Below are 56,731 nucleotides of genomic sequence, written 5' to 3' on the forward strand. Positions count from 1 at the left end.
CGAGACGATCATCTATGGCCGGGCACCCTTCGACAAGGAGGCGTCGAAGGCGCTTGCCGACCAGTTCAAGGCGGCGGGCGGCAAGCAGGGCTTCGACGTGATCTACGACCCGGTAGGCGGCGATTATGCCGAGCCCGCGTTGCGATCGATCGGGTGGGAAGGGCGCTATCTGGTCGTCGGCTTTCCGGCGGGTATCCCGAAACTCCCGCTCAACCTGACGCTGCTGAAGAGCTGCGACGTATGCGGCGTGTTCTGGGGCGCGTTCGCGGCGCGCGATCCGCAGGCCAACCAGGCGCATGTCGACACGCTGTTCCGGTTGTGGAGCGAGGGCAAAATCGCGCCGAAGGTGACCGACACTTTCCCGCTGGCGCGCGGCGGCGATGCGATCGCGAAGATGGCAGCACGCGGGGCGATCGGAAAATTGGTCGTCGAATTGGACTAGGCGGCCAGCAAGTCCTCGTCGGACATCAATGAGATGCCGCGGCTGTCCGGTCAGGTCAACCGAAGGATCGCGCCGACGATCAACGCCCATAGCGCGATCGAGATTGCCGATCCGATCACCATCCCGACGATGGCGTTCGATGCGAAGCGGCCTCTGGGGGCGGCGTCGCCCATGGTAACTCTCCTCAAGGTCGCGGACGTCTTGTACGCGCCGCTGATGTTATCAGCGTCCGGATGACCCGATTGTTCCGCCCGCATCACGCTGCGTTGCGCGGCTCGCCCACGCCACCTATGTGTCCGGTCAACGACACAGCCAATCAATCGGGGACGATGTTGCAATGACCACCTTCGACGACCGCGAGCGCGCTTTCGAGACCAAGTTCGCCCGTGATGAGGAGATGGCGTTCCGCGTCACCGCACGTCGCAACCGCCTGCTCGGCCAGTGGGCCGCCGGGCTGATGAAGCTGACGCCCGAGGAAACCGACGCCTATGCCAAGTCGGTCGTCCAGGCCGATTTCGAGGAAGCGGGCGACGAGGACGTCGTGCGCAAGCTGCTGGGCGATCTGGTCGCGGCGGGGATCGATATCGACGACGCCGCGGTCCGCCGCGCGATCGAGGAGCAGAACGTCGAGGCGCGTCGCCAGCTGATGGGGACCGAATAAGGTGGCGATGACGGCCGACGAGATCGAAAGTCTGATCCGCGCCGGCATCCCCGACGCGCAGGTCGAGATCACCGACCTGGCGGGCGACGGGGACCATTATGCCGCGCGGGTCGTTAGTGCGAGCTTCGAAGGGCTGCCCCGCGTGAAGCAGCACCAGAAGGTCTATGCGGCGCTCGGCGGCCGGATGGGCGGAGTGCTCCACGCGTTGCAGCTGACCACGGCGGCTTCCTGAAGGACGAGTTGCGAATGACCGATACCACCAACGCCCGCATCAACGGCATCGTCAAGGGCAGCCCGATCGTGCTGTTCATGAAGGGATCGCCGCTGTTCCCGCAGTGCGGCTTTTCCAGCCGTGCGGTCGCGATCCTCAACCACCTGGGTGCCGAGTTCGACAGCGTCGACGTGCTCCAGGATCCCGAGGTCCGCCAGGGGATCAAGGAATACTCGGACTGGCCCACCATCCCGCAGCTGTACGTCGGGGGTGAGTTCGTCGGCGGATCGGACATCATGATGGAGATGTACGAGAGCGGCGAGCTGGCCGAGCTGGTCAAGGGCCAGTCCGCCGCAAGCTGATCGCGGCGCCGGTTCCATGCTGTTCGACAATGCTCGGTTGCGGGCAGGCACCGATGCGCGCCCGCTGCTGGTTTGCGACCTGACGCAGAGCTATTCGCCGGCTGGCGGCGGCGGGATCAGCACCTATCTGCGCGAAAAGCGCGATTACGTGTTGCAGCAGACGCCGCATCACCTGCTTCAGATCGTGCCCGGGCCGGCGGATCGGGTGACGGTGAACGGACGGCACATCTTCGCCGAAGTCGCCGCCGATCCGGTCAGCGGCAGTCCCAATTACCGCTTCATCCTGCGTGTGCGTGCCGTGCGCGAGTTGCTGGCGCGATATCGCCCCGACGTGATCGAGTCGCTGTGCCCCTGGGTGCTGCCCTGGGTCGCGATTCAGCATCGAAGGGCCTATCCGGGCACTGCGCTGGTCGCGGGCTATCGCACCGACTTTCCCAACGCGCATGTCGATCGCGTCGCACGCGCGCTGTTCGGGCCGCTGGGCCGCGTCTTCTATTGGTTAAGCCTCGGCTACACCGAGATGACGTATCGCGAGTTCGACTGGGTCTATACGCTGGGTGAGGAGGCGCGGGCCACGCTGGCGAGCCGGGGGATCGAGCGTACCGAGGTGTTGCCGCTGGGCGTCGACACCACGCTGTTCCATCCCGGCGCGCGCGATCCCGACTATCGCGGCGAGCTGGGGCTGGGCGGCAGCGGGCCGCTGCTTGCCTATGCGGGGCGGATCGACAACGAGAAGCGGGCGGCGACGCTGGTCGAGATGTTCCGGCTGCTGCCCGCCGACCTCGACGCGGCGATGGTGTTGATCGGCGACGGTAAGCTGCGTCAGCCGCTGATGGCGGCGGCGAAGGACTTGCCCATCGCCTTTCCGGGGTTCGAGACCGATCGCGCCGGGCTGGCGCGCGCGCTGGCGTCGGCGGATCTGTACGTGTCGGCGATGGCCGACGAGACGTTCGGCATCTCGGTGATCGAGGCGCAGGCGGCGGGGCTGCCGGTGGTCGGCGTGGCGAGCGGTGCGATGCCCGCGCGCGTGCCGCCGACGCTGGGGCGGCTGGGGCCGGTCGGCGATGCGCGGGCGATGGCGGACAATGTGCTGGCGCTGTGGCGCGGCGACCATCAGGCGATGGGCCGCGCGGCGTGCGCACACGTCGAGGCGAATTTCAGCTGGCAGGCGACGTTCGGGCGGCTCTTCGGCACGATCTATCCCAAGGCGCTGGCGCGTGCCGCGGGGCGGATGGAGAGCCGGGTTGAGGGTGGACCGGTGAAGGGACCAGTCCACCCTCGCTGAAGCGCAGGAGACGCTCGGCTGCCTGGCGTGGTGCAGGGGGCGTGCCAGTTGCAGCGCGGCCAGGGTGTCGGCGGGGTACGACGGTTAACGGCGTCCACGCATCTTCCATTACCGTAAGAAAAGTCGACAGCCGTTTCGATCCTCCCCCGCCAGGGGGAGGTGGGGCGCGCATGCGCGTCGGAGGGGGAGGTAAGCAGTGCGCTCTCGATAGTCAGACGCTTACCGCCCCCTCCGTCAGCGCTGCCGCGCTGCCACCTCCCCCTGGCGGGGGAGGATGGGGTTTTGGAGCGCTTGACTACGGGCGTAATCGGTGAGACTACAGACGTAGTCAGCAAGGAGAAGCGAGTCGTGGCCGAGCGTATCAGCGATGCCGAGCATGCGGTGATGGAGGTCTTGTGGGACCAGGCGCCACTGACGGCGCAGGACGTCGCCGAGCGCGTCGATCCGGCGCGTGGCTGGAGCGCGAATACCGTCAAGACGCTGCTGGGGCGGCTGCTCGCCAAGGCGGCGATCACGCACGAGGAGGACGGCCGGCGCTATCTCTACCGGCCACTCGTCAAGCGCGAGGATTACGTGTCGGGCGAATCGCGGCGGCTGATCGACCGGCTGTTCGGTGGGCGGCTGACCCCGCTGGTCGCGCATCTTGCCGAGCGCGACCAGTTGACCGCCGATGACATCGCCGAGATCGAGGCCCTGCTGAAGGATCTCAAGGCATGATCGCCTGGGCCATCGAGGCGCTGATCGCCTCCGCCGCCCTCATGGCGCTGGTGCTGCTGGTGCGGGGGCCGGTCCGCCGCGCCTTCGGTCCCGGCGTCGCCTACGCGCTCTGGGCGCTTCCCCTGCTTCGCCTGTTGATGCCGCCGCTGCCCGCCGAATGGCATGAGGCCGCGGTGAGCCCGATCAGCCAGGCCGGCGAGACGATCACCGTCCTGGTGATCGAACCCGCCGGCATGGTCGCCGCGCCCGTTTCAAGCTTTCCCTCGCTGGGCCTAGTGCTTGCACTGTTATGGTCGGCGGGCGCGGCGGTTTTTCTGATCTGGCACAGCCTTCGCCATGCGAGCTTCTGCCGCCGCCTGCTGCGCGGGGCGACGCGGGTTGGTAGGCATGGCGCGATCGAGGTGATCGAGAGCCCGGCGGTGCCGGGGCCGCTCGCCTTCGGTATCTTCCGCCGCTACGTCGCCTTTCCGCGCGATTTCGCCGAACGCTACGATACCGACGAGCGCGACCTGGCGCTGGCGCACGAGCTGGGTCACCATGCTCGCGGCGACCTAGTCGCGAACTGGACCGCGCTGATCGTGCTCGCGCTCCATTGGTTCAACCCCATCGCCTGGCGCGCATTCCGCGCATTCCGCGCCGACCAGGAGCTGGCCAACGACGCCCGCGTGCTGGCCGGCCGGTCGGCGTTCGATCGCCACGCCTATGCCTGTGCGATCGTCAAGACCGCGCATGGCGGCAACTTCTCCGCCGCCTGTCACCTCCACGCCGTCGACAATCTGAAAGGACGTTTGAAGATGCTCAACACCTCGCGCCGGTCGCGGCGTCGGATCGCCGCCGGGACCGCTTCGGTCGCCGCTATCGTCTGCGCCGGGCTCGGCTTGACCGCGTCGGGCACCCAGGCCGCCGAGCGGATCAAGACCGCGACGGGCATCGACCTCGACCAGATCGAGGCGGCCATCCCGGCGCCGGCGACGGTGCCCGCCGTCCCGGCGACCGCCGCGCAGCCTGCCGCCCCCACGCTCGCCGCGATGACGCCGGCCAAACGCGACGGCAAGGACAAGAAGCGTGTCGTCGTGGTGAAGAACGGCGAAAGCAAGGTCTACGAAGGCGCAGATGCCGACGCCTATCTCGCCGCCCATCCCGACACGATGCCGCCGATGCCGGCCATGACGAAGATGCCGCCGATGCCGCCGATGCCGCCGGTGGCGAGCATGGACGCCGCTCGCGCCAATCCGCCGATGCGTCCCGAGCACTACCGCGTCATGTTCCGCCGCAGCGATGTGCCGCAGGTCAGCTCGACCAATTGCCCCGGCGACAATCTGAACCCCACCGTCATCAACACCCGTGACGGGCACCAGCAGAAGATCGTGATCTGCACGAACCGGATCGAGGCGCAGGCGAAGCGCGGCGAGGCGATGGCGGCGCGCGCCGCCGAGATGCAGGTCAACGCCGGCGAGATCCGCCGCAGCGCGATGTCCGCGGCGCTCGCCAGCCTGAAAGCGACGCGCGCGCAGATGGCATCGAACCGCGACATGGGCGAGGAGGCGCGCAACGAGGTGCTCGCCTCGCTCGACGAATCGATCGCGGAGCTGCGCAGCGAGATGAACAGCAAGGATTGACGGGGTTGCGCGGGGCGTCCCGCGCAGCCATCTGGTCCGATGATGGGCGAGTTTCCGACCGGCATTGCGATTGAGCTAGAACCGCTGGTCACCCGGGTACTCGCCCCCAATGCGTCACCCTATACCTACACCGGCACGCAGACCCATCTGGTCGGTGTCGGTGATCTGGCGATCATCGATCCCGGTCCCGACGACCCTGCCCACATCGACGCGTTGATGGCGGCGGTGGCAGGGCGGCCCGTGACAGCGATCGTCGTCACCCATCATCATCGCGATCACAGCCCGGCGACCCGGCCGCTGCAACGGCTGACCGGCGCGCCGATCGTCGGTGCGGCCTCGGTGACGGTCAGCGACGGGGGGCCGCGCGCCGATGCCGCCTTCGACGCCGACTATGCGCCCGACCGGGTGATGGCGGAGGGCGACCGAATGAGCGGTGCCGGCTGGACGCTGGAGGCGGTGGCGACGCCGGGTCATACGTCGAACCATCTCGCCTTCGCGCTGCCCGAAACCAAGGCGTTGTTTTCGGGCGATCACGTCATGGGCTGGTCGACGACGATCGTCTCGCCCCCCGATGGCGACATGGCGGCCTATATGGCGAGCCTGGACAAGCTGATGACACGCGACGACCGGGTCTATTATCCCGGCCACGGCGAGGCGGTGGAGAACCCGCGTCGGCTGGTGCGCGGGATGCTGGGCCATCGCAAGCAGCGCGAAGGCCAGATCCTGCGCCTGCTTCGCAGTGCCGACGCCGATGTGCCGGCGATGGTATCGCGGATGTATGTCGGGCTCGACCGACGACTGGTGCCGGCGGCCGAGCGATCGGTGCTGGCGCACCTGTATGATTTGCGCGACCGCGCGCTGGTGAGCGAGGAGGGCGAGACATGGCGGATCCGGAGCTGACGCCGACACCGACACCCGCAGCGTCGGGGGCGATGCCGTTCCTGGGCAAGCTGGCCGGCGCGCTGATCCTGCTGCTGCTGGCCGGGCTGATCGCGGTGTGGGGCGTACAGCGCTATGTCCGCGACCGGCTGACCCCCGATCCGACGACGATTGCGAGCGCCAGCCTGGACGGGCTGCGCGAGCAGAACCGGCTGTCGACCTTCGCCGCGCGCTTCGTGGCGGTGGTGACGTCGAAGCAGTCGCAGCTGGGGCTGTCGACCGAGAAGACGCTGATCATGCCCGGGATGGTGCGGTACGAGGTCGATCTGGCCAAGCTGACGCAGCGCGACGTCGCGTGGGACGAGGCGACGAAGACGCTGGCGGTGCGGCTGCCGGGCGTCGAGGTCGACGGGCCGCAGGTCGATCTCAACGCGATCCGCGAATATGGCACCGGCGGGCTGCTGACGACCTTCACCGATGCCGAGGCGCGGCTCGACGGCGCCAATCGCAAGGCGGGACAGCTGGAGCTGATGCGCCAGGCGCGCGAGCCGGCGATGATGCGGCTGGCGCATGACGCGACCCGCCGCGCGGTCGAGCGCAGCTTCGCGATGCCGCTACGCGCCGCCGGGATCGACGCGACGGTCAAGGTGACGTTCGCCGACGAGCCCACCGCCAACAACCAGCGATGGGATGTCTCGCGTTCGCTCGAGGAAGTGCTAGGGAACCGCCAATGAGCCACCAGCCCACCAATCTCGCCGGCGTCGATATCCGTGCCGAGATCGATCGCCTGCGCCGCGAGCGCAACGCCGTGATCCTGGCGCATTATTACCAGAAGCCAGAAATCCAGGACATCGCCGACTTCGTGGGCGACAGCCTCGACCTCAGCCGCCGCGCGGCGGAAACCGACGCCGACGTCATCGCCTTTTGCGGGGTGCGCTTCATGGCGGAGACGGCGAAGATCCTGTCGCCGCAGAAGACGGTGATCCTGCCCGACATGGACGCCGGTTGCAGTCTGGAAGACAGCTGCCCGCCCGAGCAGTTCGCGGCATTCCGGGCGCAGCATCCCGATCACATCGCGCTGACGTACATCAACTGCTCGGCGGCAGTGAAGGCGCTGTCCGACGTGATCGTGACGTCGTCGTCGGCGGAAAAGATCCTGTCGCAAATCCCGCCCGAGCAGAAGATCATCTTCGGCCCCGACCGCAACCTGGGCGGCTATCTGGCGCGCAAGACGGGGCGCGACCTGCTGTTGTGGCCGGGCGTCTGCATCGTCCACGAGGCGTTCAGCGAAACCGAGCTGATGAAGCTGAAGGCCGAGTATCCCGGCGCGCCGGTCGCGGCGCATCCCGAATGCCCGGCGGTGATCCTGGACCACGCCGATTACGTCGGGTCGACGCGCGGCATCCTGGACTATGCGATGGCGATGCCTGGCGACACGCTGATCGTCGCGACCGAGCCGCACATCATCCACCAGATGGAAAAGGCGCTGCCCGACAAGCACTTCATCGGCGCGCCCGGGGCCGACGGGAACTGCAACTGCAACATCTGCCCGTATATGGCGCTCAACACGATGGAGAAGCTGTACGTCGCGCTGCGCGACCTGGAGCCGCGGATCGAGATCGAGGAAGAGCTGCGGCTGAAGGCGAAGAAGAGCCTCGACGCGATGCTGTCGATGGCCTCGGCGACGGTGGGGCAGGGCGACCTAGGGCCGGTGAAGGTCACGGGAGACTGACCGCGGTGGCGTTCATGGTGGAAGGCTTCGACCTCGACAGCTTCGTTGCGGCGACGCTGGCGGAGGATCTGGGGGTGCGCGGGGACATTACCTCCGCCGCGGTGATCCCCGAAGAGGCGCGCTTCGACGGAGTGATGGCGAGCCGGGGGGCGATCACCATCGCAGGACTGCCGATCGCGGCGGCGTTCTTCCGCGCGCTCGACCCCTATGCCACCATCGACGTGCTGGCGGGCGAGGGCGAACGCGTCGCGGCGGGAAGCGTGCTGATGCGCATCGCGGGATCGGCGCGGGCATTGCTGACGGCGGAACGCTCGGCGTTGAACACGGTGCAGCATCTGTCGGGGGTCGCGACGCTGACGCGCGCCTATGCCGACGGGATCCTGGGCACCGGCGCGACGCTGCTCGATACCCGCAAGACGCTGCCGGGGCTGCGACGGCTGGAAAAATATGCGACGCGGATGGGCGGCGCCGAAAACCATCGCATGGGTTTGTGGGATGCGGCGATGATCAAGGACAATCACGTCGCGGTCGCCGGCGGGGTCGACGAGGCGGTGCGCCGCGCGCTGGCGGCGGGGATCGACGAGGTGATCGTCGAGGTCGACCGCGTCGATCAGATCGAACCGGCGCTCGCGGCGGGGGCGACGCGGCTGCTGCTCGACAACATGCCCCCGCCGGTGCTGCGCGGCGCGGTGACGCTGGTCGGTGGGCGCGTGCCGACCGAGGCATCGGGCGGGGTGACGCTGGAGACGATCCGCGCCATCGCCGAAACCGGCGTGACCTATGTCTCGGTCGGGCGGCTGACCCAGTCGGCGCCGGCGGCGGACATCGGCCTCGATCTCGCGCTGACCTGACTTTGCGCAGCCCGCGAGAAGCGGCTAGCATGGGCACGACAACTCGGAGAACAGACACTCGCCATGGCCAGGCCGCCATCCATCGTCACGTTCGAACGCTGCTACCTGGCGACGATCATCATCGGCGTCGTCAACAGCGTGCTCAACTGGCAGCGCATGCAATCGATGCCGCAGGTGCAGCGCGCGGCGGAAGGCATCGGCAGCTGGTACATCATGGCGCTGTCGGCGCTGACGGTGATCGTGCCGCTGGCGCTGCTGTATTTCGCGGCGCGGCGGCGCAGCGTGGTGGCGAAGTGGATCATCACGATCTTCTTCGCGCTGGCGCTGATCCTGATCCTTTTCGCGCTGCTGCTGGGGCGGATCGCGCCGGGGATCGGCGGCGTGCTGAGCATCGCCGGCTTCGTGCTGCAGGCGATCGCGGTCTATATGCTGTTCCGCCCGGATGCACTGATCTGGTTCGGCGAGATCCAGGAGCCGGGCCAGGAGCCGCTGTCGTGACGTGGCGCCTGCTTGCGGCCATCGCCGCGCTGACGGTGCCCGCGGTTGCGCAGGCGCAGGCCTATAGCTGTGCGCTGCCGGGCAGCATCCAGCGACCGCGCCCCGACCTGCCAAGCGACAGCCAGCCGCGCCGGCTGCTGCCGATCGGCGGCTACACGCTCGCGATCACCTGGGCGCCGCGCTTCTGCCGCGACGAGGGCGATCGGCCGTCGGCCGCTTTCCAGTGCGGCTCGGGCAATCGCTTCGGCTTCACGCTGCACGGGTTGTGGCCCGATGGCGCTGGCAAGGACTGGCCGCAATATTGCAAGGCCACCGGGCTGGTGCCGCAGCCGGTGATCCGCCGCCATCTGTGCGCGACGCCCTCGGCGCAGCTGATGCAGCATGAGTGGGCGAAGCACGGGACGTGCATGGCGGGCTATCGCCCCGATCGCTATTTCGCGACCTCGACCCGGCTGTACGGCAAGCTGCGCTATCCCGACATGGAGGCACTGTCGCGCGGGCCGCTGACGGCGGGGAAGTTCGCCGCGGCGATGGCGGCGGCCAATCCGGGGCTCGACGCGGGCATGATGCGCGTCACGGCCGACCAGCAGGGCTGGCTCGATGAGGTATGGATCTGCCTGGACAAGGCGTTCCGTTACCAGCGTTGCCCGGCGCATCAGGGCGGGCTGGCCGACAACGCGACGCTGAAGGTGTGGCGCGGTCGGCGGTAAGGCCGTCAGGAGTCGATCGTCACCGTCCCGGGATGATGGCGATCGAGGTGGCGCTTGATCGTCTTCAGATTGCGAGTGTTCGAGCGGTAGAAAAAGTCCGCTGCGTCACCGACGAACGGGATCAGGCCGATCGCGGCGTCGAAGCCGACCCGGCCCATCATGCGGGTCAACTGCCAGCGGCTCATGCCGAGGTTGCGCGCTTCCCACACCAGCCAGCTGCCCAGCGCCGCCGCGGCGACATCGCCGACGACGGGCACCAGCCCCAGGATGAAATCCAGGCCGACCCGGCGATTAAGGCCAGGCACGGTGAACATGCCCTCGAGCAGCGCCTCCATCGCCTCGATCCGGCGGCGCACCGCGGCAGGATCGCGGCCGAGCGGCAGGCGGTCGAAGACGGCGGGATCGATCGTGGTCATGGACGCTATTTGGGATCGCCGCGCAGCCGGTTCAACGGATGCCAGGCGCGGCTGTTCGGCCGCCACTGGCTGAGCCGCATCGCGACCAGCGACCAGCGCAGCGGCCGGGCGATGGGGACAAAGGCGGCGTCCTCTGCCAGGGCGACATCGGCGGCGGCGATCTGGCGCGATCGTTCGGCCAGGCTGGGGGCGTCGCGGGCGGCGGCGAGCAGCTGCTGCGGCACCTCGCCACACGGCGCACAGGCGGTGGCGAGATACCAGCGCGCGCTGTCGTAAGGGGCGACCGCGTCGATCAGGCGAAGATCGGCATCGGCGGTGGCATCGACGCGTACCGGCTCGATGCCTGCCTGGACCAGCGAGGCGGCAACCTGGGCATAGAGCAGGGTCGCGCCGGGACCGCGCGGCAGGGCGATGCGCAGTCGCACGGGCTGGTCCCACGCCGCCACCCGCGTCCGGGCGTCGGCGAGCCGCTGTTCCTGCGTCAGCAGCGACCAGGGCGGGATCGCAGGGGGTGCGGCGGAGTCGAGCTGATCGGGCAGAATCCGGTCGGTCGTCTCGCGATCGGGCAGGGCGGCGGCGGCAGCGGCGGTGCGGTCGATCACCGCGGCGATCGCGGCGCGATTGGGCAGGTCGGCGAGGAAACCGGTGCGGCCGAGCGCGAAGCCGAATAGGCCGGCGGCCGGATCGGTGCGGATGTTGGCCGGCGCAATGCCGCCTAGCGCGACCAGCGGCCAGTCGGCGAAGGTGCCGCCGGCCACGAAGTCGGACCGATGCTGGGCGAACCGCAGGATGGCGAGCGAGGCACGCTCGCCGATCAGGCGGACGTCATCCTCCGGCTTGGTTTCGCGGCTGTCGTCGGGATCGGCAATTCCGGGGTCGAAGGCGGGACGCAGCAGCGAGGCGCGCGTGCCGCCGACGACGCGGAACGGGCCGCTACCGCCGGGTGGGCGCAGCCGCAGGATGGCGAGTTCGGGCTGGGCGAACAGTTTGAGCAGATCGGGGCGCGGCCGCCGCAGTCGTACCTCGATCACCTGCGGCGTCATCTCGACGATCTCGCCCACGGCGGTGAGGAAGGGAGCGAGCGGGTTGCGCGATCCCGGCGCAAGCTGGCGGCGGAGGACGGCGACGACGTCGGCCGCGGCGACCGGCGTGCCATTGGCCCATTCCGCCTCGCGCAGGCGGAAGATGTAGCTCATACCGCCGTCGATCACGATCCAGCGCTCGGCAAGGCCCGGTTCGATCTGACCGGCGGCGTCGAAGCGGACGAGGCCCTGTGCGGTCGAATCGACCAGCAGCCGCGACGGCGTATCGAGCGCGGTGCGCGCGGCATCGGCGAGGTGTGGCCGATCCCCGATCGCGGACACGACGACGGCGCCCGAATCGGGGCGCTGACTGCAGGCCGACAGTGACGCGCCGGCCACCAGCACGGCGAGCCAGCGTCGGGCGGAGATGGGCAACAAGGGGCGGCTCCCGGGAATCGTGCGGGAACCGTGCAACCGCAGGGCCGTGGTTACAAGCGGTGGGGTGCCTTCGCCGGCACGGGCACGCCGATCGGCAGCGATACCGGCGCGAGGGCGAGCGCCTGGAGCGCGCGGCGCGCTTCCTCCTCGCGCATGAAGCGGCGGCGGCGATACTGGCTGACGAGGGTGATGACGACGGGCCACAGCATCGTCAGGAACGCGTCGTTGAGCGTGTCGCTCCAGTTCCAGGCGCCGTGAACGAACCGGTCCATGACCTCGTTGGCGACCTCGGCGGCGAACACGATGTTGAGCGCGACCATTGATCCGCGTCGTTCGCGCGTGAGCAGCTGGACGGCCATGTAGATGCTGAGCCCGGCATGGACATGCATCGTCGCGTGGCTTGCGCCGAACAGGTCGCAGATGCCCTGGATGATGACCGGGTAGAGGGTGACCAGCGCGTCCATGCGCTGTGGGGTAGACGTGCAGGGTTAAGCGAGCGTGTGCGATCAGCGTTAATGTGGCGAAGTTGCTACGGCGTGATGCCGTAGTGGCGGGCCCGGTCGACGGCGCGGGCGTTGATGGAGCGGGCGACTGCGAGATCGGACGCGGATGCCTCCATCTTGCCGAGGCGGGCCTCCGCCACGCCGCGCCCGTAGCGCGACCAGGCGTTGCGCGGGGCGGCGGCGATGGCGGCGTCATAGTCGACGAGTGCGTCGGCGAATCGGCCCTGACGCAGTGCGACCAGCGCACGGCTGTCGAGATAGGAGGCATAGCCCGGACGCATCTTCAGCGCGGCATTGCAGTCCGACAGCGCGCGGTCGAGATCGCGGTCCAGCAGCGCCCGTGCCCAGCAGCGACCATTCAGCGCCTCTGCGCGGTCGGCGTCGTCGCGATGCATCTTCATCCACGCATCGTAATTGGCGAGCGCCGCCTCGGGCTGGTCGAGCCGCTCATAGAGCCCGGCGAGCTGAAGCCGCTGGCCCGAGCCCGGCGGCAGCGCCACATCGGCAGCCTTGACGTCCGTCGTCGCGCCATCGGGATCGCGGGCTTCGAGACGCAGCCGCGCGCGCGAAAGGCGGATGTCGCTGTCGGTGGGGAGCAAGGTCACCGCCCTGTCGAGGTCCGCGGCGGCAAGCAGCGGCTGGCCGTTGGCGAGCCGGCCCTGCGCGCGCAGATAGAGCAGGCGACCGTCGTCGGGCGAAAGCGCCACCGCCCTGTCGAGATCGGCCAAGCCATCGGCAAAGCGGCGTTGCGACATCAGCACCGCGGCGCGGCGGGCGTAGCCACCGGCATCGGTCGGTTCGGGTGCCGTGTCGCCGATCGCGAGGCGCTCGCCCGTGGTGGTGCGCGCGCCGGTAGGCGTCAGGCCAAAGACCGGCCCGCCCTCATAGGTCAGGAACATCTGGTGGTTAGCGTTGGACACGAACAGGCGATGCGTCAGGAAGAAATCGAAGCCGACCAGGATGTCGCCGTCGATCTGCATGTCGGCGAAGCGGAACCTGGGATGGTTGAGGATCTCGCCGCCGAGGTCGACCTTATCGAAGGTGGCGACCCAGGTCGGCAATTGGCGAGCGCCGAGGCCGGTGTAATATCCCTCCCGCACTACGCCCGGCCCATCCGGCGTCACACCGGCCCGCTTAGCCGCAGCGAGGGTCATGATCGTGCTCTGGGCGCCCGAATCAAATACCGCGCGCATCTTGACGCCGTTGATCAGGATTGTGCCGATCGTGTGCGGCTTCCAGGGGCCGCCGTCGCCGCGCTCCAGCGCGACAGTGGAGAAGGGCTTGCCCGCACTCCAATAGGCAAGGCCAATCCGGCTGCATCCGTCGACGTGCATCAGCCGGACGGTGCCGTGCGGCAGGTCATATTCGGTGTCGCCGATGCCGAGGATATTCTGGCCCAGCAATCCCGTCGTTCCCGTGTCGCTACCGCCGACGATGAAGTCGGCCTTGGGCAATGCCACGCCGGCAAGCGAGAAATTACGGGCGTTGGCGTACGATGCGGAGCTGTCACCGTTGATGCCGCGCAGGCGGAACCAGTCAGGCATCGGCGCCATCGTCAGACCGTACTCGGTCGCGGAAGCGCGGGAGAGGGTGCTGTAAAAGGCACCGCTGTCGACGATGAAGCGGGCGGGATGGTCACCGAACTTCGCCTCGATGATCGCGCGTCGACCGATCAGCGTGACGGGCAGCTCCGCGATCTTGGCGACTTTGCAGTCGGCGAGGGCGGGTAGTGGCGCGAGCAGCGCGAGGGCGGTCAGTGCTGCGGCAGCACCCGAAGCGGTAAGTGATCGCGACGACATGAGCCCATGGTAGCGACGGCGCAGATTACGGCGCGCTGACATCGCGATGACAGCGGCCTTCGCCCCGCGTCAGCCGATCAGCGCGGCGAGCGGAAGGATGTGGTCGCGGGTGAGGGGCGCGAGCGGCATCGTTGCCGCCGCGTCGATCGTGATCCAGTGCGCCTCCGCGATTTCTGCCGCGATGACAGGGGCGCTGTCCAAACGGATGTGGAAGATGTCGGCGTCGACCTGATGGCCTGCCTCGTTCGCGGCGGCACAGGTGACGCGCGCGAGATGGCGTAGCTGCGTCGGACCGACGGTGGCGCCGATCTCCTCCGCCAGTTCCCGGCACAGTGCCGTGGCGGGGCTTTCGCCATGTTCGATCTTGCCGCCAGCTTGCATGAACCAGCGGGTCCCCGCCTTGCGAACCAGCAGCAGGCTGCCGTCGGCGTCGTCGATCAGTGCGGCGGCGATGCGGCTGGTGGCGGTGTCGGCCATCGACGATATGCCCCGGCGAGTATCGATGGTGCGGACGGCGGGACTCGAACCCGCACTCCTGGGGAAGCCGATTTTAAGTCGGCTGCGTCTACCGGTTTCGCCACGCCCGCACGCTGTCCGGTCAAGCCGGACAGCGCGGCGGCGTCAAGCCGTCAGACGTTCAGGCGGGCGCGCATTTCCTTGCCCGGCTTGAAATAGGGAACACGCTTCGCATCGACGTCGACCAGCTCGCCGGTCCGCGGGTTGCGGCCGGTGCGGGCATCGCGCGCGCGGGTGGAGAAAGCGCCGAAACCACGCAATTCGACACGGCCGTTCGCCGCGAGGCGATTGGTGATCTCGTCGAAGAAGGTCGAGATGATCGCCTCGATATCCTGCTGCGACAGGCCGGGATTCGTCATTGCCAGTTTCTGGATGAGTTCAGAACGGATCATATTGGGCCCCCCCCATTGGATCTTCGAAACCGGTTTCACTTACGTCCACGCAAACCGTTTGCATAGTATACGAAATCTATCGAAGACGAAAAAAAGGCCGCCCGGGATCCCCGGGCGGCCCATAATGGGATTACTTGCGGTCGGTGTCGCGCGCCTTGAGCGCTTCGCCGAGGATGTTGCCGAGCGTAGCGCCCGAATCGGACGAGCCGTACTGGGCAACCGCCTGCTTCTCTTCGGCGATCTGCATCGCCTTGACCGAGAAGGTCGGCTTCTTCGAACGATCGAAGCCGGTGACCATCGCGTCGAACTTCTGGCCGACCTGGAAACGCTCCGGACGCTGCTCGTCGCGGTCGCGGCCAAGATCGGTGCGCTTGATGAAGCCGGTCGCGCCGTCGTCGCCAGCCTGCACCTCGAGGCCCGCGTCGCGGACTTCGAGAACGGTGACGGTGACGACCGCATTCTTGTTGAGGCGATCACCAGCGTTGGCCGCAACCGGACCACCACGCTCGAGCTGCTTCATGCCGAGGCTGATGCGCTCCTTCTCGGGATCGATGTCGAGCACGACCGCCTGGACGGTCTCGCCCTTGCGGTGAAGCGCCAGCGCGTCCTCACCCGACACGCCCCAGGCGATGTCCGACATGTGGACCATGCCGTCGACGTCGTTGTCCAGGCCGATGAACAGGCCGAATTCGGTCGCGTTCTTGACTTCGCCCTCGACGGTCGAGCCAACCGGATGAGCGGCGGCGAACGCCTCCCACGGGTTGTTCTGGGCCTGCTTCAGGCCGAGGCTGATGCGGCGCTTGTCCTGATCGACCTCGAGCACGACGACATCGACTTCCTGCGAGGTCGACACGATCTTGCCCGGATGGACGTTCTTCTTGGTCCAGGACATTTCCGACACGTGGACGAGGCCCTCAATGCCCGGCTCCAGCTCGACGAACGCACCATATTCGGTGATGTTCGTGACGCGGCCCGACAGCTTGGCGCCGACCGGATACTTGCTCGACGCGCCATCCCACGGATCGCTCTCGAGCTGCTTCATGCCGAGGCTGATGCGCTGCGTGTCCTTGTTGATGCGGATGATCTGTACCTTCACCGTGTCGCCGATGTTGATCATCTCGGACGGGTGATTGACGCGCTTGTAGCTGAGGTCGGTGACGTGGAGCAGGCCGTCGATACCGCCGAGGTCGACGAACGCACCGTAGTCGGTGATGTTCTTGACGACGCCGTCGATGATCTGGCCCTCGTGCAGCGACTGGATCAGGCCCGAACGCTGCTCGGCGCGGGTCTCTTCCAGCACGGCGCGGCGCGACACGACGATGTTGCCGCGCTTGCGGTCCATCTTCAGGATCTGGAACGGCTGCGGGATGTCCATCAGCGGCGTGACGTCACGCACCGGACGGATATCGACCTGGCTGCCCGGCAGAAACGCCACGGCGCCCGACAGGTCGACGGTGAAGCCGCCCTTGACGCGGCCGAAGATCACGCCCTCGACGCGGGCCGACTTCGAGAATTCGAGCTCCAGCTTGTCCCAGGCGGCTTCGCGGCGGGCGCGGTCGCGCGACAGCATCGCTTCGCCATGCATGTTCTCGACGCGGTCGACGTACACCTCGACCTCGTCGCCGACCTTCAGCTCGGCCTTCTGGCCGGGGGCGGGCGCGAACTCGCGCAGGGGAACGCGGCCCTCGCTCTTCAGGCCGACGTCGATGATCGCCATGTCGTTTTCGATCGCGGTCACGGTGCCGTGAACGACGCGTCCCTCGAAGCTGTCGGCGCCGCCGAACATGTCATCGAGCATCGCGGCGAAATCGTCGCGGGAGGGTAGGGCCTGAGTAGCCATAGGTTTCAGCAATTCCTCAAAACGTCTTGTTTCCGGCCGGCCGGTTGTCTCCGGCGGTCTTCTAGCCGATCCGCCGCGGCGGCCTCATGCCGGACGCGGCATCCGGGCGGACTGATCGATGCGACGCGGAAAGGCGGAACGCTGATGCGAAAAGGGCGCGAGAGGATAGCCTCCGCGCCTGCCTTGCCGCGGGAACGAGCCCGCCGGACGCGCGCGCCTTAGGCTAAAGTGGCCGAAGAAGCAAGCTGCTGGCGACGCGGCGCAGGGTTTGATATGCCCGCGCGATGACTGCTGCCACGCGTTTCGGTATCGGCGACGCCGTGCCCTGGTTCAAGGCCCAATCACTGAACGGGCCAAAGGATTATTCCTTCGACATCGCCGCGGGCCGGCCGGTGCTGCTGGCCTTCTTCGGCAGCGCCGGCCACCCGATGGCGGCGCCGGCGATCGCTGCGATGAAGGCCAACCGCGCCTTGTTCGACGACGTCAACGCCGCCTTCTACGGCGTGACGATCGATCGCGGCGACGTGTCCGAGCAGCGCATCGCGATGGATTTGCCGGGCATCCGCTATTTCCTCGACTTCGACGGCGCCGTGTCGCGCCAGTTCGGGGCGGTGGCCGACGACGGCGCGTATCACGCGTTCTGGCTGCTGCTCGACCGGTCGCTGCGCGTCGTCGGGCAGTTCAACCTCTCGGACTACGAGGGCGCGCTGGCCGCGCTGCGGAGGCTGATCGAGGCGGGGCCTGCGCCCGATTGGGCACCGGTAGTGATGGTGTCGAACATCCTGGAACCCGAATTCTGCCAGATGCTGATCGGGCTGTACGAGGCCGACGGCGGCACCGAGTCGGGCGTGATGCGCGACATCGGCGGCAATACGAAGCTGGTGCTCGATCCCGCGTTCAAGGTGCGGCGCGACTATCACATCGCCAGCGCGCCGGTCGTCGAGCAACTGATGGCGCGGCTGCGGCGACGGCTGATGCCGATGGTCAAGCGGTCGTTCCAATTCGACGCAACGCGGGTCGAGCGGTTGCTGATCGGCTGCTACGACGAGGCGGACGGCGGGCATTTCCGCCCGCATCGCGACGATACGGTGGCGGGGACGGCGCATCGGCGTTTCGCGGTGACGATCAACCTCAACGCCGACGATTACGAGGGCGGCGACCTGCGCTTCCCCGAGTTCGGTCCCCGCACCTATCGCGCGCCGACGGGCGGGGCCGTGGTATTCTCGTGCTCGCTGATGCACCAGGCGATGCCGGTGACGAAGGGGCGCCGCTTCGCGCTACTGCCGTTCCTGTACGACGAGGCGGCGGAGGAGATTCGCCAGCGCAACCTGCACCTGATCGATCTCGATCCCCTGCGGGTCAATTCGCAGGCGCCGCGGGCGAATTAGCCTGACGATGACTTGGCCTAACCGCGCCGCTTGAGGGCCACGCGCGCCTCGACGATCTCGATCGCCTTGTTGACCGAGGCGTCGATCGACAGGAAGCTGGTGTCGAGTGTCGCAGCGTCGGCGGCCTGGATCAGCGGTGCGGTGCTGCGCGCGCTGTCGCGCTGGTCGCGGGCGCGGATGTCGGCGAGGACGCGATCGAAGCTGAGGCTGCTGCCACGCGCCTGCAGCTCGTTGTGGCGACGGCGGGCGCGGACCTGCGGGGTCGCTTTCACGAACAGCTTGGCGTCGGCATCGGGGGCGATGACGGTGCCAATGTCGCGCCCGTCGAGGATCGCGCCGCCCTCTTGGTGCGCAAACCTTTTCTGGCGCTGGAGCAGCGCGGCGCGGACCAGCGGGTGCGCGGAGACGACCGAGGCGAGCTGGCCGATTTCGTCGCTGCGCAGCACGGGATCGGCCAGCGTCAGCTCGTCGAAGCCGCAGGCGGCGACGGCATCGGCCTCCTTGGACGGATCCAGTTCCAGCCGCCGCACGGTGGCCGCCACCGCGCGATAGAGCAGCCCGGTGTCGAGGTGCGGCAGGTTATAGTGGCGCGCCAAGGCCTTGGCGATGGTGCCCTTGCCGCTCGCCGCGGGGCCGTCGACAGCGATGATCATGCCGCGACCCACTGCGGCGCGGCGCCGAGCGACGTCGCGGTGTCGATGAAGGCGGGATAGCTGGTGGCGATCGGCGCGGCGTCGTCGATCAGCACCGCCTCGCGGCTGTGCATCCCGGCGACCGCCATGCTCATCGCGATCCGGTGGTCGAGCAGCGAGGCGACGCGGTCGCCGCCGGTGCCGGCGAGCGGCTCGCCGTCGCGGCCCTCGATCGTCAGGCCGTCCTCATGCTCGGTCACCGACACGCCGGCGAGGGTCAGCGCGGCGGCCATCGTCGCGATCCGGTCCGATTCCTTGACGCGCAGCTCGTGCGCGCCGCGGGCGACGGTGATGCCGCGTGCGAAGGCGGCGGCGACGAAGAGGATGGGATATTCGTCGATCATGCTCGGCGCGAGATCGGCGGGCACCTCGATTCCCGACAGGCTCGCGTGGCGGACGCGAAGGTCGGCGACGCTCTCGCCGCCGACGTCGCGCGTGTCGACCGCCTCGATCGACGCCCCCATCAGCCGTAGCGCGGCGACGAGACCGGTGCGCGTCGGGTTCATCAGCACGTTGCGGATCGTGATGTTGGAGCCGGGGACGATCGACGCGGCGACCATCCAGAAGCCGGCGGACGACGGATCGCCGGGCACGTCGATCGACTGCGGCTTCAGCGTCGCTTCGCCGGTAATCGAGATCACGCGGCCTTCCGGCGTTTCCTCGACGATCAGGTCAGCGCCGAAGCCGCGTAGCATCCGCTCGCTATGGTCGCGGGTCGGCACCGGCTCGATGACGCGGGTGATCCCCGGCGTGTTCAGCCCGGCGAGCAGGATCGCCGACTTCACCTGCGCCGAGGCGATGGGCAGGGTGTAGGCGATCGGCACCGCGGGGCACAGGCCGCGCATCGTCAGCGGCAGGCGCCCGCCCGGGCTGGTCGTGAAATCCGCGCCCATCATCGCCAGCGGCTCGGTCACGCGTGCCATCGGCCGTTTCGACAGGCTGGCGTCGCCGACGAAGGTCGCGGTGATCGGGTGGCTCGCGACCAGGCCCATGAGCAGACGGGTCGAGGTGCCCGAATTGCCCATATCGAGCGCGGTCTGCGGCTGGAGCAGCCCGCCGACGCCGACGCCGTGGACGGTCCAGCTGCCGTCGTCCTCGCGCACGATGTCGGCCCCCATCGCGCGCATCGCGGCCGCGGTGGCGAGGACATCCTCCCCCTCCAGCAGCCCGCGGATACGGCTTTCGCCCACGGCGAGACCGGCGAACATCAGCGAGCGGTGGCTGATCGACTTGTCGCCGGGAACGGTCACGGTACCGCGCAGCGGACTGGCCGCGGCGATCGACAGGGGGCGGGGAGAAGCATTGGACATGATCGGGCCGGGGCTTTGACAGCCGCCTTGCGCTATGGCAAGGCGCGCCCCACTTCGCAGGGAGGGGGCGTGTTTCCCGCCCTTGTGATTATCCCACCAGCGGCAAAAAGGCACGACCTGGCATGATCCAGCCGGAATGGGGCACGAAGCGTACGTGCCCGAAATGCGCGACGCGTTTCTACGACCTCGAGAAGAACGACCCGGTCACCTGCATCAGCTGCGGCTATGCGTGGGAGCCCGAGCCGATCCTGAAGTCCAAGCAGCCGCTGCCCTTCGAGGTGGTGAAGCCCGAGCAGAAGGCGGATGCCGATCTCGAGGGCGAGGACGAGGATATCGAGGCGATCACCGGCGAGGACGAAGAGCCTTCGGCCGATGACGAGGTCGATCTGGGCGGCGACGACGACCTGGGCGTCGAGGCGCCGAACGACGAGGACGAGCATTAATCGATAAAAGGGTGGGCAAGCGGCATTGACCGCTTGCCAAGCCCGAACGGCCCCGCTAGTGGGGCCGCCTTCCCGGGGTGTGGGGCCGTAGCTCAGCTGGGAGAGCGTCGCAATGGCATTGCGAAGGTCAGGGGTTCGATCCCCCTCGGCTCCACCATTTTAAGATCCTGATACCTCCGATTTCATGCCGGCGTGATCGGCAGCCATGGGCGTCGGTCTTGCGCTTGGCGCGCTTTTGCGAGGCCATTGCAACGAGCCCGCGTGACGATGCACGCTTGTAGGTTGGTTCATCGCCTTCCGTTGCCGCGGCAGACGCGAATTGAGAGGTCTTCCACCATAGCTGCAGACGCGCCGTCCGACGCGCCGTCCGACAGGGCGAAGCCGGCGGCTCGGCTGGAGGCGGCGCTCGATTTATGGGCCGGCGATCACCGCCTGGCGCATTGCGGGATTGCCGGCCTGGAACGCGTGACTGGATGGCTCCCGCTCATAGAGCGTCCCTGAATCGGCGGCCGTCGTAGACACGATCGCCGAGCAGCGACCTGGTGTTTGGCAGGTCAGCCAACACCACTACTGCGCCGGTGCAGTCGCTGACCCCGGCCAGCGATCAGGAAGCAGTTCGGCGGGTAACCGTCACGCCCGCATCGATGAGGCCTGACGTCAGCGCCAGCCTGCGTCGACCCAATAGTCGTGGCCCGTACACATGCGTGCGTCGTCGGCGGCGAGAAACAGCGCGACGGCGGCGACGTCGGCGGGCTGGATCCGGCCATCGAGGCATTGGGCGGCGACGATCTCGGCCTCGCCCTCGGGCGTGTACCAGCGCTCCTGCCGCGGGGTCTGGACATTGCCGGGGACGATGGTGTTGACGCGGATGCCGTCGCGGCCGAGCTCGCGGGCGAGCCCCCGGGTCATGCCTTCGATCGCAGCCTTGGCGGTCTGGTAGAGGACGAGATCGGGCAGGCCGAGGTGCCAGCTGATCGAGCCGAAGTTGAGGATCACGCCGCCGCGTCCGCCCGCGCGCATCGCCTTCGCCGCCGCCTGCGCCGCGAAGAACTTGTGGCGCAGGTTCACGTTCATCCGCTCGTCCCAATAGTGGGGTGTGACGTCGGGGACGCTGTGCCGGTCGTCGCTGGCGGCATTGTTGAGGAGGACGTCGACACCGCCGAGCGCCGCGATGAGCGCGGTCATGGCATGGTCGAGGTCGGCGAGGTCGGTGAGGTCGCAGTGGCGGTAGATCGGCGCATGACGCGCATCGGTTGCCAGGCGGGCGGCGAGTGATTCGCCCGCGTCGTCCTGGATGTCGACGAACGCGACACGAGCGCCCTGAGTGACGAACGCCTCGACTAGGCCGGCGCCGATGCCGGTGGCGCCGCCGGTGACGATGACCCGGCGATCCTGGAGGCTGGGATAGACGGCGGTCATGCGAGCAGGCCCCGGGCGGCGAGGTTACGGAACAGATCGGCGATGCCGAACGCCCATGGCGGTGCGTCGCGCGAGGTCGTGACCGGATTGGCGAGCGTACCGAGCCGCGCGCTGCTGATCGTCACCGTATCGCCTTGCCTGTGGGTGAAGCCCCGCCCCGGCTCGTCGCGATCCTTGGTCGGCGCGAACAGCGTGCCGCAGAAGAGGACGAGGCCGTCGGGATAATGGTGCTCGCTCATCGCCTGCGCCATCAGGTCGGCGGGGTCGCGGCTGATCTCGCGCATCGTGCTGGCACCGTCGAGGACATAGCCGTCCTCGCCCGCGATCGTCATCGCGACGTCGGCGGTGCGGACGTCATCGAGCGTGTAGCCGTCGTCGAACAGGCGGATGACGGGGCCGAGCGAGCAGGAGGCGTTGTTGTCCTTCGCCTTGCCGAGCAGCAATGCCGAGCGGCCCTCGAAATCGCGCAGGTTCACGTCGTTGCCCAGCGTCGCACCGACGATCTCGCCGTTTGGGTCGGCGACGAGCACCACCTCAGGCTCGGGGTTGTTCCAGATGGAATCGGAGCGGATGCCGACAGGCGCGCCATGGCCGACCGTCGAGAGGACGGGCGACTTGGTGAAGATCTCCGCATCGGGACCGATCGCGACCTCCAGATATTGCGACCACATGCCGTCGGCGATCAGCGCCGCCTTGAGCGCCGCCGCTTCGGGCGAACCGGGCACGACGCTGCGGATGCCGGCACCGAGCGCGGTTTCGAGCCGGCCCCGGATCGCGGCGGCCTGGCCATGGTCGCCGCGGGCGCGCTCTTCGATGACGCGCTCGAGGGCCGAGACGGCGAAGGTGACGCCGGCGGCCTTCACGCATTGCAGGTCGATCGGGGTGAGGATGTCGGTGATCGCGGCGAGGTCGATCGGCTCGCCGCCATCGAACGCTCGGTCGGCGATGAGCAGCGACACGGTCGGGGCGACGCGCGCCATGTCATAGGCCTGGCCCCTGCGGAGCATGAATGGCGAGGGGCCGTCGGCGGTCTGGTGGCGGCCGACGAAGGTGCCGGCACGCCAGTCGGCGGGAAGGGCATCGGTCCATAAGCGAAGCGGCTGCGGCAAAATTGGATCCCTTCGTTGATAGGCGGTATCGTGACTGGGCGGCTTTTAGCCGTTCCGTGTCGAGGTGTGAGCTGCTGAACGATCGGTCGATCGATAGACGACGCAAGCCTGGCGGTTCCTATTACAGCAGTGTCGCCGACGACTGCCGCTCGATCAGCTGATGCGGCATCAACGTAGACCGGTAATTTGGCTTGCCTGACCGGAACTGGTGGATCAAATCGACCAGCTGCGTGATCGTCTCGATAGACATTTCCGTGATCGGCTGGCGAATTGTCGTCAACTCCGGATAGATCGTCGTTGCGATGCAGCTGTCGTCGAAACCGCAGATGGTGACGTCCTCCGGCACGTGCAGCCCGCGTCGATAGGCGGTGGCAACCGTCGCGGCCGCCATACGCAATGCCTGACGACCGACCGGACCTCGCAGCGCAGAGCCGGGTAGTTGAGCCGGCGCGTCCCTATCCCCGATCGATCGCGCATACCGCGTGCTGGCAATGGCGGACCCCGCTTCAGCATCGCGTCGGCAACGGCATCGTCATCGCCTCCGCCTTCATAGACGAGGACGAGGACGAGGACGAGGTGGCGGCGAGGCTCGTCGGCAGCATCGCCGGCGAACGCTCGGGCGATCCTCGACACATCCGCTATCGCACCGGTCGCCGCCAGGCGGCGTGGACGAACAACGTCGTCGCGCTCGACCTGTCGCCGGGGTTCGTCGAACCGCTTGAATCGACTGGCCTCAGCTACACCCGCTTAGCGTTCGTCCGACGTTGCGCGGGGCATCCGGCCAGCATTACGGTCACCGTCCGCAACGTCGGCGCGGTCGCGGGGGGCGAGGTGTCCCAGCTCTATGTCGAGCCGGTCGGCCACGCCGATCTGCCGCGCCGCTCGCTGAAGGGGTTCGAACGTGTCCGCCTCGCGCCCGGCGAGGCACGTCACGTGACCTTCACGCTCGACCCGCGCGATCTGGCATTCGCCGACGCCAAGGGCGCGATGCGGTGGACGCCTGGCAGCTACCGGCTGTGGGGCGGCGGTGGTCAGGACGGCACCGGTGCCCCGGGCACGGCCGCAACGATCCGCGTGACGGGGAGCAGATCATTGCCGAAATAAGCCCGGCGTTCTCGTCGATCGCATCCGGGCGCAATGTCGGCGAGGTGATGCCGGGCCGGGGCGCTGGGCCTGGCGTTACGATAACGGCGTGTGCATATCTCGCGTCGAGGCTGAACCAAGCCATGAACTATCTCGCCATCGCTGCGACCCTGACGACGCTGGCCGTCACGGCGGGTCATGGCGGCTCATCGAGCGCTGACGCGGCGCGGCGCGACGCGTCGGCGCCGACCGTTCGACATGTCGACGAGCAACAGATCGCCGGTCGATTTGCGATCAGCCCTCGCTACAGCCGGCGGTTGACCGCGAGGCTGTCGGTGGTGGGGGCATATGAACTGGTGCTGCCGGCGAACCTCGCACTCGTCCGGGCATGGTCGCCCGGCTTTCGTCCCGTCGCCATGACGTTCAGCGACGGCGTCTGCCGGACGTTCGAGGCGGATTACATCCACACGCTGAAGAACAGGCGCCTGTCGCCGACATGTGCCTTCAACCCGCCTGTCGACGGCGCTCCTATCACTGTCCGCCGTGAGGGAATGCGCCTGGTATCATCGGCTTGGGGTTTCCAGGCGTGGGCCGATGACACGCACGAGCGAACGGTCCTGACGATAGCGGGGCGCCCCGCCGACGAGCCGCTGTTCGACGCATCGATGGCGGTGACCAGCATGATAGCCATGCGCGATCCGCACGGCGTCGGCGGCGACATCACGCTCGTCGGCACGATCAACGGCAAGCCGATGATCGTCACGGTCGAGGTCATCTTGTGACCGACGCCCTCGAAACGAACGCTGTCGCATCGGTGGGGATTGCGCCTATGACCGCGGCGAGATCGACGGATTGGCAGGGGCGGAGCGAGGGAGGATGTTCAACGCGCAGACGATGAAGCAGGTGCGTCGGGTCCACCTGTACATCGGCATGTTCTTCACGCCGGCGATCCTGCTCTTCTCGCTGAGCGGCGCGCTGCAGACGTTTCGGTTGCAGGAAGAGAAGGGCTATGGCGGGACGACGCCGGCGTGGATCGTTTGGATGGCGAGCGTCCACAAGGATTCGTCGCTGCCGCGCGACCGGGGTGCAGAACGACCCAAGAAGCGCCCAATGGCGGAATCGCCCCGACAGGGCGCGGCGGCGCGACCCGCCAAGCCGGCCTCGTCGCGGCTGCCCATGCAGATTTTCGTCGCCTTGCTGTCGATCGGGCTGATCGTGTCGGCGCTGCTCGGCGCCATCATCGCGATCAATAGCAAGACGACGCGTCGCGCGTCCGTCATCATGCTCGTCGCCGGGACGATCGTGCCGTTGGCGCTGATGGTGATCTAGCGACGGCGGAGATCACCCCGCGGGCCGGAACCCCGCCCCGCGTCATCCGCTTGATCCCGCGAAGGAGAATGCGCGTGGATGACGAACGGCTGTGGAACTTCGAGCAGAGCCTGTGGACCGAGGGCGCCGACAATTACCGCGAGAAGGTCGACCCCGAGGTGGTGATGATCCTGCCGCGACCGCCCTTCGCCTTTCACGGCAGCGCGGCGATCGAGGCGGTGACGTCGACGCCGGTGTGGGAGCGTGCCGAACTGACCGAGCGCACGGTGTCGCGGCCGCACGAAGGGCTGATCGTCATCGGCTATCACGTCCGTGCGGAGCGTGATGGCGGCCCCGGCTATGCGGCATGGTGTACGTCGACGATCCGGCGGCTGGAGCATGAGGTGTGGCGCGTCGTCCAGCATCAGCAGACGCTGGCGCTCGACCACGGGTGATGTGCGGCGGCGGCAGGGGCGGGACCGCCCGGCCGCCGTCATCTTGCTAGTGGCAGGGCGCGATCGATCGGGTAAGGTCACCTGACCTTACACGGAGATCAGACTCGATGTTGAAGCGCCTGACGTTCGCTGCCCTTCTGGGTGCCTCGTCGTTCGGCATGGCCGCCACGGGGCAGGTCGCGCCGACGACCGGCGCCGCAGGTCAAAACAGCACGCAGCCCGACCGCTACGGCAGCTGGGGCTTCGACGTCAGCGGCATGGACCGCAGCGTGAAGGCGGGCGACGACTGGTTCCGCTTCGTCAACGGCGCGTGGGTGTCGCGCACGCAGATCCCGGCCGATCGATCGTCCTACGGTGCCTTTGCCGTCCTGCGCGACATTTCCGAGCAGCGGTTGCGCAACCTGATCGGCAGCTACAGCGTAACCGACACGGCGCACCCGGATCGGATGAAGGCCGCGATCCTCTATGCCGACTTCATGGACAGCGCGACGGCGGATCGCCTCGATGCGGCACCGCTGATCCAGCGCCTGGCGCCGGTGAAGGCGGCGGCGTCGAAGGACGATATCGCGCGGCTGATGGGCCGGTCGCTGGGCGGCTTCGGCGCCAGCTTCTTCGCGCCGGGCATCAACGACGACGCCAAGCAGCCCGACATCTATTCCCTCTACCTGCGCCAGTCGGGCCTGGGGCTCGGCGACCGCGAGCTGTATCTCGATCCCAAGTTCGCGCCGCAAGTCGCGCGCTACCGCCAATATGTCGCGCAGATGCTGACGTTCGCGGGCTGGCCGAACCCGGAAGCGGCGGCGAATGCGGTCGTGGCGATGGAGACGAAGCTGGCGTCCGCGCACTGGACGCGGGCGCAGAGCCGCGACCGCGACAAGACGTATAATCCGACGACCTTGGCGCAGCTCGCGACGCAGGCGCCAGGTTTTGCCTGGCCGACCTTCTTCAAGGCGGCGGGCATCGACGCCGCCGATCGCGTCATCGTCGCCCAGAACACCGCCTTTCCCGGCATCGCCAAGGTGTTCACCGACACCGACCTGCCGACGCTGAAGGCGTGGGAGGCGTTCCGCATCACCGACGACATGGCGCCGTTGTTGTCGAAGCGCTTCGTCGATGCGCAGTTCGATTTCCGCTCCAAATTCCTGAACGGCCAGCCCCAGCAGCGCGAGCGGTGGAAGCGCGCCGTCGCTTTTACCGAGAACGGCATCGGCGAGGGTATCGGCCGCGATTACGTCGCGCTCTATTTCCCGCCCGAATCCAAGGCGAAGATGGACACGCTGGTCGGCAACCTGCGCGTCGCGCTCGCCGGCCGCATCCGCAACCTGACCTGGATGGGCGCGGCGACCAAAACGCAGGCGCTCGAGAAGCTTCAGGGTTTCAACGTCAAGATCGGCTATCCCGACAAGTGGCGCGATTATAGCGCGCTGTCGATCAAGCCCCACGACCTGGTCGGCAATGCCGAAGCGGCGCAGCGGTTCGAATGGGACTATCGGCGTCGCCGCATCGGCAACCCGGTCGACAAGGCCGAGTGGGGAATGACGCCGCAGACGGTCAACGCCTATTACAACTCGGTGAAGAACGAGATCGTCTTCCCGGCCGCCATCCTGCAGCCGCCGTTCTTCGATCCCAAGGCCGACGATGCGGTGAACTATGGCGGCATCGGCGGGGTGATCGGTCACGAGATCAGCCACGGCTTCGACGATCAGGGCCGCAAGTCCGACGGGCGCGGCGTGCTGCGCGACTGGTGGACGGCAGAGGACGCCACCAAGTTCGAGGCGCAGGCCTCGCGTCTCGGCGGCCAGTATGAAGCGTACAGCTTCGAAGGGCTGCCCGGTATCCACATCAATGGTCGCGCGTCGATGGGGGAGAATATCGGCGACCTGGGGGGCGTGCTGATCGCGCTCGACGCCTATCACAATTCGCTCGGCGGCAAGCCTGCACCGGTGATCGACGGCTTCACCGGCGACCAGCGCTTCTTCCTGGGCTGGGGCCAGGTGTGGCGGACGCTGTTCCGCAACGAGGCGCTACGCCAGCAGCTCGTCAGCGATCCGCACTCGCCGGGGCAGATACGCGCGGTCAACCCGCTGCGCAACGTCGATGCCTGGTATGCGGCGTGGAACATCGATCCCAGCCAGAAGCAGTATCTGGCGCCCGCCGATCGCGTGCGGATCTGGTGACGGTAGGGCGCTAGCCTGGGCGGCGGCCCGGGCTAGCGTACCCCATCGCCCGGCGACCAGCCGCCGCCGAGCGCCTTGAACAGCGCCACCGTCTGCTGGCGCAGCGCCGCGTCGCTCAGCGCCAGCTGCTCGCGCGCCGACAGCGACTGGGCCTCCGCGTTGAGCAGCGCGTCCTGGGCGACGAAGCCGGTGCGGTACTGGGCGCCGATCGCACGCTCGCTGGCCGCCGCATCGGCGACGGCGCGCGACAGGGCTTCGTGGCGGAGGCGTTCGGCGGCGATTTGCGACAGCGTGTCCTCGACGTCGCGCAGCGCCTGGAGAACGACGCCGCGATATTGCAGCACCGCCTCGTCACGCTGTGCCTCGCGCAGCTTCACCGTCGCCCGTCGCCGTCCGCCATCGAGCAGCGGCAGCTGGACGCCGCCGGTGCCCGTCAGTTGCAGGCTGTCGCGGCTGATCAGGTTCGACAGCGCCGTCGAGATCAGCTGCGCCATGCCGGTCAGGCTGAAATGGGGGTAGAGGTCGGCGGTAGCGACGCCGATGTCGGCGCTGGCGGCGGCGACGTTGCGTTCGGCGGCGCGAACGTCAGGACGCCGCTTCAGCAGGTCAGACGGCAACCCGGCGGGAATGGCGGGGGCGGGCGGCAGGACGACGCCCGGCGCGGCCAGTTCGGCGTCGAGCGCCGCGGGCGGTTGCGCCAGCAGGATCGCGAGCGCGTGGCGGCGGATGTCGATGTCGGCGCGGATCGGTGCCAGCCGCGCCTCGGTATTGGTGATCTGGCCACGCTGGCGGGTGACGTCGATCGGCGGGACCAGCCCGACCTTCGCGACGTCGCCGGCGATGGCGAGCGCGCCGCGCTGGCGGACTAGTTCCGCCTCGATCACCGCGACCTGCGCCTGATCGGTGCGCAGCGCCAGATAGGCCTGGGCGACCTCGCCCGCGATCATCACCGCGGCATCGCGTCGGTTCCACTCCGCCGCTTCGGTGCGGGCGGTCGCCGCCTGCACCCCACGCCGGACGCCGCCGAACACGTCGAGCTCCCAGCTGGCATCGAAGCCGGCGGCATAGGTGGTGATGCCGCTGCCGGGCAGCGCAATCCCGCCGCTCGAGCCGCTGCCGCCCGCCGCCCCGCCGGCGCCGCCACCGCCCCCGAACAGCCGCGCGAGCGACGCGAAGCCGGCGTTCTTGCTGAACTCGATATGCGTGGCGTTGGCGCTGGCATTGACCTGCGGCCCGCCGGCCGAGCGGGCGACGATTTCCTGCAGCCTGGCCTGGCGGACGCGTGCGGCGGCGATGCCGATGTCGGGGCTGTCGCGCAGCGCCCGCTCGATCAGGGCATCGAGCTGGGGATCGCCGAACGCCGTCCACCAGGTGGTGACGTCGACGCCCGGCCCCGCGGCCTGGGGCCCGGCGAAGCTGGCGGGGACCGCGACCGGATCGGCGGGATGGTAGTCGGGTCCGACGGTGCAGCCGGCCAGCATCGCCGTGGAAGCCGCCATCGCGATCAGCAGCCGTCGCATCAATGCATTCCCCCCTGGTTGCCGCTCGTCTTGCTGGCGCGCATGAACAGGACGACGGGCGCCACGACCAGCACGACGATCATCAGCGTGCGGAACACGTCGAGAAACGCCAGCATCGACGCCTGGCGCTGGACCTGGCTGTAGAGCACCGCCAGCGGCGTGGTGGTGGGATCGCCGGTGCCGGCGAAGGCCTTGCCCGCCGTCGCCAGCCATTCGTTATAGTTGGGATCGAGCGGATTGAGCGGCTGGACGAGTTCGCTCTGGTGCCGTTGCAACCCGTTGGTCAGCAACGTCTGCGACATGCTGATGCCAACGGTGCCGCCGAGGTTGCGGGCGACGTTGAGCAGGCTCGATGCCTGCGCCGTCTGGTTCTGGCGAAGGCCGACATAGGCGATGGCGTTGATCGGCACGAACAGAAACGGCAGCGCCACCGCCTGGTACAGTCGCGCGGTCGCGGCATCCCAGAAGGTGATGTCGGCGGTCAGGTGCGACATGTTCCACAGCGCCGCCGCTTGGACGAGCAGCGCGGGAAACAACAGGAAGCGGACGTCGACTACCCCCGCCAGTCGCCCGGCAAAGGGCACCGCGACCAGCGTCGCGACACCGCCCGCCGTCAGCGCCAGCCCGGCATCGAGCGACGAATAGCCCAGTACCTGCTGCAGCATCTGCGGGATCAGCTGGGTCGTGCCGAACAGGATCATGCCGGTGATCGCCATCACCCCGATCGTCAGCGCGAAGTTGCGGTTCTTCAGCAGGCGCAGGTCGACGACGGGATCCTTGTGGTTCAGTTCCCACACCACGAGCGATATCAACGACGTGACGGCGATGATCGCCGATCCGACGATCAGCGGGCTGGAGAACCAGTCCTCTCGCTCGCCACGGTCGAAGGTGATTTCGAGGAAGCCGAGCCCCAGCGCCACCAGCGCTACGCCGACGTAATCGATGCGCAGACCGCCCTTGAACTTCTCTTCGCGGTCCTTCTGCACCTGCTCGGGCTCGTCGACGAAGATCTCGACCAGGAACCAGGCGGCGATGCCGACGGGAACGTTGATGAGGAACACCCAGTGCCACGACGAATATTCGACGATGTAGCCGCCCAGCGTCGGCCCCAGCACCGGACCGACGACGACGACGATGGCAAAGGCGGCGAAGGCCATGCCGCGCTTTTCGGGCGGGAAGGTATCGGCGAGGATCGACTGCTCGACCGGCGCGAGTCCGCCGCCGCCGATGCCCTGCAGCACGCGGGCGAGCACCAGCGTCGACAGGTTGGGGGCGAGCCCGCACAACAGCGACGACAGCGTGAACAGCGCGATCGACATCAGGAAATAGCGCTTCCGCCCGATCGCATCGGACAGCCAGCCGGAGATCGGAATGACGATCGCGTTGGCGACGAGGTAGCTCGTCAGCACCCAGGTCGCCTGGTCGCTCGATACCGACAGGCCGCCGGCGATGTGATCGAGTGCGACATTGGCGATCGAGGTGTCGAGCACCTCCATGAAGGTCGGGATCGAGATGATGGCAACGATCAGCCAGGGCGAATAGCGACCCGCGGCCGAGCGGCTGGGGCTCCATTCGCCGCCGCCGCCGCTGCCACTGCCACGCTTCTGCCTGGCCGCAGCCTTGGCGGCCACCTCAGCGGACCTTGACGGTGGGGACGACCGACATGCCGGGTCCGATCGGATAGCGGCGCGGATCGGGCCGATCGCCGCCGACGTCGAACAGGATGCGCACGGGTACGCGCTGGACGACCTTCACGTAATTGCCGGTCGCGTTCTGCGGCGGCAGCAGCGCGAAGGCCTGGCCCGCGCCGCGTTGGATCGAATCGACGTGGCCGACGAACTCGATGTCGGGATAGGCATCGACCTTGATCGCCACGGGCTGTCCGCGACGCATCAGCGTCAGCTGCGTTTCCTTGAAGTTGGCGGTGACCCACATCGTGTCGGGCACGATCGCGAGCAGTTGGGTCCCTGCCTGGACATAGGAGCCGAGATTGACCTGGCGGTTGACGACCTGGCCGGCGACGGGGGCCTTGATGCGCAGATCGCCGACGGTGGTGTTCGCCTGGCTGACCTGCGCCTTGCGGGCGCCGACGACGGCTTCCGCCGATTTCACCTGGCGCGTCGCCACCGTCACCTGCGCGTCGGCGGCATCGACCTGGCGGCGTGCGGCGGCGGCGTCGGCGGCGGTGGCGCGGGCCTGCGCCCGGGCCTGATCGAGCTGCTGGCCAGCGACCGCGGCCGGATCGATCCGCAGCAGCGCTTCGTAGCGAGCGAGATCGGCGCGCGCCTTCTCCGCCTGGGCCAGCGGCACCCGCGCGGCGGCGGCGGCCTGGTCACGGTTGGCGATCGCGGCGGACACCTGCGCCAGCGCCTGCTGAACCTGCGCTTCCGACTGGACCACGTTGGCCTGCGCTTCGGCGAGTTGCGCGGCCGGGCCCGACGGCTCGATCACCGCCAATAGCCGGCCGGGCTGGACATGGCGATTGTCGAGATTGGCGACCTCGACCAGCCGTCCCGGCGATTGCGCCGAGATGCGCACGATATGGGTATCGACGAAGGCGTCGTCGGTCGACTCATATTGGCGAGCATGAAGGTAATAGAGCGTGCCGCCGATCACCAGCGCGGCGACCACCGCGATCAGGATGATCCAGAACAGCGGCTTCTTGAAGATCGACGGTTTGCGCTTCGCATCGTCCTCATCGGCTCCGGCGTCGTCGGACTGCGACGTATCGTCGTCCTGCTGCTGGCCGTCGTCGTCGTTTCGCTGATCGTCATCCCCCGCCTGGTCACGCGTCTTGCCGTCGCTCATGCAACCCCCTTCGCTCGTCCCCGCGGGTTGGGCCGCGTATCGACGAACATCAAGACGCAGAACGCGGAATAAAGTGCCGCGAGTACCGGCAGCCGGGGGGGGGTACGGCTGACGCCCGATCAGGGCCGCACCACCCACTCCCAAATCCCGGTTCCAGGCGCGGTGCGTAGGCGCAGGTAGCGCGCGGTGACGGCATGGGGCAGGACGATGGGCGAACCGCTGGCGGTGCGATCGGCGATCGTGCGCCAGGCTTTGCCGTCGGCGGAGGCGTCGATGGTCAGGTGATAGTCGCTGGTCGCGAATTCGGGCCTGATTTCGGATCCACCGATACGTGTCGCCTTGCCGAGGTCGGCGACGAGGGTGCCGCCGCGCCAGAGCGTCGCGTAATTGTCGTCCGCGGCGGCGGCACCATCGCCGATCGGGCGCCAGCGCAGGCCGGTGTCGCGATGGCTGGCCCAGCCGGCGACGGGTATGCCGTGCGTCGGCACCACTTTGGCGACCACACCGTCGATGCCGATGGCGAGGCGGTCGACCGCGACCTGACGAAGCACCGCGTCGTCCCGGCGCGGCCATGGCAACGCCTGGCGGTGGTAGAGGATGTAGCTGTCGCTGCCCGAGCGGAACACCGCGTGATGCCCGGGACTGACGACGTTGCGGTCGCGGTGGGTTTCGAGGATCGGGCTGGTCGCACCCTCGGTAAAGGGGCCGAAGGGGGTATCGCCGACGGCGTAGCGGACCTTGTACGTATCCTTGGTCGTGTTGCCGTCGCTGTAGGTCAGGACGTAGCGCTTGCCCGCCTTGACCATTAACGGCGCCTCGAAATAGCCCGAGGGCGTCACGTCGCGTGGGCTTCCGTCGAACGTGACCATGTCCGGCTTCAGCGCGACGACGAAGCAGTGGCCGTTGGTCCAGTTGAGCCCCGATCCCCAATAGAGATAGGCGCGGCCGTCGTCGTCGACGAACGCCTCGGCATCGATCATGTGATAGGCGGGTGCGAAGTCGCGCGCGATCAGCGGCTTGCCGCCATGGGCGTCGCGCCACGGCCCGGCGGGCGAGGGGGCGGTGCCGACCCAGATCTCGCTGCCGATCGACACGTACATGTACCAGCGGCCGTTCGCTGCCTTGACGACCGAAGGCGCCCAGACGTTGGCGTCGCCGGCCGTAGCGCTCTTCGCGGCGGCCTTGGTGGGCCAGTCCGGCGTCGAGAAACGCCAGTCGCGGCCGTTGTCCGACGTCCACAGCCCCAGCCGTTCGCCGCCCCAGGGGTCGATCGTCGCGAAGACGTACCAGCGGCCCGCGTCGCGGACGATCGAGGGATCGGCGAAATAGCCGGGTAGCACCGGATTGGTGTCGCCCGGCGCGTTCCAGCGTGGCGGCGGGTCTGCCGCGGGCGCAGTGCCCGCTACCAAAGCCGCCGCCAGGAGCCAGCGCATCAGCGGATATCCAGCATCACCACCGATTTCGGCGGCAGCGTCACCGTCAGCCTGTTCCCCGACAGGGTGGCACCGGTGAAGGCGGCGGGCTTTACCACGTCGGGCTTGTCGAACGTGTTGTGCGCATCGATCGCATCGGCGGTGACGATCCGGCCGCTGACGGCCCCGCCACTGACGCCGTCGAGCTTGACGGTGACCGTCTCGGGCCGGTTCGGGTCGACGTTGGTGAGACCCATGTGGATCGCGCCATCGACACCGCGCACCGCGCTCGCACTGACCGTGCGCATCGTCCATTCGTTCTTGTTGTACCAGCGCGATTCGACGTCGACGGGCAGGACGGTGCCGTCCTGATAGTCCTTGTACAGGTCGAACACCCAATAGGTCGGCGTCTTCACCATCCGGCTACCGTCGGTCAGCAGCATCGACTGGAGGACGTTGACCATCTGCGCGATGTTCGCGCCGCGCAGGCGATCGGTGTGGCGCGCGAAGATGTCGAAGTTCAGGCTGGTGACGAGCGCGTCGCGCAGGGAGTTCTGCTGATAGAGGAAACCGGGATTGGTGCCCGGCTCGACATCGTACCAGGTGCCCCATTCGTCGACGAGCAACGCGACCCGCTTCTTGGGATCGTATTTGTCCATCACCTTGGCGTGGCCGGTGATATATTCGTCCATCTTCAGGGTCTTGGCGAGGGTGCGCGCCCACTGGTCCTCGTCGAAGCCGGTCGCCGCGCCCTTGTGGCCCCAGGTGTAGGGGATGGTGTAATAGTGGACACCGATGCCGTCGAACTGGCGCCCGGCCTCGCGCATCATCACCTCGGTCCAATTATAGTCGCCGCTATTGGCGCCGCTGGCGATCTTCATGATCTTGACGCCTTCGGGCACCTTCACGAACGCGGAATAGCGCCGGGTCACGTCGGCGGCATATTCCGGGCGCATCTCGCCGCCGCAGCCCCACAATTCATTGCCGAGACCGAACATCGGCACCTTCCAGGGTTCCTTGCGGCCGTTGGCGGCGCGTTCCTTCGCCAGGCTCGATCCGGTCGGCGAGGTCATGTACTCGACCCATTCGGCCATCTCGAACGGCGGCGCGGAGCCGATGTTGCCCGAGACATAGGCCTCGGCGCCGACAGCCTCGGAATAGTTCATGAATTCATGCGTGCCGAAGCGGTTGTCCTCGGTGACGCCGCCCCAGTTGGTGTTGATCTTCACCTTGCGCTTCGCCTGCGGGCCGACGCCTTCACGCCAGTGATATTCGTCGGCGAAGCAGCCGCCCGGCCAGCGGATGACGGGGACGCGGATCGCCTTCAGCGCGTCGATGACGTCGCGGCGATAGCCGTTGACGTTGGGCACCTTGCTGCCCTTGCCGACCCAGATGCCCCCGTAAATGCCGGTGCCGAGATGCTCGGCGAACTGGCCGAAGATGCGGCGGTCGAACTTGGGCGCGGGCTGGTCGCCGTGGACGGTGACCTGCGCGGGTGCCTCGGCGGTCTGCGCGGCGAGCGGCGAGGCGGCGAGCGATAGCGTCGCGAGGAAGGGGATCATGCGCATCATTCGGTCTCCGTCGCGCGCGCCGGGCGCGCCTTGTCGGGCGTGGTGCCGTCGCCGGCAAAGGGCGACAGGCGGAAGGTGACGCGGGTCGGCGCCAGCGTGGTGCGATACTGGGGCAGGGGCTTGCCGACCGCGCTCCACTGGGTGTCGCCGCCGACGCCCCATTGCGCGGAGTCGACGAGCAGCGTGACCTGGCCGTGGGGGACAATGTCGGTCGACTTCCAGGTGCCCGGCGTGTGCCGGTCGAGATCGGCATAGGGGAAGGCGAGCGCGTTCATCATCAGCGGCCGGTCGCCCTGGACGCGAAGGCCGCGGCCGGCGCCCGACAGCTCCATCCAGCGCACGTCGACCTTGTTGCCGGTTTCCTGCGGCCGGATGAAGTCGTGGTTCTGCTCCGCGATCAGCCCGCGCCACAGCCCGATCGGTGCCGAGGTCTTGCGATCGACATAGCTTTCGTGCGGCCCGCGGCCATACCATTCGACGGTCGTGACGTCGGTCGGCATCGCGAAGGCCAGGCCGACGCGGAACGGTGGCGGCAGATCCGCCTTGATCGGCGTCAGCATGCCGTCGACCGCGACCGAGCCGTCGCCGGCCATCGCGTAGCGAGTCTCGAACCGGGCGGCGCCGTCACCGAGATCATAGGTGACGGTGATGCCGTCGCGCGCCGGCTTGATCGACGCGACCTTGCGCGCGTCGCTCATCGCCTTCCATACGGCCAGCTGCCTGTCGGTGCCGATGCCCAGGTCGTTGTCGGTCACCGCGCGCCAGAAATGCGGCGCACCGCCGGTCGCGAGATCGCGACCGTCCTTGGCATAGCGGCGCATCAGGCCGGTCTTGCGATCGATCTCGAGCACCGCGCCGCCGGCACTGAGCGTGAAGGCGTCGCGGGTCTGGCCCAGCGTCGCGCTGCCGTCCGCGATCGACGGGGCGGGTGCCGCGTCGGTCAGCACGAACTGCTCGAAGCCGACCAGCGTGCCGCCTGCTACGAGAGGAACCGCACCGTCCTTCGACGCGACCTTGATCGTCACCAGATATTCCGCGCCGGGCCTGCGCGACACGCCGCCCAGCGGCAGCGCAATCGTTTCCGCGCCGCGGGCCGGCGTCTTCAGATCGGGCAGCGGGCCGGCCGCGACCGGCACGCCGTTCTCGATCACTTCCCATGAGAAGGCGAAGCCGGACAGATCGCGGAAGTCGTGGCGGTTGCGGACGGTCACCCGGCCGGTCGCCGGATCGAAGCCGTCGAACTGGACGGGGCTGTACACCTTGCGCAGCTCATACAGCTGCGGATTGGGGGTGCGGTCGGACTGGAGCAGGCCGTCGCCGAACTCGATATCGCCACCCGGGTTGGGGCCATATTCGCTGCCGTCACCCCAATAGCGCCGGCCGTCCTTGGTATAGCGGTACATCGACTGGTCGACCCAGTCCCACACGAAGCCGCCCTGCAGCTTGTTCGGGTGAGCGTAGATGGTGTCCCAATATTCCTTCAGATCGCCGCCCGACTGGCCCATCATATGGCCATATTCGCACTGGATCATCGGCTGCTTGAACGTCCAGTTGGTCGCGTAATCGGCCATCTTGACCGCCGGATCGTACATCGGCGCATAGATGTCGGCGAACCAGTTGGGGCGGTGATCGTGGACGCCGTCCCAGGTGCCCCAGCCGAGATAGCTGACGAGGCGGCTGGGATCGCGCCGCTTGGCCGCCGCCGCCGCCGCTTCGAAATTGGGCCCGATCCCCGCCTCGTTGCCGAGCGACCAGAATATGATCGAGGGATGGTTCTTGTCACGCTCGACCATGTTGGCGACGCGGCTAACGTGCGCGTCGCGCCACGCGGGATCGAAGCCGACCTGAAGCTTGGCGCGATCGTCGGGATGCTTGTTCGCGTAATCCATGTACGCGTGGCTCTCGATGTTCGCCTCGTCCATGACATAGAGGCCGTAGCGATCGGCGAGTTCGTAGAGATACGGATCGTTGGGGTAGTGCGATGTGCGAATGGCGTTGATGTTGTTACGCTTCATCAGCCGGATGTCGCGTTCCATCGAGGCGCGGCTGACGACGTGGAACGTCTCGGGATCATGTTCGTGGCGGTTGACGCCGCGGATCGTGATCGGCTTGCCGTTGACGCTGACCAGTCCGTCCAGAATCGCGACGGTGCGAAAGCCGATGCGGGTGTCGCTCGACTGAACGATGCGACCCTTGGCGTCGTACAGCTCGAGCAGCAGCGCGTAGAGGTTCGGCGTCTCGGCGGTCCATGGCTTCACCGCTGGCAGGCGGCCCGTCAGCGTCACGGTGCGGTCGCCCTCGCCGGCCGGGATGGCCTGCCGCCCTTCCAGCACCACGCGGTCGCCATCCATCAGCGTGTAGCGCGCCGTCGCCGCGGCGCCGGGCGTGATCGCCACGTCGACGGCCAGCGTGCCCGTGCGATAATCGTCGTCCAGCCCGGCATGAACGAAGAAGTCGCGGATCCACGTCTTGGGCGCGGCCATCAGATAGACCTCGCGCTCGATGCCCGAGACGCGCCAGAAATCCTGGTCCTCCAGATAGCTGCCGTCCGACCAGCGTATCACCTGGATCGCTACCGTGTTGCGCCCCGGTTTCACGAAGCGGGTGACGTCGAACTCGCTGGGAAGCTTCGAATCCTCCGAATAGCCGACCTTCTCGCCATTGACCCAGACGGTGTAGGCCGACCCCGCAGCGCCGATGTGGAGGACGACATCCTGCCCGCGCCAACCCGCCGGCAGGTCGACGTCGCGGCGATAGGACCCGACCGGATTGGTCGCGTGCGGGATCAGCGGGCGATTGGCGGGGAAGGGATAGGTGATGTTGTTGTAGCGCGGCTGGTCGAAGCCCTCGGCCTGCCAGTCGGCCGGGACCTTGATGTTCTTCCATGCCGATACGTCATAGTCGGGGCGCTCGAACCCCGCGGGCGTGTCGGTGGCCATCGACAGATGGAAACGCCAGGTGCCGTTCAGCGACAGGAACCGGTCCGATTGCGCGGGATCGCCGGCGACCGCCTTTGCCCGGCTCTCGAACGGAAAGGCGGTCGCATGCGCCGGCATCTTGCCATGCGCGAAGACGGCGGGATTTTCCCAATCGGGGCGGCTGGGGTCTACCTGTACCGGAGCGACGCGAGGCGGCGCATCCTGCGCGGTCACCGCCGACACCGCCACCACCGCGGCGCTCACCAACAACAGACTACGCATCGCGACTCCCTCTCGGATTTTGTTGTCCGACAAAACGGTGGCGTTCGTCAATCCAGATCAATCGCCCGGTCTTGCGTTTCCTCGCGTGCGGCACAATGGCGGGCGATGAAGTCCGCCTGCGTCGGCATGTGCATCGCCGCGGCCGTCGTGACGGCGGCAATGCGCTGCAACCGCGCGGTCGCCTCGTCGAGCGGCATGGCGTCGGCGAGGGGATCGTGGCCGGCCGCCGACAGGCCCTGGCCGTCCATGACCGCCAGCCAACTCGTCTTGGTGAACAGTTCGTCGGCTTCGCGGTACACGCGGCCGGTGCGCGCGTAGATCGCCAGCCGCTCGGCCAGCGTCTCCGGGATGGGCCGCTCCGCCTGATCCCGCCAATAGGCGCTGTCGCGACGCTCGCTGGCGTGGAAATGCAGGATCACGAAGTCGCGGACCTGGTCGAATTCGGCGGCCATCAGCCGATTGTAGCGACGAGTGTCGGCGGGATCGCAGGCGCGCGTCGGCAGCATCTCGAGCAGCCGTGCGATCCCAGCCTGGACGAGATGGATCGACGTCGATTCAAGCGGCTCGAGAAAGCCGCCCGCCAGACCGAGCGCGACGCAATTGCCGATCCACATCCGGTCGCGACGTCCGGTGCGGAAGCGCAAGATGCGCGGGTCGGCCAGCGCCTCGCCATCGAGCGAGCCTAGCAGCGTCGCCGTCGCCTCGTCGTCCGACAGGTGTGCGCTTGAGAACACATAGCCGTTGCCGGTGCGGTGTTGCAGTGGAATCCGCCACTGCCATCCGGCGGGACGCGCGGTCGAGCGGGTGTAGGGTGTCGGAGGGCCGACGTTGGCGCTCGGCACGGCGACGGCGCGGTCGTTGGGTAGCCAATGGCTCCAGTCCTCGAACCCGGCGCCGAGGGCACCATCGATCAGCAGCCCGCGAAACCCCGAGCAATCGACGAAGAAGTCGGCCTCCACCCGCGTGCCGTCGGCGAGCGTGACCCCCTCGACGAAGCCGGTGGCACCGTCGCGGACGACGTCGACGATCCGCCCTTCGCGCCGCGTGACGCCGGCTTCCTCGGCGCGGGCGCGCAAGTAGCGTGCGTAGAGGCCGGCGTCGAAGTGGAAGGCATAGCCGATCTGCGCCAGCGGCGTGTTGCCGGGCTGGGGCCGCATGAAGCGGCCGTTCGCGGCGGCGGCGGTGCAGATCGAATAGTCGGCGAGCGGCCCGGCGCGGCCCTCACGACGCAGGCGTCGCCAGATCGCTTCGAACGGCACGGCGCCGAAGTCGATGCCGTAGACGCCGAACGGGTGGAAATAGCGGTGGCCGGGGCGCCACCAGTCGACGAATTCGATGCCGAGCTTGAACGTGCCCTGGGTCGCGCGGACGAAATCGTCCTCGTCGATGCCCAGCATCGCGTTGAAGGCCTGAAGCGGTGGGATCGTCGCCTCGCCGACGCCGATCGTCCCGATCTCTTCGGACTCGACCAGCGTGATGCGGGGGCGCAGAGGGCCAAGCACGCGCGACAGGGCCGCCGCGGTCATCCAGCCGGCGGTGCCGCCGCCGATGATCGCGGTGCTGCGTAGCGGGCCATCGTCGCGATCGATCATCCGGTCATCCGATACAACGCATCCCCACGTTCGACGTCACGCACGCCGACGCGAAAAAATGCCGGCGTGGATGCAGGACCACGCCGGCAGGCAGGGGATACTAGTAGGTGGCGCGCAGCGACAGGCCGAAACGGCGGTCGTTCAGCTGATACTGCAACGGTGCGGAGGGCGTGCCGATGTAGAGCACGTTCATCCGGTTGTTGAGGTTCACGACGTCCGCCGACACCGCGATATGCTGGTTGAGGTTCACCATCAGCGACGCGTCGAGCGAGGCATAGGGTTTGGCATATTGCGGAATGCCGTTGGCGCCCGACCCCGTCGTCTGATCGAGATAGCTCGAGCGCCAGTTCCACGCGACGCGCGCGGTGACGGGGCCCTTCTCGTACAGGCCGATCAGGTTGTAGCTGTGCTTCGACAGCTTCTCGAGGGGAACCGACGTCGGGATCGACGAGCCTGCCGTCGCGAACGGGTTGGACACGTTCGAGTCGACATAGGTGTAGTTCGCCTGGATGCCGAACCCGCTCAGCAGCCCCGGCAGGAAGTCGAAGAACTGCTGATAGCCGATCTCGGCACCCTTGACCGTGCCGTCGCCGGAATTGACCTGGGTCGACACGTCGTAGGCGACGCCGTTGTAGGTGCCGACGACGCGGCCGCCAGCGAGGAAGCCGTTGACCTTCTTGTAGAACAGGCCGCCGGTGATCGAGCCCGCCGCCGAGAAGTAATATTCGGCGGTCAGATCGAAATTATCCGACTTGATCGGCCGCAACAGCGGGTTGCCCGAGCTGGCGCTCGGCCGCCCGGTGATCGGGTTGATCTGGTTGGGGTTGTTGAGCGTCAGGTTGGTCGACAGCTGATCGAAGTTCGGGCGGGCCAGCCCCTTCGAATAGGCGAAGCGCATCTGCAGCTGGTCGGTCAGGCGCGCGCGGATATTCACGCTGGGCAGGGCGGACGTATAGTCGTTGCACCGCGATCGGCGTGGTCGAGCCGTTCGCGTTGAACTGGGTGCCGCGCGATGTCGCCTGGGTCTTGACGACGCGCACGCCCACACCGCCGTCGAAACGGACGCTGCCGAGTTCGAATGCATAGTCGGCGACGGCCCAGCCGGTGTAGGTCTTCTCCGTCTGGCTGTTGAGGTCGCCGGGGGTGAAGTTATCCTTCGTCCGGGCACCGAACAGCGCGTACAGTGCCTTGGTCTGCGCCCATACCCCGTCGCCGGCCGGGAAGGCCGGATAGAGCAGGCCGTTCTTGACGGTGTTGCCGTCGAACCAATTGGCCGAAGGTCCGGGCATCGACAGCTGCGGGTTACGCGACAGCGGGATCAGTGCGGTGCCGCTCGGGGCCGAACAGCTCGGGTCGGGACCAAGCTGGCTCAGGCAGACGCCGTTCCACGTGCCGCGCAGATCGATCGTGTTGTCGGCGAAGCGCAGGCCGCCGCGCAGCTTCTGAAGGAAGCCGCCCTCGACCTCATATTCCGCGTCATAGGCGAGCGCGAGGGTGCGCGCGTCGTTACGCTGCAGCGAGTCCGCGATGTAGGGCGTCGTATAGTTGGACGCGGTGTTGAGCAGCGACGGATTGGCCACGTCCCAGCGCGGATATTTGCCGCGCAGATCGAAGACGACGTTGGTCGCATGCGGGGTCGTCGTCGCGTCCTGACCGGAGCGGGTGTAGAGCGACAGGACGTGGCCGTTGCGATCGGCATTGTAGTATGAGTCGAGATACTGGACGTCGACGCTCATCTTGAGCTTGTCGGTGACCTGATAGGCGAAATTGAGCGTCGCGTTCTGACTGGCGCTCCACAATTCCTGGTCGAAGCGGCCCGTCTCGAACGTCTGCTGCGACAGCGTGCCGCTGGTCGCATAGCCTTCCTTGTTGAAGGTGAAGGCGGCGCCCGCCGCCGGCGAGGTGACGTTGCGATTGTTATAGTCGTAGTAATAGGCGCCGGTGCGGTTGAACCAGTATTTGGTCCCCTGATACTGGGCGGTCACGAGCAGCTTGTCGCTGGCCTGCCACTGCACCGCGGCGGCGATGCCGAACCGCTTGCGATCGCCGGTGTCGTCGTAGATTTCGAAGCCATAGGGGATCTGCGCATTGGCCGGCGCGCCGGCGATGCTCGTACCCGTGGGCAGCGGGCCGAACGGACCGGCGAGCAGGCCGTCCTGGCGATATTGGCTCTTCGAGTAGACGGCGTTCACCAGGATGCCGATCTCGCCGATGCCGGTGTCGTAGCGGTTGCTGTACAGGCCGGATGTGGAGAAGCCGAACTTGTCGACGCGGTCGTAATAATTGCCGCGGGCGGTGACGCTGATCACCTGGCCGGGGGTGTCGAACGGCTTGCGGGTGCGCAGGTTGACCGCGCCGCCGACGCCGCCCTCAATGATGTTTGCGGGGGCGTTCTTGTAGACGTCGATGCCGGCCAGCAGCTCCGGCGGCACGCCTTCCAGATCGAAGGCGCGGCCACCCGAGGCGGAATAGATCGCCCGGCCGTCGAGGAAGTTCTGTACCTGGGTCAGGCCGCGAACGGTGATCGCCGGCTGGGTTCGGTGATCGAAGTCGGTGGCGCCTTCGCCGTAGCGGCGCTGGATCTGGACACCCGTGATACGCTGGAGCGCTTCGGTGGTATTGGCATCGGGCAGCTTGCCGATGTCCTGCGCGTTGACCGAGTCGATGATCTGGTCGGCGTTGCGCTTGAGCGCCTGCGCCGAGCGGATCGATTCACGAACGCCGGTGACCACGACGTCCTGCGGATCGACCTGGCCGCTGGCGACCTGATCCAAGGTCGCCGAGCCGCCGGTGGATTGCCCGCCATCGGCGGCCGTTTGCGCTGCGGCGTCGGCGATCGTGCCGGCAAACGCCGCGAGCGAGGCGCCCGCCAAGAGGGCGCACTTCATCAATCGCATTATATCCTCCCCACAAGGTCAAGCTCTCGGTGGAGCCTTGTCCGACATAATACGCAGAGCTATTTGACCGACAATAGGGAAAATTGATCTATATTCCGATATGGCGTTACGGCCGTAAAGCGTTGATCTCATGGGGGGATATGATCGCACGAAAGCGAGAGGCGCCCGCGCATGTCGCGCTGGCCAGACGATTGGGCGTGTCGATCGTCACCGGCGAACGTCCCCCGGGCAGCGCTCTGCCCGGCGAGATCGACCTCGCCGAGTCGTTCGGCGTGGCGCGCAGCGTGATCCGCGAGGCGCTGCGGATGCTGAGTGGTAAGGGTCTGGTCGTCAGCAAGCCCAAGAGCGGTACGCGCATTCGCGAACGCCATGAATGGAATCTGCTGGATCCCCAATTACTCGGCTGGATGTTCGAAGGTGCCGCACCGCCGCTTACCTTCGTGCGAAGCCTGTTCCAGTTGCGGCTGATCGTCGAACCTGCTGCGGCCGAGCTCGCGGCACGTCAACGGACGCCGCGGCAATTATCGCGGCTCGGCTATGCGCTTGAGGAGATGACGTCGTACGGCCTCGATAGTGAGCCGGGACGAGCCGCGGACCAGCAGTTTCATGCCATTATCCTCAAAGCCACCAGTAACGAGCTGTTGGTCAGCCTGTCGGCCAGTATTTCGGCGGCGGTGCGCTGGACGACATTGTTCAAATGGCGTGCGGGCGAACCACGTGATTCGCTGCCCGAGCACCAGCGACTGTTCGACGCGATCGCGCGGAGCGACGCGGCGGCGGCGCGGGCGGCCACGGTCGGGCTGATCGGACAGGCGGCGCTCGATACCGAACAGGCGATTGCCAAGCTTGGCGAGGCGGAAGTGGCGTGATGTCTGGCAAATATGTCGAACGGTGGGCCGTGCATGGCCACTGTGTTTGACGGCATGGGCAAACAGAGTATTTGTCTCACAAATAAGCGAGAGGATGAGCGGGATGGGCCGAGCGGGCGACGGATCGGGCGGACTGGCCAATCGCACCGCCGGTGGCCGCGCATGCCGACGTTACGCAGTGGGCGCGGCAACGATCGGCGCATTGCTGACATGCACTCCGGTAGCGGCGCAGCAAAGCCGGATGATCGCGGGAACGGGTGGCGGGAAGCCGCGCCTGGAGGTCGATGGCACGCCGTTCCTGCTGCTCGGGATCCAGCTCAACAATTCGAGCGGCTTCGCCTCCCAGATGCGCCGCCTGGCACCGGCGATCGCGCGCAGCCACGCCAATACCGTGATGGCGCCGGTCGGCTGGGAGGGGGTCGAGCCGGTCGAGGGGCGGTTCGACTGGAGCGTCGTCGATGGCCTGATCTCAGAGGCGCGCGCCCAGAAGGTTCGGCTGGTGCTGCTGTGGTTCGGCAGCTGGAAGAACGGCAACATGAGCTATGTGCCGGCATGGGTGAAGCGCGATCCCGTGCGCTTTCCGGGGGTGACGACGGCGCAGGGTCAGCGGATCGAGGTGCTGTCGCCGATCGCCGCTGCCAACCGCGATGCCGACGCGCGCGCCTTCGCCGCGCTGATGGCGCACCTGAAGGCGGTCGATGGCGCGCGCGGCACCGTCATCATGGTGCAGGTCGAGAACGAGGCGGGGACGCTGGGCGCGGATCGCGACTATTCGCCCGCCGCCGAGGCCTTGTTTCGCGCGCCGGTGCCGGCCGACATGCCCGGCGCGAAGCCGGGCGACTGGACCGCCAACTATGCCGAGCGCGCGCACGAGGCGTTCATGGCCTATCACACCGCGCGCTACATCGGCGCGGTCGCGGCGGCGGGCAAGGCGGCGTATCGGTTGCCGCTCTACGTCAACGTGTGGCCGCGCGAGCAGCCGGGGTTGCTGCGACCGGGCGACAGCTCGCCGTCGGGCGGCGCGGTGTCGTGGCTGTTGCCGCAGTGGCGGGCGCTGGCGCCCGCGATCGACGTGGTCGGCGTCGACAATTACGACACCAATGTCGCGCCCTATACCGAGATCGCGCGGGCCTATGACGTGCCGGGCAATCCGCTGTTCGTACCCGAGACGGGCGGCAGCATGGCGCATGCCCGCCACGCCTTCTGGACGCTGGCGCAGCCCCATGCGGTCGGGATCGGCAAGTTCGGGATCGGCGAAGGTTTCGGCATGAGGGACGGCGTGGCAATGGAAGAGCCGATCGCGCTCGACTACCGCCTGATCGGCCCTGTCGCGCCGTTGTTGCTGCCGCTGCGCGATGCTGGCCGGGTACGCGTCGCGATCGAGGAAGATGGCATCGCCAACGTGCCGATGAGCTTCCCCGGGATCGACCTCGTCGTCCGGTTCGGCGAGGTGCGCGACGGCTATGGCGGGCCGCGCGGGCAGGGCAATGCCGATGTGTCAGGCCGGGTGATCGCGGCCCAGGTCGCGGCGGACCGCTATCTGCTGGTCGGGGCCAATGCCAACCTGCGTTTCGCACCGCCGCTGGGACGCGGGGGAACGGTGCAGCTGATCAGCGTCGAGGAGGGGCATGTCGAGCGCGGAGCCTTCGTTCGCGACCGATGGCTGAATGGTGATGAAACCGCGTTCGGCGTGAAGCTGCCGCCGACGGGGGCGACGCTGATGGTGACCGTGGAGCAGAGCCAGTGACCGGCCCGACGCGCCGCGGCGTGCTCGGCGGCGCCGCCGCCGTGCCGGCACTCACCGCGGCGACGTCAACGCCGTCGCGGCTGGCGCCGACGCCGCCAATGGGCTGGAACAGCTGGAACAGCTTCGCGACGACGATCACCGAGGCTCAGGCGCGCGAGACGGCGGCGATCATGCGCGATCGCCTGCTGCCGTTCGGCTACGACGTCTTCACCGTCGACATCCAATGGTATGAGCCGACCGCGTCGAGCTATGCCTATAGCAGCGCGCCGGTGCCGACGATGGACGGTCATGGCCGCCTGTTGCCCGCGCCCAACCGTTTCCCGTCGAGCGCCGGAGGTCGGGGCTTCGCGCCGCTCGCCGCGGACATCCATGCGATGGGCATGAAGTTCGGCGTCCACCTGATGCGCGGTATTCCGCGGCTGGCGGTCGAGCGCAACCTGCCGGTGCTCGGCACCGGCCAGCGTGCCGCCGACATCGCCGACCGGACGAGCGTCTGTTCTTGGAACCCCGACATGTACGGCGTCGACATGACTCGCCCCGGTGCCCAGGCCTATTACGACAGCGTCTTCGCGCTGCTCGCGAGCTGGGGAGTGGATTTCGTCAAGGTCGACGACCTCAGCCGGCCCTATGACGTCCATGCCGCCGAGATCGAGGCGATCCATCGCGCCATCGGCCGCAGCGGCCGGCCGATGATCCTGAGCATGTCGCCGGGTGAGACGCCGGTGATCCGCGGCGCCCACGCGCGCGCCCATGCGCAGATGTGGCGCATCTCCGATGACTTCTGGGACGATTGGGGAATGCTGGAGGCGCAGTTCGTCCGACTAGAGAATTGGAATCCCCATATGGGCGACGGCGGCTGGCCGGACGCAGATATGCTGCCGCTCGGCCGCCTGGCGCTGGGCAAGCGCGACACCCGCTTCACGCCCGACGAGCAGCGCACGCTGATGACGTTGTGGTCGATCGCGCGATCGCCGCTAATCATGGGCGGCGACCTGCGCCATCTCGACGCGCCGACGTTGGCGCTGCTGACTAACCGGGAGGTGATCGCGGTGAACCAGGCATCGCGCGACAGTCGGCCGCATTTCATCGAGGATGGGACGCGGGTCTGGTCGGCGACCGCGGCGAATGGCGATCGCTATGTCGCACTGTTCAACACCGGGGGAGCATCGCGCGACGTCCGGGTGCCGTTGGCGATGCTCGGGCTGACGGGAAGCGTCGGCGTGCGTGACCTGTGGGCCGGGCGCGCCGACGGAAAGGCCAGCGGACGGCTGGTGCGGCATTTGCCGGCGCACGGCAGCGGCCTCTATCGGCTGGCCCGCGCATGATCGGGCGGCTGGCATTCGCCCTGGCAGTCGCGACCTCGCCGGTCGCGACGGAGACGCGCGAGGTCGTGGTCACGCTTCGTCCCGCGGTCGAGCGGCCGTCGACGAGGTTCGAAGGATGGGGGACGGCGCTCGCCTGGTTCGCCGACGTCAGCGGGGGCTGGCCCGATGCCGAACGGCGGCGGCTGGCCGATCTGTTCTACGGCAAGGACGGGCTCGGCTGGACGATCGCGCGGTACAATATCGGCGGCGGCAATGCGGGCGACACGCCGGCCTATCTGCGGCCGGGCGGTGCCGTGCCGGGGTTCTGGCGACGGCCTGAGGGCGCGACGGGGCGTGACTGGTGGCGGCCTGAGGATCCTGCGATGTGGGACTGGTCGCAGGACGCTCGCCAGCGCTGGTGGCTCGATGCCATTCGCGACCGGGTGAAGGCGCCGATCTTCGAGGCGTTCTCCAACTCGCCGCCCTATTTCATGACGGTGTCGGGCCGGGTGTCGGGGGCGGAGAAGGGCACCGACGACAATCTGCAACCAGGGCAGGAGGCGCCGTTCGCGGCCTATCTCGCGCGCGTGGTCGACGAGTTGCAGAAGCGCCATCGTATCGCGTTCCGCACGCTGTCGCCGGTCAACGAACCCAATACCGACTATTGGTTCGCCGCGAACAAGCAGGAGGGATCGCACTGGAGCCCGGCGCGGCAGGCGGCGATGATCGATGCCAGCGACGCGGCGTTGAAGGCGCGCGGCCTGGCGACCGTCGTGGCGGCACCGGATGAGACCAACGCCCATCTGTTCCTGACCGATTGGGCTGCCTATCCCGCGGCGACGCGGGCGCGGATCGGGCAGCTCAACGTCCACAGCTATGGCGCGATCCACCAGACCGGCGTCCGCGACGTCGCCCGTGCCAGCGGCATCCGGTTGTGGATGAGCGAGAACGATGCGCCGCTGAACGGCGATCCCGAAGCGATCGACGGCATGGCGAGCCCCCTCGCCTTCGCCGAGCATGTCGTGCTCGATCTCAAGCGGCTCGAGCCCGCGGCCTGGGTGTTCTGGCAGGCGGTGGAGGATTGGAGCGCGAAGGACGGCAAGCCGGGGTCGAATTGGGGGTTGGTCAAGGCCGACCTCGCCGCGGCGCCGAGCGCGCCGCATCGGATCGTCATCACGCGCAAATATTGGGCGATGGCGCAATTCAGCCGCTACGTCCGCCCCGGCTATCGACTGGTGCCGGTCGACGATCTCGATACCGTGGGTGCGCTGGCGCCGGACGGCAGGACGCTGGTGATGGTGCATGTCAATCCCGGGCTGGTGGCGCGGCGGCTCGTGTTGCCGAAAGGCTGGAGCACGCGGATGATCCTGACCGACGCCAGCCACAACGCGGCGCCGGTGACGGGGACGGTGGTGCCCCCGCGCTCGATCGCGACGCTGGTGCTGCGCCGTTAGAAGCGGAAGGACAGCCAGCCGGCGAGGAAGTCCGAACTATAGTAGCCCGCCTTCGTCAGCGACGGACCAGCGGCGAAATGTTCGTAGCGGCCGGTGAACGAGACGCGCGGCGTGATCGTCCAGATCAGCTGAAGCCGGGCGACGTCGCCGATCTTGGCGTCGGGGACACGCTGGGTCCCGGCGAAGGGCTGGCCGTTGGCGCGGTAGACGGCATCGCGGACGTCGTCGCGCCAGGCGAACTGATACTCGCCGGTGACGCGGACGCGCTTGACGGGCGAGACCGTCAGGTTGGGGGCGACCGCGATCAGGTTCGACGGGGTCAGGAACAGCGCATAGCTGTAGTAGATGTTGTTGCCGAACGGCGCGTAGGCGTCGCGCAGCTTGCCGTCGCCATAGCCGCCGCCGCCGCTGGCGTAATCGGCGTGGATGCCGACGCGCGGCGCATCGTCGGCCTTGCCGACCCGCCACGTCTGGGCGAAGAACGCCTGCCACGCGTCGATGCCCTGATTGATGTAGCGGCCCCATTGGTGATTGACGCTCCAGTCGATCGTCAGCCGCCCGGCATCACCCCACAGTCGCGCGCCGCCGTAGTAACGGGTCGCCGGACCGATCCGGCCGCCCCATGCGCCGACGGTGTTGCGGCGTCGCCAGAGGAATGGATCGAAATACAGCTTCGATCCGCCCAGCCAATCGCGCGGCACGACCACGCCGAGGGTCATGCCAGAGAAACGGCGCGCGGGGTCGATGATGTCGTCGTCGGCGCCCAGATCGCCATATTGGGTCGGCTTCAGATCGAACAGGTCGATGCGCAGCGTCGGCGTCCGTGCCCAGGCGCGCCAGCCGTTCAGAGTGTAGCGGATCGTGTTGTTGTCGCGCTGCGACACGAGGAGGTTGGGGCCATCGGTGAATTCCTGGCGGCCGTAGCGTGCGCCCAGCGCGGCACCGGCGACATCGGCGTTCACCTCGACAAAGGCCTGCTGGACGGCGACGTCGTTGCGCAGCGTCGCGGCAGGCTGGCCGAGCTCGACGCCCGAAATGCCGCCGTGGGCGAGTTCGCCGAACGCACGAAAATGGGGGCCGAGGTGGACGTCGGCGCCGACGAACAGGCGGCGGATGTCCTGGCGCTGCGCCCACACGTCGCGCAGGCCCGGATTGGTGGTGTGATTGACGCGCAGCCGCGCCTCGCCCGACAGCGTCACATAGGCGTCGGCATCGTCATCGAGCGGGATGCACTTGAGCGCATCGATCGGATCGTCTCGTTTCGCCGGGTCGCACAGCTTGCGCCAGTCCTCGGCCCAGCGCGACAGATTGTAGCCGCCGGGACTGGCGCCATCGCCGACCGCGGCGGACGGATAGGAGGTAACGGTCGGCGTCGCCGGGTTGCGCGTCGATCCGGCCTCGCTGGGTGCCGGTACCCGGGTCTGGGCATGGGCGGCGACCGGCAGGAGCAGCGGGACGGCGGCAAGAAGGCGGCGCTGCATCAGTCGGCGACCGCGTCCGCCGCCATCTGGTCAACGCGCGGCGCGCGGCCGGCGAGGGCGGCGTCGAGCTGCGCGTGATCGAGTCGACCCTCCCACCGCGACACGACGACGGTGGCGACGGCGTTGCCGATGAAGTTCGTCAGGCTGCGGCATTCCGACATGAAGCGATCGACGCCCAGGATCAGCGCCATGCCCGCGACCGGCACCGACGGCACGATCGAGAGCGTCGCGGCGAGCGTGATGAAGCCGGCGCCGGTCACGCCCGCCGCACCCTTCGAGGAGAGCATCGCGACGCTGAGCAGGAGTAGCTGCTGACCCAGGCTGAGATCGACGCCCACCGCCTGGGCGATGAACAGCGCCGCCAGCGTCATGTATATGTTGGTGCCGTCGAGGTTGAACGAATAGCCGGTCGGCACGACCAGACCGACGATCGACTTAGGGCAGCCGGCGCGCTCCATCTTCTCGATCAGCGAGGGCAGCGCGCTTTCCGACGACGAGGTGCCGAGCACGAGCAGCAACTCGGCCTTCAGATAGGACACCAGCTTGAAGATCGAGAAGCCGCACAGCCGCGCCACCGCACCGAGCACGACGAAGACGAACAGCAGCGAGGTGATGTAGAAGGTCGCGACCAGCGCCGCGAGATTGGCCAGCGTGCCGACGCCATAGGCACCGATGGTGAAGGCCATCGCGCCGAACGCACCGATCGGGGCTGCCTTCATCAGGATGGCGACGACCTTGAACACCGCGAGCGACACGTCTTCGAGCGCATGGAGCACGCGTTCGCCGCGGTCGCCGATCAGTGCGAGGCCGATACCGAACAGAACCGCCACGAACAGCGTCTGGAGGATGTTGCCGCCGGTCAGGCCCGACAGGAAGCTGTCGGGGATCACACCGAGCAGGAAGCCGGTGAGCGTGCTTTCATGCGCCTTGGCGGCATATTCGGCGATCTTGCCGGTATCGAGCGTCGCGGGATCGATGTTGAGCCCCGCCCCGGGGCGGACGACATTGCCGACGACGAGGCCGATGATCAGCGCCAGCGTCGAGAAGAAGAGGAAATAGGCGAATGCCTTGGCGGCGACGCGGCCGACCGCGGCGAGATCGCGCATGCCGGCGATGCCGGTGACGATGGTGAGGAAGATCACCGGCGCGATGATCATCTTCACCAGCTTGATGAAGCCATCGCCGAGCGGCTTCAACGCCTTGCCGGTATCGGGCGCGAAATGGCCGAGCAGCACGCCGGCGGCGATCGCCACCAGCACTTGGACGTAGAGATGACGATACCAGGGCCGCGGCGGGGCGTCGGTCGGTCGCTCGATCGGCGGCATCATCGTCTTCTCTCCATCGCTTATCGCCCGCCGCTTTTAGCCGGCTTGGCGCGGAAGACAGCCCCCGAATGTAACGTTAGTTATCGGCAACGAGCCGGCAACAAAGCGCGGCGGCTCAGGGGTGGCGCCGGCGGCCGGGGAGCCAACCGATCGCCTTGCGCAGCGCCCGGGAAAGCTGCTCGACCGAATAGGGCTTGTGCAGCAATTCGAAGCCGTGCTGCGCGTTCTCGGCCAGCACATGGCTGTAGCCGCTGGTCAGGATCACGCGCAGTGCCGGATGACGGGCACGGATGGTGGCGGCGAGGTCGACGCCGTTCATCCCGGGCATGACGACATCCGAAAAGACCACGTCGAAGCGCGAGGCATCCTCGTCGAGCAGCGCCAGCGCGGCGGTGGCATTGCCGACGAGGACGCTGCGATAGCCCAGTTCGTCGAGCGCGGTCTTGGCGAACCGGCCGACGTCCTCGTTGTCCTCGACGAGCAGCACGCTCGATCCGCCGCCATCGGGCGCCTCGGCATCGTCGTCGTTGTCGCCGGGTGTGTCACGATCGAGGATGCGGGGCAGATAGAGCGAAAAGGTCGCACCGCGACCCGACTCGCTGTCGACGTCGACGTCGCCCCCCGACTGCTTGGCGAAGCCGATCACCTGGCTGAGGCCGAGCCCGGTGCCCTTGCCGACGTCCTTGGTGGTGAAGAACGGTTCGAAGATATGCGGCAAGTCCGCCGCGGCGATGCCCGAGCCGGTATCGGAGACCGAGATGACGAGGAAGTCGCCGTTGATGCCGTGATGGCCGCGCAGGCTGGGGATGCGGTCGGCGGGCGCCACCGCGATCGTCAATTCGCCCTTGCCCTGCATCGCGTCGCGACCGTTGATCGCGAGGTTGACGACGGCGGTTTCCAGCTGGCTGCGGTCGACCTCTGCCAGGCAGCATTCGGCAGGCGGCCGGAACCGCAGGCTCACGCGAGAGCCGACCAATGTCTGAACCATTTCGACGATGCTGCCGACCGCCACGCCGACGTCGAGCAGCTCTGGCGTCAGCGCCTGGCGCCGGGCGAAGGCGAGCAGCTGGCCGGTCAGCTTGGCGGCACGCTCGGCCGTGTCGGCGATCGCCTCGATATAGCGGCTGCGCTTTTCGGGGGTCAGCGTGTCGCGGCGCAGCAGCTCGACCGAGCCACGGATGATCGTGAGCAGATTATTGAAGTCGTGGGCGACGCCGCCGGTCAGCTGGCCGATCGCCTCCATCTTCTGCGCCTGGTTGAGTTGCTCGGTGGCGAGGCGAAGCTGCTCCTCCGCCTCCTTCGCGTCGGTGATGTGGCGGCCGATCGCGAAGACGCCGTCCTCGGTCGGCGCGGCGACCCATTGCATCCAGCGGTAGCTGCCGTCCTTGTGGCGGATGCGGTTCTCGAAGGTCGGCAAGGTCCCGGCCTGTGCGGTGGCGAGCGCCCCGCTGCTTGCGGCGATATCGGCGGCGTGGACCAGTGCAGTGGCGTGAAGCCCGATCAGTTCATGCGCCTCATAGCCGAGGATCGACGTCCAGGCAGGGTTCACCGCCGACCAGTGGCCGTCGTGCGAGACCAGGACCATGAGGTCCGGCGACACGCTCCACATGCGATCGCGCTCGGCGGTGCGCTGCGCGACCTGGCGTTCCAGATCTTCGTTGAGCGCGCGCAACTCTTCCTGACTGTCGGCGAGCGCGCGGTCGGCCAGGACGCGCTTGGTCGTCTCGTTGGTGAAGATGAAGAGGCCGACGATGTCGCCGGTCTCACCCAGCACGCGCGAGTAGGAAAAGCTCCACCAGGTGTCGGCGGCACCGCGATCGGTGGCGAGTTTCCACGGCAAATCAGTGAAGCGCTGGCTGCGGCCGGCGAAGGCGTCGTCGATGATCGGCTTCGCCTGGTCCCAGGCGTCGGCCCAGACCTGGTCCATCCGGCTGCCCATCGCCCACGACAATCGCGGCCCGAGCAGCGGGAAGTAGGTTTCGTTGAAGAAGAAGAACAGTTCCTCCGCACCCCAACACAAGATCATCGATTCGGGCGAGTTGAGGAGGAGGCTGAGCGCCGTCTTGAACGGGGCGGGCCATCGCTCAGGCGGGCCGAGGGGGTGGTCGGTCCAGTCACGGGCCAGGATAAGCTGGGTCGCCTCTCCACCGCCGGCCAGGAAGCCGAGGTGGGGCGGCAGGGTGGCGGCGGAGATGGTGGTCATGGTGTCCGGGGCAGGGAGCGACGGCAGTGCCTTAGCGCGACACGGTGGCGGAAGGATAGCCGCGGCTGCCGTACCATTAATTGACGATCAATCGCTTGATTGGTCTGGCCAGTTTGCGGCATAGGACCCTCAACAAGAGGAGAGGGCGTGAGGCGAATTCCGCATCTGCGGTGGTGGATCGTGGGGCTGATCTGCCTCGGGACCATCGCCAATTATCTGGCGCGCAATTCGCTGGGCGTGCTCGCGCCCGAGCTGAAATCGACGCTGTCGATGACGACCCAGCAATACAGCTATGTCGTCGGCGCCTTCCAGCTGGCCTATACCGTGGCGCAACCGATTGCCGGGGCGATCGTCGACCGCATCGGCCTGCGCGCCGGCTTCGCGCTTTTCGGTGTCGCGTGGTCGGCGGCGAACATGCTGCATGCGCTGGCGGCGGGATGGCTTGGCTTGGCCTTCTTCCGCGGCCTGCTGGGCCTCGCCGAGGCGGCGGCGGTGCCGTCGGGGATCAAGGCGATCGCGGAATGGTTTCCGGCGCGGCAGCGGTCGGTGGCGGTCGGCTGGTTCAACGCCGGCACCTCGCTGGGCGCGTTGATCGCGCCGCCGATCGTCGTCGCCGTGTCGCTGTGGGCCGACTGGCGGGTCGCGTTCATCGTCACCGGGGCGGTGGGCTTTCTGTGGGCGGCGGCCTGGTGGGCCTTTTATCGCAGCCCGGCGCTGCATCCGGCGATCACGCCCGACGAACTGACGCTGATCGAGGCCGATCGACCTGTCGTCGTCGAGCGGCGGTCGAGCGCGCGGGAGATCCTGTCCAGCGGGCGGTTTTGGGCGCTGGCGGTGCCGCGCTTCCTGGCTGAGCCGGCGTGGCAGACATTCAGTTTCTGGATCCCGCTGTATCTCGCCACCGAACGCGGCATGGACCTGAAGCAGATCGCGCTGTTCGCGTGGCTGCCATTCCTGGCGGCCGATCTCGGCGGCGTGTTCGGGGGTTATCTGTCGCCGCTGCTAATGAACCGGATGAAGCTGTCGCTGATCGGATCGCGGGTGACCGGCGTTGCGATCGGCGCGGCGCTGATGATCGCACCGGGGTTCATTGGATTGGCAGGCAGTCCCTATCTGGCGATCGCGCTGTTCAGCGTCGGCGGCTTTGCGCATCAGATGATCTCGGTACTGATCAACACCTTGTCGGCGGATGTTTTCACCGCGGAGGAGATCGGCACCGCCAACGGCTTCATCGGCCAGGCCGGCTGGACCGGCGGCCTGCTGTTCTCGCTGCTGATCGGGCAGCTCGCCGACGTCACCGGCTATGCGCCGCTGTTCGCCGCGCTGTCGCTGTTCGACATCGTCGGCGCGGTGGTGCTGATCGCCTGCCTGCCGATCCTCTCTCGCACCAAGGAAGTTCGATGAGACGCGCCACGCTCTCCAATCCGCCACTGTTCACGCTCGCCGGGCGGGCGCCGGGGCGACTGACGCTGGCCGCCGATACCGGCGCGATCGCGCATCTTTTCGTGCTGGAGGAGGACGTCGCGCGGCTGTTGCTGCTGGCGGACGGCACCGTGACGAGCCCGCCGAGCTGGGCGATCGCGCCGGGCGCGGAAGACATTGCTGAGCCGGGACGCGATCGGCTGGACGTGAGCGGCTTCGCGTGCCCCGACGTTGCAGTCGAGGAAGGCGATGGGACGATCACCGTCGCGACGACGCGGCTGCGGGTGACGATCCGGCTGCATGGCCTCCATTGCCGGTGGGAGCAGCGCGACGGCGATGGCTGGCGGCCGATGGCGGAGGATCGGCCGACGCAGGCCTATGACTTCGGCTGGTGGGACGGCCGGGCGCACCACTATGTCGCGCGCAGCCCCGGACAGCGCTTCTACGGCCTCGGCGACCGCACCGGCGATTGCGACCGGGCGGGGCGGTCGTTCCGGCTGACCAACGTCGACCCGATGGGCTTCGACGCGGAGACGAGCGATCCGCTGTACAAGTCGATCCCCTATCTGCTCGTCGCCGATGCCGACGGGCGCTGCCACGGCGCTTTCTATGACAGCACCGCCGATGTCGCGGTCGATCTGGGGCGCGAGCTCGACAATTATCACGGGCTGTACCGGCATGTCGTCGCCGACCGGGGCGACGTCGACCTGTGGATGATCGCGGGACCCGATCCACTCGCTGTGACGCGGCGCTTCACCTGGCTGACGGGCAGGCCGGCGCTGATGCCGCGCTGGTCGCTCGGCTATTCGGGTTCGACGATGACCTATACCGACGCGCCCGATGCGGCGGCGCAGATGGCGGGGTTTCTCGACAAGCTCGAGCAGCACGACCTGGGCTGCTCCTCGTTCCATCTGTCGTCGGGGTACACGTCGATCGGCGACAAGCGCTACGTCTTCCACTGGAACCGCGACAAGTTTCCCGATCCCGCCGCGTTCGTCGCCAGTTACGCCGAGGCGGGCGTGCGGCTGGTGCCCAACATCAAGCCGGCGCTGCTGCGCAGTCATCCGCTGTACGACGATGTCGCGGCGGCGGGGCTGTTCGTCAACGATGGGGACGGCGCGCCGGTCGAGGCGCAGTTCTGGGACGAGGTCGGCAGCTACATCGACTTTACCAATCCCGCCGCCGCCGCCTGGTGGCGCGGTCAGGTGAAAAGCGCGCTGCTCGACCAGGGCATGGTCGCGACGTGGAACGACAACAACGAATATGAGCTGTGGGACAGCCGATCGCAGCTGGCGGGGTTCGGCACGCCGGTCGCGGCGGCTGCGATGCGCCCGGTGATGCCGATGCTGATGACCCGTGCCTCGCGCCGAGCGCAGATCGAGGCACGGCCGGACGAGCGGCCCTATGTTGTGACACGATCGGGCATGGCGGGGCTGCAGCGCTATGCCCAGACGTGGAGCGGCGACAACCGTACCGTGTGGAAGACGATCCGCTACAACGCGCGCCAGGCGATCGGGCTGGCGCTGTCAGGCGTGTCGAACAGCGGCGACGATATCGGCGGCTTTTCGGGACCGGCGCCGTCCCCCGAGCTGCTGGTCCGCTGGGTCCAGGCCGGGGTGCTGATGCCGCGCTTCAGCATCCATAGCTGG

General features: G+C 67.8%; 49 protein-coding genes, 2 tRNA genes and 2 pseudogenes (2 of these 53 only partly in view). 27 read left to right on the forward strand and 26 right to left on the reverse strand.

Features of this window, described 5'->3' with window-relative positions:
- Positions 1–442 carry the 3' portion of an NADPH:quinone oxidoreductase family protein gene (locus GGQ80_RS06060; RefSeq protein ID WP_183983018.1) on the forward strand. The gene continues 557 nt to the left of window position 1, outside the view, so 442 of the gene's 999 nt are visible here — the last part of the coding sequence; the start codon falls outside the window, past its left edge; the stop codon is at positions 440–442.
- A 50-nt stretch (positions 443–492) separates the two neighbouring features.
- Here the strand turns inward: GGQ80_RS06060 and GGQ80_RS18600 are convergent, their stop codons facing one another.
- Positions 493–615 carry a hypothetical protein gene (locus GGQ80_RS18600; RefSeq protein WP_281375346.1) on the reverse strand — a complete coding sequence of 41 codons (123 nt, stop codon included), beginning with the start codon at positions 613–615 and terminating at the stop codon, positions 493–495.
- Positions 616–779: 164 nt separating this feature from the next.
- Between GGQ80_RS18600 and GGQ80_RS06065 the strand changes: the two genes are divergently transcribed.
- The 12 genes from GGQ80_RS06065 to GGQ80_RS06120 all read left to right on the forward strand — a co-directional run bounded on the left by GGQ80_RS06065 (position 780) and on the right by GGQ80_RS06120 (position 9,967).
- On the forward strand, positions 780–1,103 hold the full coding sequence (locus tag GGQ80_RS06065; RefSeq protein WP_183983019.1) for a DUF1476 domain-containing protein: 324 nt from the start codon (positions 780–782) through the stop codon (positions 1,101–1,103).
- Position 1,104: 1 nt separating this feature from the next.
- Positions 1,105–1,335, forward strand: coding sequence for a BolA/IbaG family iron-sulfur metabolism protein (locus GGQ80_RS06070; RefSeq protein WP_183983020.1), 231 nt, complete (start codon positions 1,105–1,107; stop codon positions 1,333–1,335).
- 14 nt (positions 1,336–1,349) lie between these two features.
- Complete coding sequence (gene grxD / locus GGQ80_RS06075; RefSeq protein WP_183983021.1) at positions 1,350–1,676, forward strand: Grx4 family monothiol glutaredoxin; 327 nt, start codon at positions 1,350–1,352, stop codon at positions 1,674–1,676.
- Positions 1,677–1,692: 16 nt separating this feature from the next.
- Positions 1,693–2,961, forward strand: a complete 1,269-nt coding sequence (locus GGQ80_RS06080; RefSeq protein ID WP_183983022.1) for a glycosyltransferase — start codon at positions 1,693–1,695, stop codon at positions 2,959–2,961.
- A gap of 348 nt (positions 2,962–3,309) precedes the next feature.
- Complete coding sequence (locus tag GGQ80_RS06085; protein ID WP_183983023.1) at positions 3,310–3,678, forward strand: BlaI/MecI/CopY family transcriptional regulator; 369 nt, start codon at positions 3,310–3,312, stop codon at positions 3,676–3,678.
- On the forward strand, positions 3,675–5,297 hold the full coding sequence (locus tag GGQ80_RS06090; protein WP_183983024.1) for a M56 family metallopeptidase: 1,623 nt from the start codon (positions 3,675–3,677) through the stop codon (positions 5,295–5,297). Before GGQ80_RS06085 ends, GGQ80_RS06090 begins: the two co-directional genes overlap by 4 nt.
- Before the next feature lie 42 nt (positions 5,298–5,339).
- Entirely contained in the window at positions 5,340–6,197 is an 858-nt protein-coding gene (locus GGQ80_RS06095) for an MBL fold metallo-hydrolase (RefSeq protein WP_183983025.1), read from the forward strand.
- Complete coding sequence (locus tag GGQ80_RS06100; protein ID WP_183983026.1) at positions 6,179–6,910, forward strand: DUF4230 domain-containing protein; 732 nt, start codon at positions 6,179–6,181, stop codon at positions 6,908–6,910. Before GGQ80_RS06095 ends, GGQ80_RS06100 begins: the two co-directional genes overlap by 19 nt.
- Complete coding sequence (gene nadA / locus GGQ80_RS06105) at positions 6,907–7,908, forward strand: quinolinate synthase NadA (protein ID WP_183983027.1); 1,002 nt, start codon at positions 6,907–6,909, stop codon at positions 7,906–7,908. The genes GGQ80_RS06100 and nadA overlap by 4 nt, the downstream gene beginning before the upstream one ends.
- Before the next feature lie 14 nt (positions 7,909–7,922).
- A complete protein-coding gene (gene nadC / locus GGQ80_RS06110) occupies positions 7,923–8,759 on the forward strand; it encodes a carboxylating nicotinate-nucleotide diphosphorylase (RefSeq protein ID WP_183983337.1) in 837 nt (278 codons plus the stop codon).
- A gap of 63 nt (positions 8,760–8,822) precedes the next feature.
- Positions 8,823–9,257, forward strand: a complete 435-nt coding sequence (locus tag GGQ80_RS06115) for a hypothetical protein (RefSeq protein ID WP_183983028.1) — start codon at positions 8,823–8,825, stop codon at positions 9,255–9,257.
- Complete coding sequence (locus GGQ80_RS06120; RefSeq protein WP_183983029.1) at positions 9,254–9,967, forward strand: ribonuclease T2 family protein; 714 nt, start codon at positions 9,254–9,256, stop codon at positions 9,965–9,967. The genes GGQ80_RS06115 and GGQ80_RS06120 overlap by 4 nt, the downstream gene beginning before the upstream one ends.
- A gap of 5 nt (positions 9,968–9,972) precedes the next feature.
- Here the strand turns inward: GGQ80_RS06120 and GGQ80_RS06125 are convergent, their stop codons facing one another.
- The 8 genes from GGQ80_RS06125 to rpsA all read right to left on the reverse strand — a co-directional run bounded on the left by GGQ80_RS06125 (position 9,973) and on the right by rpsA (position 16,893).
- A complete protein-coding gene (locus GGQ80_RS06125; RefSeq protein ID WP_183983030.1) occupies positions 9,973–10,383 on the reverse strand; it encodes a DUF4112 domain-containing protein in 411 nt (136 codons plus the stop codon).
- Between the two features lie 5 nt (positions 10,384–10,388).
- Positions 10,389–11,843, reverse strand: a complete 1,455-nt coding sequence (locus tag GGQ80_RS06130; RefSeq protein WP_183983031.1) for an ABC transporter substrate-binding protein — start codon at positions 11,841–11,843, stop codon at positions 10,389–10,391.
- A gap of 50 nt (positions 11,844–11,893) precedes the next feature.
- Entirely contained in the window at positions 11,894–12,307 is a 414-nt protein-coding gene (locus GGQ80_RS06135; RefSeq protein ID WP_183983032.1) for a hypothetical protein, read from the reverse strand.
- A gap of 65 nt (positions 12,308–12,372) precedes the next feature.
- Positions 12,373–14,187 carry a retropepsin-like aspartic protease gene (locus GGQ80_RS06140; RefSeq protein WP_246346908.1) on the reverse strand — a complete coding sequence of 605 codons (1,815 nt, stop codon included), beginning with the start codon at positions 14,185–14,187 and terminating at the stop codon, positions 12,373–12,375.
- A gap of 27 nt (positions 14,188–14,214) precedes the next feature.
- The gene (locus GGQ80_RS06145) at positions 14,215–14,622 is read right to left on the reverse strand and encodes an NUDIX hydrolase (protein WP_183983034.1); all 408 of its coding nucleotides are present in this window, start codon (positions 14,620–14,622) and stop codon (positions 14,215–14,217) included.
- 26 nt (positions 14,623–14,648) lie between these two features.
- Positions 14,649–14,732, reverse strand: a tRNA-Leu gene (locus GGQ80_RS06150).
- 42 nt (positions 14,733–14,774) lie between these two features.
- The gene (ihfB, locus tag GGQ80_RS06155; protein WP_183983035.1) at positions 14,775–15,053 is read right to left on the reverse strand and encodes an integration host factor subunit beta; all 279 of its coding nucleotides are present in this window, start codon (positions 15,051–15,053) and stop codon (positions 14,775–14,777) included.
- A gap of 130 nt (positions 15,054–15,183) precedes the next feature.
- Positions 15,184–16,893, reverse strand: coding sequence for a 30S ribosomal protein S1 (rpsA, locus tag GGQ80_RS06160; protein WP_183983036.1), 1,710 nt, complete (start codon positions 16,891–16,893; stop codon positions 15,184–15,186).
- A 284-nt stretch (positions 16,894–17,177) separates the two neighbouring features.
- Between rpsA and GGQ80_RS06165 the strand changes: the two genes are divergently transcribed.
- A complete protein-coding gene (locus GGQ80_RS06165; RefSeq protein WP_183983037.1) occupies positions 17,178–18,281 on the forward strand; it encodes a 2OG-Fe(II) oxygenase in 1,104 nt (367 codons plus the stop codon).
- A gap of 17 nt (positions 18,282–18,298) precedes the next feature.
- Here GGQ80_RS06165 and GGQ80_RS06170 read toward each other — a convergent pair whose 3' ends face one another.
- Together GGQ80_RS06170 and aroA are read right to left on the reverse strand one after the other, a co-directional pair.
- Positions 18,299–18,934 (reverse strand): (d)CMP kinase, encoded by a 636-nt coding sequence (locus GGQ80_RS06170; protein WP_183983038.1) that lies wholly within the window; start codon positions 18,932–18,934, stop codon positions 18,299–18,301.
- A complete protein-coding gene (aroA, locus tag GGQ80_RS06175) occupies positions 18,931–20,283 on the reverse strand; it encodes a 3-phosphoshikimate 1-carboxyvinyltransferase (RefSeq protein WP_183983039.1) in 1,353 nt (450 codons plus the stop codon). Before aroA ends, GGQ80_RS06170 begins: the two co-directional genes overlap by 4 nt.
- Before the next feature lie 122 nt (positions 20,284–20,405).
- On the opposite strand from aroA, the gene GGQ80_RS06180 reads away from it, so the two are divergent.
- Positions 20,406–20,726 (forward strand): TIGR02300 family protein, encoded by a 321-nt coding sequence (locus GGQ80_RS06180; RefSeq protein ID WP_183983040.1) that lies wholly within the window; start codon positions 20,406–20,408, stop codon positions 20,724–20,726.
- An 81-nt stretch (positions 20,727–20,807) separates the two neighbouring features.
- A tRNA-Ala gene (locus tag GGQ80_RS06185) sits at positions 20,808–20,883 on the forward strand.
- A gap of 500 nt (positions 20,884–21,383) precedes the next feature.
- Here the strand turns inward: GGQ80_RS06185 and xylB are convergent.
- The 3 genes and pseudogenes from xylB to GGQ80_RS06200 form a co-directional block, all read right to left on the reverse strand.
- Entirely contained in the window at positions 21,384–22,145 is a 762-nt protein-coding gene (gene xylB / locus GGQ80_RS06190) for a D-xylose 1-dehydrogenase (protein WP_183983041.1), read from the reverse strand.
- Entirely contained in the window at positions 22,142–23,254 is a 1,113-nt protein-coding gene (locus GGQ80_RS06195; RefSeq protein ID WP_183983042.1) for a fumarylacetoacetate hydrolase family protein, read from the reverse strand. The genes xylB and GGQ80_RS06195 overlap by 4 nt, the downstream gene beginning before the upstream one ends.
- A 121-nt stretch (positions 23,255–23,375) precedes the next feature.
- Positions 23,376–23,645, reverse strand: a pseudogene (locus GGQ80_RS06200) (substrate-binding domain-containing protein); the annotation flags it as partial.
- 5 nt (positions 23,646–23,650) lie between these two features.
- On the opposite strand from GGQ80_RS06200, the gene GGQ80_RS06205 reads away from it, so the two are divergent.
- From GGQ80_RS06205 to GGQ80_RS06225, 5 genes are all read left to right on the forward strand, one after another.
- Complete coding sequence (locus GGQ80_RS06205) at positions 23,651–24,358, forward strand: tryptophan 7-halogenase (RefSeq protein ID WP_183983044.1); 708 nt, start codon at positions 23,651–23,653, stop codon at positions 24,356–24,358.
- 122 nt (positions 24,359–24,480) lie between these two features.
- The gene (locus GGQ80_RS06210) at positions 24,481–25,119 is read left to right on the forward strand and encodes a hypothetical protein (RefSeq protein WP_183983045.1); all 639 of its coding nucleotides are present in this window, start codon (positions 24,481–24,483) and stop codon (positions 25,117–25,119) included.
- Positions 25,120–25,213: 94 nt separating this feature from the next.
- Positions 25,214–25,666 (forward strand): hypothetical protein, encoded by a 453-nt coding sequence (locus GGQ80_RS06215; RefSeq protein ID WP_246346909.1) that lies wholly within the window; start codon positions 25,214–25,216, stop codon positions 25,664–25,666.
- 68 nt (positions 25,667–25,734) lie between these two features.
- On the forward strand, positions 25,735–26,100 hold the full coding sequence (locus GGQ80_RS06220) for a DUF4440 domain-containing protein (protein WP_221364221.1): 366 nt from the start codon (positions 25,735–25,737) through the stop codon (positions 26,098–26,100).
- 107 nt (positions 26,101–26,207) lie between these two features.
- Positions 26,208–28,277, forward strand: coding sequence for a M13 family metallopeptidase (locus GGQ80_RS06225; RefSeq protein ID WP_183983047.1), 2,070 nt, complete (start codon positions 26,208–26,210; stop codon positions 28,275–28,277).
- Between the two features lie 32 nt (positions 28,278–28,309).
- On the opposite strand, the gene GGQ80_RS06230 is transcribed toward GGQ80_RS06225, so the two are convergent.
- From GGQ80_RS06230 to GGQ80_RS06265, 9 genes and pseudogenes are all read right to left on the reverse strand, one after another.
- Entirely contained in the window at positions 28,310–29,797 is a 1,488-nt protein-coding gene (locus tag GGQ80_RS06230; protein WP_183983048.1) for an efflux transporter outer membrane subunit, read from the reverse strand.
- Positions 29,797–31,428 carry a DHA2 family efflux MFS transporter permease subunit gene (locus GGQ80_RS06235; RefSeq protein ID WP_343050893.1) on the reverse strand — a complete coding sequence of 544 codons (1,632 nt, stop codon included), beginning with the start codon at positions 31,426–31,428 and terminating at the stop codon, positions 29,797–29,799. The genes GGQ80_RS06230 and GGQ80_RS06235 overlap by 1 nt, the downstream gene beginning before the upstream one ends.
- Position 31,429: 1 nt before the next feature.
- The gene (locus tag GGQ80_RS06240) at positions 31,430–32,605 is read right to left on the reverse strand and encodes an HlyD family secretion protein (protein ID WP_183983049.1); all 1,176 of its coding nucleotides are present in this window, start codon (positions 32,603–32,605) and stop codon (positions 31,430–31,432) included.
- Positions 32,606–32,724: 119 nt separating this feature from the next.
- On the reverse strand, positions 32,725–34,038 hold the full coding sequence (locus tag GGQ80_RS06245; RefSeq protein WP_183983050.1) for a family 43 glycosylhydrolase: 1,314 nt from the start codon (positions 34,036–34,038) through the stop codon (positions 32,725–32,727).
- A complete protein-coding gene (locus GGQ80_RS06250; protein ID WP_425506021.1) occupies positions 34,038–35,588 on the reverse strand; it encodes an alpha-N-arabinofuranosidase in 1,551 nt (516 codons plus the stop codon). Before GGQ80_RS06250 ends, GGQ80_RS06245 begins: the two co-directional genes overlap by 1 nt.
- Positions 35,585–38,788, reverse strand: a complete 3,204-nt coding sequence (locus GGQ80_RS06255) for a glycoside hydrolase family 2 TIM barrel-domain containing protein (RefSeq protein WP_183983051.1) — start codon at positions 38,786–38,788, stop codon at positions 35,585–35,587. The genes GGQ80_RS06250 and GGQ80_RS06255 overlap by 4 nt, the downstream gene beginning before the upstream one ends.
- Before the next feature lie 47 nt (positions 38,789–38,835).
- Complete coding sequence (locus GGQ80_RS06260) at positions 38,836–40,380, reverse strand: tryptophan halogenase family protein (protein ID WP_183983052.1); 1,545 nt, start codon at positions 40,378–40,380, stop codon at positions 38,836–38,838.
- A gap of 100 nt (positions 40,381–40,480) precedes the next feature.
- A complete protein-coding gene (locus GGQ80_RS18435) occupies positions 40,481–41,314 on the reverse strand; it encodes a TonB-dependent receptor domain-containing protein (RefSeq protein WP_343050895.1) in 834 nt (277 codons plus the stop codon).
- Positions 41,315–41,414: 100 nt separating this feature from the next.
- A pseudogene (locus GGQ80_RS06265) lies at positions 41,415–43,277 on the reverse strand (TonB-dependent receptor plug domain-containing protein); the annotation flags it as partial.
- 140 nt (positions 43,278–43,417) lie between these two features.
- On the opposite strand from GGQ80_RS06265, the gene GGQ80_RS06270 reads away from it, so the two are divergent.
- The 4 genes from GGQ80_RS06270 to GGQ80_RS06285 all read left to right on the forward strand — a co-directional run bounded on the left by GGQ80_RS06270 (position 43,418) and on the right by GGQ80_RS06285 (position 48,651).
- Positions 43,418–44,146 carry a FadR/GntR family transcriptional regulator gene (locus tag GGQ80_RS06270; protein ID WP_183983345.1) on the forward strand — a complete coding sequence of 243 codons (729 nt, stop codon included), beginning with the start codon at positions 43,418–43,420 and terminating at the stop codon, positions 44,144–44,146.
- Between the two features lie 103 nt (positions 44,147–44,249).
- The gene (locus GGQ80_RS06275) at positions 44,250–45,893 is read left to right on the forward strand and encodes a DUF5597 domain-containing protein (protein ID WP_183983053.1); all 1,644 of its coding nucleotides are present in this window, start codon (positions 44,250–44,252) and stop codon (positions 45,891–45,893) included.
- Positions 45,890–47,218 (forward strand): glycoside hydrolase family 27 protein, encoded by a 1,329-nt coding sequence (locus GGQ80_RS06280; protein WP_425506022.1) that lies wholly within the window; start codon positions 45,890–45,892, stop codon positions 47,216–47,218. Before GGQ80_RS06275 ends, GGQ80_RS06280 begins: the two co-directional genes overlap by 4 nt.
- A complete protein-coding gene (locus tag GGQ80_RS06285) occupies positions 47,215–48,651 on the forward strand; it encodes a glycoside hydrolase (RefSeq protein WP_183983054.1) in 1,437 nt (478 codons plus the stop codon). Before GGQ80_RS06280 ends, GGQ80_RS06285 begins: the two co-directional genes overlap by 4 nt.
- Here GGQ80_RS06285 and GGQ80_RS06290 read toward each other — a convergent pair.
- The 3 genes from GGQ80_RS06290 to GGQ80_RS06300 all read right to left on the reverse strand — a co-directional run bounded on the left by GGQ80_RS06290 (position 48,648) and on the right by GGQ80_RS06300 (position 53,660).
- Complete coding sequence (locus GGQ80_RS06290; RefSeq protein ID WP_183983055.1) at positions 48,648–50,132, reverse strand: alginate export family protein; 1,485 nt, start codon at positions 50,130–50,132, stop codon at positions 48,648–48,650. The genes GGQ80_RS06285 and GGQ80_RS06290 overlap by 4 nt on opposite strands.
- Positions 50,132–51,460, reverse strand: a complete 1,329-nt coding sequence (locus GGQ80_RS06295) for a dicarboxylate/amino acid:cation symporter (protein WP_183983056.1) — start codon at positions 51,458–51,460, stop codon at positions 50,132–50,134. Before GGQ80_RS06295 ends, GGQ80_RS06290 begins: the two co-directional genes overlap by 1 nt.
- 112 nt (positions 51,461–51,572) lie before the next feature.
- A complete protein-coding gene (locus GGQ80_RS06300) occupies positions 51,573–53,660 on the reverse strand; it encodes a hybrid sensor histidine kinase/response regulator (protein WP_221364223.1) in 2,088 nt (695 codons plus the stop codon).
- A 147-nt stretch (positions 53,661–53,807) separates the two neighbouring features.
- Between GGQ80_RS06300 and GGQ80_RS06305 the strand changes: the two genes are divergently transcribed.
- Both GGQ80_RS06305 and GGQ80_RS06310 read left to right on the forward strand, forming a co-directional pair.
- Positions 53,808–55,064 (forward strand): MFS transporter, encoded by a 1,257-nt coding sequence (locus GGQ80_RS06305; protein ID WP_183983057.1) that lies wholly within the window; start codon positions 53,808–53,810, stop codon positions 55,062–55,064.
- Positions 55,061–56,731 carry the 5' portion of a glycoside hydrolase family 31 protein gene (locus GGQ80_RS06310; RefSeq protein ID WP_183983058.1) on the forward strand. The gene runs 711 nt beyond the window's last position, so the window shows 1,671 of its 2,382 coding nt (coding positions 1–1,671); its start codon is at positions 55,061–55,063; its stop codon lies off the right edge, out of view. Before GGQ80_RS06305 ends, GGQ80_RS06310 begins: the two co-directional genes overlap by 4 nt.

It is taken from the genome of Sphingomonas jinjuensis, from assembly GCF_014197105.1.
In the GTDB taxonomy this organism is placed as follows: Bacteria; Pseudomonadota; Alphaproteobacteria; order Sphingomonadales; family Sphingomonadaceae; genus Sphingomonas; species Sphingomonas jinjuensis.

What these genes read in the sequence shown, in the direction of transcription:
- GGQ80_RS06095 (WP_183983025.1), top strand. Translation starts at nt 5,340, where the DNA reads ATGGGCGAGTTTCCGACCGGCATTGCGATTGAGCTAGAACCGCTGGTC.
- GGQ80_RS06205 (WP_183983044.1), top strand. Translation starts at nt 23,651, where the DNA reads ATGCCTGACGACCGACCGGACCTCGCAGCGCAGAGCCGGGTAGTTGAG.
- ihfB (WP_183983035.1), bottom strand. Translation starts at nt 15,053, where the DNA reads ATGATCCGTTCTGAACTCATCCAGAAACTGGCAATGACGAATCCCGGC.
- GGQ80_RS06100 (WP_183983026.1), top strand. Translation starts at nt 6,179, where the DNA reads ATGGCGGATCCGGAGCTGACGCCGACACCGACACCCGCAGCGTCGGGG.
- GGQ80_RS06115 (WP_183983028.1), top strand. Translation starts at nt 8,823, where the DNA reads ATGGCCAGGCCGCCATCCATCGTCACGTTCGAACGCTGCTACCTGGCG.
- aroA (WP_183983039.1), bottom strand. Translation starts at nt 20,283, where the DNA reads ATGTCCAATGCTTCTCCCCGCCCCCTGTCGATCGCCGCGGCCAGTCCG.
- GGQ80_RS06090 (WP_183983024.1), top strand. Translation starts at nt 3,675, where the DNA reads ATGATCGCCTGGGCCATCGAGGCGCTGATCGCCTCCGCCGCCCTCATG.
- GGQ80_RS06210 (WP_183983045.1), top strand. Translation starts at nt 24,481, where the DNA reads ATGAACTATCTCGCCATCGCTGCGACCCTGACGACGCTGGCCGTCACG.
- GGQ80_RS06080 (WP_183983022.1), top strand. Translation starts at nt 1,693, where the DNA reads ATGCTGTTCGACAATGCTCGGTTGCGGGCAGGCACCGATGCGCGCCCG.
- nadA (WP_183983027.1), top strand. Translation starts at nt 6,907, where the DNA reads ATGAGCCACCAGCCCACCAATCTCGCCGGCGTCGATATCCGTGCCGAG.
- GGQ80_RS06240 (WP_183983049.1), bottom strand. Translation starts at nt 32,605, where the DNA reads ATGAGCGACGGCAAGACGCGTGACCAGGCGGGGGATGACGATCAGCGA.
- GGQ80_RS06260 (WP_183983052.1), bottom strand. Translation starts at nt 40,380, where the DNA reads ATGATCGATCGCGACGATGGCCCGCTACGCAGCACCGCGATCATCGGC.
- GGQ80_RS06215 (WP_246346909.1), top strand. Translation starts at nt 25,214, where the DNA reads ATGTTCAACGCGCAGACGATGAAGCAGGTGCGTCGGGTCCACCTGTAC.
- GGQ80_RS06135 (WP_183983032.1), bottom strand. Translation starts at nt 12,307, where the DNA reads ATGGACGCGCTGGTCACCCTCTACCCGGTCATCATCCAGGGCATCTGC.
- GGQ80_RS06275 (WP_183983053.1), top strand. Translation starts at nt 44,250, where the DNA reads ATGGGCCGAGCGGGCGACGGATCGGGCGGACTGGCCAATCGCACCGCC.
- GGQ80_RS06230 (WP_183983048.1), bottom strand. Translation starts at nt 29,797, where the DNA reads ATGCGACGGCTGCTGATCGCGATGGCGGCTTCCACGGCGATGCTGGCC.
- GGQ80_RS06065 (WP_183983019.1), top strand. Translation starts at nt 780, where the DNA reads ATGACCACCTTCGACGACCGCGAGCGCGCTTTCGAGACCAAGTTCGCC.
- GGQ80_RS06140 (WP_246346908.1), bottom strand. Translation starts at nt 14,187, where the DNA reads ATGTCAGCGCGCCGTAATCTGCGCCGTCGCTACCATGGGCTCATGTCG.
- GGQ80_RS06245 (WP_183983050.1), bottom strand. Translation starts at nt 34,038, where the DNA reads ATGCGCTGGCTCCTGGCGGCGGCTTTGGTAGCGGGCACTGCGCCCGCG.
- rpsA (WP_183983036.1), bottom strand. Translation starts at nt 16,893, where the DNA reads ATGGCTACTCAGGCCCTACCCTCCCGCGACGATTTCGCCGCGATGCTC.
- GGQ80_RS06270 (WP_183983345.1), top strand. Translation starts at nt 43,418, where the DNA reads ATGATCGCACGAAAGCGAGAGGCGCCCGCGCATGTCGCGCTGGCCAGA.
- GGQ80_RS06290 (WP_183983055.1), bottom strand. Translation starts at nt 50,132, where the DNA reads ATGCAGCGCCGCCTTCTTGCCGCCGTCCCGCTGCTCCTGCCGGTCGCC.
- GGQ80_RS06285 (WP_183983054.1), top strand. Translation starts at nt 47,215, where the DNA reads ATGATCGGGCGGCTGGCATTCGCCCTGGCAGTCGCGACCTCGCCGGTC.
- GGQ80_RS06255 (WP_183983051.1), bottom strand. Translation starts at nt 38,788, where the DNA reads ATGCGTAGTCTGTTGTTGGTGAGCGCCGCGGTGGTGGCGGTGTCGGCG.
- GGQ80_RS06250 (WP_425506021.1), bottom strand. Translation starts at nt 35,588, where the DNA reads ATGATGCGCATGATCCCCTTCCTCGCGACGCTATCGCTCGCCGCCTCG.
- GGQ80_RS06220 (WP_221364221.1), top strand. Translation starts at nt 25,735, where the DNA reads ATGCGCGTGGATGACGAACGGCTGTGGAACTTCGAGCAGAGCCTGTGG.
- nadC (WP_183983337.1), top strand. Translation starts at nt 7,923, where the DNA reads ATGGTGGAAGGCTTCGACCTCGACAGCTTCGTTGCGGCGACGCTGGCG.
- GGQ80_RS06300 (WP_221364223.1), bottom strand. Translation starts at nt 53,660, where the DNA reads ATGACCACCATCTCCGCCGCCACCCTGCCGCCCCACCTCGGCTTCCTG.
- GGQ80_RS06170 (WP_183983038.1), bottom strand. Translation starts at nt 18,934, where the DNA reads ATGATCATCGCTGTCGACGGCCCCGCGGCGAGCGGCAAGGGCACCATC.
- GGQ80_RS06180 (WP_183983040.1), top strand. Translation starts at nt 20,406, where the DNA reads ATGATCCAGCCGGAATGGGGCACGAAGCGTACGTGCCCGAAATGCGCG.
- GGQ80_RS06125 (WP_183983030.1), bottom strand. Translation starts at nt 10,383, where the DNA reads ATGACCACGATCGATCCCGCCGTCTTCGACCGCCTGCCGCTCGGCCGC.
- GGQ80_RS18600 (WP_281375346.1), bottom strand. Translation starts at nt 615, where the DNA reads ATGGGCGACGCCGCCCCCAGAGGCCGCTTCGCATCGAACGCCATCGTC.
- GGQ80_RS06295 (WP_183983056.1), bottom strand. Translation starts at nt 51,460, where the DNA reads ATGATGCCGCCGATCGAGCGACCGACCGACGCCCCGCCGCGGCCCTGG.
- grxD (WP_183983021.1), top strand. Translation starts at nt 1,350, where the DNA reads ATGACCGATACCACCAACGCCCGCATCAACGGCATCGTCAAGGGCAGC.
- GGQ80_RS06145 (WP_183983034.1), bottom strand. Translation starts at nt 14,622, where the DNA reads ATGGCCGACACCGCCACCAGCCGCATCGCCGCCGCACTGATCGACGAC.
- GGQ80_RS06225 (WP_183983047.1), top strand. Translation starts at nt 26,208, where the DNA reads ATGTTGAAGCGCCTGACGTTCGCTGCCCTTCTGGGTGCCTCGTCGTTC.
- GGQ80_RS06165 (WP_183983037.1), top strand. Translation starts at nt 17,178, where the DNA reads ATGACTGCTGCCACGCGTTTCGGTATCGGCGACGCCGTGCCCTGGTTC.
- xylB (WP_183983041.1), bottom strand. Translation starts at nt 22,145, where the DNA reads ATGACCGCCGTCTATCCCAGCCTCCAGGATCGCCGGGTCATCGTCACC.